The 57671-nt window shown below is 41.1% G+C and carries 59 protein-coding genes and 1 tRNA gene (2 of these 60 cut by a window edge); 34 read left to right on the forward strand and 26 right to left on the reverse strand.

Annotated features, from left to right (window positions below; translation table 11 throughout):
• Positions 1-38, reverse strand: the 5' portion of a protein-coding gene (locus EZJ28_RS11890) for a thymidine kinase (RefSeq protein ID WP_131398123.1). Its footprint begins 610 nt before the window's first position; 38 of the gene's 648 nt are visible here — the first part of the coding sequence; it begins with the start codon at positions 36-38; its stop codon lies beyond the left edge, outside the window.
• A 189-nt stretch (positions 39-227) separates the two neighbouring features.
• Here EZJ28_RS11890 and EZJ28_RS11895 point away from each other — a divergent pair, with 189 nt between their 5' ends.
• The 4 genes from EZJ28_RS11895 to recJ all read left to right on the forward strand — a co-directional run bounded on the left by EZJ28_RS11895 (position 228) and on the right by recJ (position 4027).
• On the forward strand, positions 228-1022 hold the full coding sequence (locus EZJ28_RS11895; protein WP_131398125.1) for a hypothetical protein: 795 nt from the start codon (positions 228-230) through the stop codon (positions 1020-1022).
• 12 nt (positions 1023-1034) lie between these two features.
• Positions 1035-1706: a 16S rRNA (cytidine(1402)-2'-O)-methyltransferase gene (gene rsmI / locus EZJ28_RS11900; protein WP_131398127.1), complete on the forward strand. Its 672-nt coding sequence runs from the start codon at positions 1035-1037 to the stop codon at positions 1704-1706.
• Complete coding sequence (locus tag EZJ28_RS11905; protein WP_131398130.1) at positions 1706-2272, forward strand: uracil-DNA glycosylase family protein; 567 nt, start codon at positions 1706-1708, stop codon at positions 2270-2272. Before rsmI ends, EZJ28_RS11905 begins: the two co-directional genes overlap by 1 nt.
• Before the next feature lie 63 nt (positions 2273-2335).
• Entirely contained in the window at positions 2336-4027 is a 1692-nt protein-coding gene (gene recJ / locus EZJ28_RS11910; protein WP_131398132.1) for a single-stranded-DNA-specific exonuclease RecJ, read from the forward strand.
• On the opposite strand, the gene EZJ28_RS11915 is transcribed toward recJ, so the two are convergent.
• Both EZJ28_RS11915 and EZJ28_RS11920 read right to left on the reverse strand, forming a co-directional pair.
• Complete coding sequence (locus tag EZJ28_RS11915) at positions 4024-4782, reverse strand: UDP-2,3-diacylglucosamine diphosphatase (protein ID WP_131398134.1); 759 nt, start codon at positions 4780-4782, stop codon at positions 4024-4026. The two genes, recJ and EZJ28_RS11915, sit on opposite strands and share 4 nt — an antisense overlap.
• A 268-nt stretch (positions 4783-5050) precedes the next feature.
• On the reverse strand, positions 5051-5500 hold the full coding sequence (locus EZJ28_RS11920) for a 6-carboxytetrahydropterin synthase (protein WP_131398136.1): 450 nt from the start codon (positions 5498-5500) through the stop codon (positions 5051-5053).
• 99 nt (positions 5501-5599) lie between these two features.
• On the opposite strand from EZJ28_RS11920, the gene EZJ28_RS11925 reads away from it, so the two are divergent.
• Complete coding sequence (locus EZJ28_RS11925; protein WP_131398138.1) at positions 5600-6253, forward strand: 2OG-Fe(II) oxygenase; 654 nt, start codon at positions 5600-5602, stop codon at positions 6251-6253.
• Positions 6254-6363: 110 nt separating this feature from the next.
• Here the strand turns inward: EZJ28_RS11925 and EZJ28_RS11930 are convergent, their stop codons facing one another.
• From EZJ28_RS11930 to EZJ28_RS11945, 4 genes are all read right to left on the reverse strand, one after another.
• A complete protein-coding gene (locus tag EZJ28_RS11930; RefSeq protein ID WP_131398140.1) occupies positions 6364-6546 on the reverse strand; it encodes a hypothetical protein in 183 nt (60 codons plus the stop codon).
• 4 nt (positions 6547-6550) lie between these two features.
• The gene (locus tag EZJ28_RS11935) at positions 6551-7318 is read right to left on the reverse strand and encodes an enoyl-CoA hydratase/isomerase family protein (RefSeq protein ID WP_131398142.1); all 768 of its coding nucleotides are present in this window, start codon (positions 7316-7318) and stop codon (positions 6551-6553) included.
• Between the two features lie 63 nt (positions 7319-7381).
• Positions 7382-8710 carry an MATE family efflux transporter gene (locus tag EZJ28_RS11940; RefSeq protein ID WP_131398144.1) on the reverse strand — a complete coding sequence of 443 codons (1329 nt, stop codon included), beginning with the start codon at positions 8708-8710 and terminating at the stop codon, positions 7382-7384.
• A 39-nt stretch (positions 8711-8749) separates the two neighbouring features.
• Positions 8750-9250 carry a GNAT family N-acetyltransferase gene (locus EZJ28_RS11945; RefSeq protein WP_131398146.1) on the reverse strand — a complete coding sequence of 167 codons (501 nt, stop codon included), beginning with the start codon at positions 9248-9250 and terminating at the stop codon, positions 8750-8752.
• Positions 9251-9312: 62 nt separating this feature from the next.
• Here EZJ28_RS11945 and EZJ28_RS11950 point away from each other — a divergent pair.
• Positions 9313-9386: transfer RNA gene (locus EZJ28_RS11950), tRNA-Ala, on the forward strand.
• Between the two features lie 38 nt (positions 9387-9424).
• Here EZJ28_RS11950 and EZJ28_RS11955 read toward each other — a convergent pair.
• The 5 genes from EZJ28_RS11955 to EZJ28_RS11975 form a co-directional block, all read right to left on the reverse strand.
• Entirely contained in the window at positions 9425-10321 is an 897-nt protein-coding gene (locus EZJ28_RS11955) for a S9 family peptidase (protein WP_131398148.1), read from the reverse strand.
• Positions 10308-13061 (reverse strand): PD-(D/E)XK nuclease family protein, encoded by a 2754-nt coding sequence (locus EZJ28_RS11960; protein ID WP_131398150.1) that lies wholly within the window; start codon positions 13059-13061, stop codon positions 10308-10310. Before EZJ28_RS11960 ends, EZJ28_RS11955 begins: the two co-directional genes overlap by 14 nt.
• Positions 13062-13123: 62 nt before the next feature.
• Positions 13124-14551 carry an OmpA family protein gene (locus EZJ28_RS11965; RefSeq protein WP_131398152.1) on the reverse strand — a complete coding sequence of 476 codons (1428 nt, stop codon included), beginning with the start codon at positions 14549-14551 and terminating at the stop codon, positions 13124-13126.
• 185 nt (positions 14552-14736) lie between these two features.
• Positions 14737-15930 carry a glycine C-acetyltransferase gene (kbl, locus tag EZJ28_RS11970; RefSeq protein ID WP_131398154.1) on the reverse strand — a complete coding sequence of 398 codons (1194 nt, stop codon included), beginning with the start codon at positions 15928-15930 and terminating at the stop codon, positions 14737-14739.
• Between the two features lie 51 nt (positions 15931-15981).
• On the reverse strand, positions 15982-19083 hold the full coding sequence (locus tag EZJ28_RS11975; protein ID WP_131398156.1) for an exodeoxyribonuclease V subunit beta: 3102 nt from the start codon (positions 19081-19083) through the stop codon (positions 15982-15984).
• A 165-nt stretch (positions 19084-19248) separates the two neighbouring features.
• Here EZJ28_RS11975 and EZJ28_RS11980 point away from each other — a divergent pair, with 165 nt between their 5' ends.
• Entirely contained in the window at positions 19249-19857 is a 609-nt protein-coding gene (locus tag EZJ28_RS11980) for a superoxide dismutase (RefSeq protein ID WP_131398158.1), read from the forward strand.
• 649 nt (positions 19858-20506) lie between these two features.
• Here the strand turns inward: EZJ28_RS11980 and EZJ28_RS11985 are convergent.
• The 4 genes from EZJ28_RS11985 to EZJ28_RS12000 all read right to left on the reverse strand — a co-directional run bounded on the left by EZJ28_RS11985 (position 20507) and on the right by EZJ28_RS12000 (position 24537).
• Positions 20507-22405: an amidophosphoribosyltransferase gene (locus EZJ28_RS11985; RefSeq protein ID WP_131398160.1), complete on the reverse strand. Its 1899-nt coding sequence runs from the start codon at positions 22403-22405 to the stop codon at positions 20507-20509.
• Between the two features lie 75 nt (positions 22406-22480).
• Positions 22481-23404: a PfkB family carbohydrate kinase gene (locus EZJ28_RS11990; protein ID WP_131398162.1), complete on the reverse strand. Its 924-nt coding sequence runs from the start codon at positions 23402-23404 to the stop codon at positions 22481-22483.
• 72 nt (positions 23405-23476) lie between these two features.
• Positions 23477-23941: a ribonuclease HI gene (rnhA, locus tag EZJ28_RS11995; RefSeq protein WP_131398164.1), complete on the reverse strand. Its 465-nt coding sequence runs from the start codon at positions 23939-23941 to the stop codon at positions 23477-23479.
• Entirely contained in the window at positions 23941-24537 is a 597-nt protein-coding gene (locus tag EZJ28_RS12000) for a phosphoribosylglycinamide formyltransferase (protein WP_131398166.1), read from the reverse strand. The genes rnhA and EZJ28_RS12000 overlap by 1 nt, the downstream gene beginning before the upstream one ends.
• 147 nt (positions 24538-24684) lie before the next feature.
• Here EZJ28_RS12000 and EZJ28_RS12005 point away from each other — a divergent pair, with 147 nt between their 5' ends.
• From EZJ28_RS12005 to pyk, 5 genes are all read left to right on the forward strand, one after another.
• Positions 24685-24921 (forward strand): acyl carrier protein, encoded by a 237-nt coding sequence (locus EZJ28_RS12005; RefSeq protein WP_013069791.1) that lies wholly within the window; start codon positions 24685-24687, stop codon positions 24919-24921.
• A 16-nt stretch (positions 24922-24937) separates the two neighbouring features.
• Complete coding sequence (gene fabF, locus EZJ28_RS12010; RefSeq protein WP_131398168.1) at positions 24938-26191, forward strand: beta-ketoacyl-ACP synthase II; 1254 nt, start codon at positions 24938-24940, stop codon at positions 26189-26191.
• 3 nt (positions 26192-26194) lie between these two features.
• A complete protein-coding gene (gene rnc, locus EZJ28_RS12015) occupies positions 26195-26926 on the forward strand; it encodes a ribonuclease III (RefSeq protein ID WP_131398170.1) in 732 nt (243 codons plus the stop codon).
• Positions 26927-27041: 115 nt separating this feature from the next.
• Positions 27042-27527: an IPExxxVDY family protein gene (locus EZJ28_RS12020; RefSeq protein WP_131398172.1), complete on the forward strand. Its 486-nt coding sequence runs from the start codon at positions 27042-27044 to the stop codon at positions 27525-27527.
• Complete coding sequence (gene pyk, locus EZJ28_RS12025) at positions 27527-28957, forward strand: pyruvate kinase (RefSeq protein ID WP_131398174.1); 1431 nt, start codon at positions 27527-27529, stop codon at positions 28955-28957. The genes EZJ28_RS12020 and pyk overlap by 1 nt, the downstream gene beginning before the upstream one ends.
• Before the next feature lie 59 nt (positions 28958-29016).
• On the opposite strand, the gene EZJ28_RS12030 is transcribed toward pyk, so the two are convergent.
• On the reverse strand, positions 29017-29430 hold the full coding sequence (locus EZJ28_RS12030; RefSeq protein ID WP_165499073.1) for a lipocalin family protein: 414 nt from the start codon (positions 29428-29430) through the stop codon (positions 29017-29019).
• 102 nt (positions 29431-29532) lie between these two features.
• Complete coding sequence (gene dinB, locus EZJ28_RS12035; RefSeq protein WP_131398178.1) at positions 29533-30624, reverse strand: DNA polymerase IV; 1092 nt, start codon at positions 30622-30624, stop codon at positions 29533-29535.
• A 165-nt stretch (positions 30625-30789) separates the two neighbouring features.
• On the opposite strand from dinB, the gene EZJ28_RS12040 reads away from it, so the two are divergent.
• From EZJ28_RS12040 to EZJ28_RS12055, 4 genes are read left to right on the forward strand one after another with little or no spacing between them, the layout of a single operon-like run.
• Positions 30790-31470, forward strand: a complete 681-nt coding sequence (locus tag EZJ28_RS12040; protein WP_131398180.1) for a nucleoside-diphosphate sugar epimerase — start codon at positions 30790-30792, stop codon at positions 31468-31470.
• Entirely contained in the window at positions 31467-31940 is a 474-nt protein-coding gene (locus EZJ28_RS12045; RefSeq protein WP_131398182.1) for a CYTH domain-containing protein, read from the forward strand. Before EZJ28_RS12040 ends, EZJ28_RS12045 begins: the two co-directional genes overlap by 4 nt.
• On the forward strand, positions 31937-32437 hold the full coding sequence (locus tag EZJ28_RS12050; RefSeq protein ID WP_131398184.1) for a YciI family protein: 501 nt from the start codon (positions 31937-31939) through the stop codon (positions 32435-32437). Before EZJ28_RS12045 ends, EZJ28_RS12050 begins: the two co-directional genes overlap by 4 nt.
• A 2-nt stretch (positions 32438-32439) precedes the next feature.
• Positions 32440-33369: a DUF5996 family protein gene (locus EZJ28_RS12055; RefSeq protein WP_131398186.1), complete on the forward strand. Its 930-nt coding sequence runs from the start codon at positions 32440-32442 to the stop codon at positions 33367-33369.
• On the opposite strand, the gene trxA is transcribed toward EZJ28_RS12055, so the two are convergent.
• The 3 genes from trxA to EZJ28_RS12070 all read right to left on the reverse strand — a co-directional run bounded on the left by trxA (position 33366) and on the right by EZJ28_RS12070 (position 35616).
• Entirely contained in the window at positions 33366-33665 is a 300-nt protein-coding gene (gene trxA / locus EZJ28_RS12060) for a thioredoxin (protein WP_131398188.1), read from the reverse strand. The genes EZJ28_RS12055 and trxA overlap by 4 nt on opposite strands.
• 63 nt (positions 33666-33728) lie before the next feature.
• On the reverse strand, positions 33729-34574 hold the full coding sequence (locus EZJ28_RS12065) for a phosphatase PAP2 family protein (RefSeq protein WP_242670114.1): 846 nt from the start codon (positions 34572-34574) through the stop codon (positions 33729-33731).
• Positions 34555-35616 carry an isoaspartyl peptidase/L-asparaginase family protein gene (locus EZJ28_RS12070; RefSeq protein WP_131398189.1) on the reverse strand — a complete coding sequence of 354 codons (1062 nt, stop codon included), beginning with the start codon at positions 35614-35616 and terminating at the stop codon, positions 34555-34557. The genes EZJ28_RS12065 and EZJ28_RS12070 overlap by 20 nt, the downstream gene beginning before the upstream one ends.
• 142 nt (positions 35617-35758) lie before the next feature.
• Between EZJ28_RS12070 and EZJ28_RS12075 the strand changes: the two genes are divergently transcribed.
• Positions 35759-36301 (forward strand): 3-hydroxyanthranilate 3,4-dioxygenase, encoded by a 543-nt coding sequence (locus EZJ28_RS12075; RefSeq protein WP_131398191.1) that lies wholly within the window; start codon positions 35759-35761, stop codon positions 36299-36301.
• Positions 36302-36361: 60 nt separating this feature from the next.
• Complete coding sequence (locus EZJ28_RS12080; RefSeq protein WP_131398193.1) at positions 36362-37915, forward strand: aldehyde dehydrogenase family protein; 1554 nt, start codon at positions 36362-36364, stop codon at positions 37913-37915.
• 67 nt (positions 37916-37982) lie between these two features.
• On the opposite strand, the gene EZJ28_RS12085 is transcribed toward EZJ28_RS12080, so the two are convergent.
• The 4 genes from EZJ28_RS12085 to EZJ28_RS12100 all read right to left on the reverse strand — a co-directional run bounded on the left by EZJ28_RS12085 (position 37983) and on the right by EZJ28_RS12100 (position 41800).
• Positions 37983-38987, reverse strand: coding sequence for an acyl-ACP desaturase (locus tag EZJ28_RS12085; RefSeq protein ID WP_131398195.1), 1005 nt, complete (start codon positions 38985-38987; stop codon positions 37983-37985).
• A gap of 166 nt (positions 38988-39153) precedes the next feature.
• On the reverse strand, positions 39154-39882 hold the full coding sequence (locus tag EZJ28_RS12090) for a metallophosphoesterase family protein (RefSeq protein ID WP_131398197.1): 729 nt from the start codon (positions 39880-39882) through the stop codon (positions 39154-39156).
• Between the two features lies 1 nt (position 39883).
• Entirely contained in the window at positions 39884-41020 is a 1137-nt protein-coding gene (locus EZJ28_RS12095; protein WP_131398199.1) for an ATP-binding protein, read from the reverse strand.
• Between the two features lie 27 nt (positions 41021-41047).
• Positions 41048-41800 carry an SDR family NAD(P)-dependent oxidoreductase gene (locus tag EZJ28_RS12100; protein ID WP_131398201.1) on the reverse strand — a complete coding sequence of 251 codons (753 nt, stop codon included), beginning with the start codon at positions 41798-41800 and terminating at the stop codon, positions 41048-41050.
• A 161-nt stretch (positions 41801-41961) separates the two neighbouring features.
• On the opposite strand from EZJ28_RS12100, the gene EZJ28_RS12105 reads away from it, so the two are divergent.
• The 12 genes from EZJ28_RS12105 to EZJ28_RS12160 all read left to right on the forward strand — a co-directional run bounded on the left by EZJ28_RS12105 (position 41962) and on the right by EZJ28_RS12160 (position 54801).
• The gene (locus tag EZJ28_RS12105; RefSeq protein ID WP_131398203.1) at positions 41962-42813 is read left to right on the forward strand and encodes a DUF4382 domain-containing protein; all 852 of its coding nucleotides are present in this window, start codon (positions 41962-41964) and stop codon (positions 42811-42813) included.
• A gap of 151 nt (positions 42814-42964) precedes the next feature.
• Positions 42965-43969 carry a MoxR family ATPase gene (locus tag EZJ28_RS12110; protein ID WP_207388460.1) on the forward strand — a complete coding sequence of 335 codons (1005 nt, stop codon included), beginning with the start codon at positions 42965-42967 and terminating at the stop codon, positions 43967-43969.
• A gap of 74 nt (positions 43970-44043) precedes the next feature.
• Entirely contained in the window at positions 44044-44910 is an 867-nt protein-coding gene (locus EZJ28_RS12115) for a DUF58 domain-containing protein (RefSeq protein WP_131398205.1), read from the forward strand.
• A 3-nt stretch (positions 44911-44913) separates the two neighbouring features.
• Positions 44914-46560: a protein BatD gene (locus EZJ28_RS12120; RefSeq protein WP_131398207.1), complete on the forward strand. Its 1647-nt coding sequence runs from the start codon at positions 44914-44916 to the stop codon at positions 46558-46560.
• Positions 46560-47564 (forward strand): VWA domain-containing protein, encoded by a 1005-nt coding sequence (locus EZJ28_RS12125; RefSeq protein ID WP_131398209.1) that lies wholly within the window; start codon positions 46560-46562, stop codon positions 47562-47564. The genes EZJ28_RS12120 and EZJ28_RS12125 overlap by 1 nt, the downstream gene beginning before the upstream one ends.
• Positions 47565-48629 carry a VWA domain-containing protein gene (locus tag EZJ28_RS12130; RefSeq protein WP_131398211.1) on the forward strand — a complete coding sequence of 355 codons (1065 nt, stop codon included), beginning with the start codon at positions 47565-47567 and terminating at the stop codon, positions 48627-48629. It begins immediately after the preceding gene.
• Complete coding sequence (locus EZJ28_RS12135; RefSeq protein WP_131398213.1) at positions 48616-49482, forward strand: tetratricopeptide repeat protein; 867 nt, start codon at positions 48616-48618, stop codon at positions 49480-49482. The genes EZJ28_RS12130 and EZJ28_RS12135 overlap by 14 nt, the downstream gene beginning before the upstream one ends.
• A 49-nt stretch (positions 49483-49531) precedes the next feature.
• Positions 49532-51289 carry a BatD family protein gene (locus EZJ28_RS12140; RefSeq protein WP_131398215.1) on the forward strand — a complete coding sequence of 586 codons (1758 nt, stop codon included), beginning with the start codon at positions 49532-49534 and terminating at the stop codon, positions 51287-51289.
• Between the two features lie 2 nt (positions 51290-51291).
• Positions 51292-52041, forward strand: a complete 750-nt coding sequence (locus tag EZJ28_RS12145) for an SH3 domain-containing protein (protein WP_131398217.1) — start codon at positions 51292-51294, stop codon at positions 52039-52041.
• A gap of 79 nt (positions 52042-52120) precedes the next feature.
• Positions 52121-52411, forward strand: a complete 291-nt coding sequence (locus EZJ28_RS12150) for a hypothetical protein (protein WP_131398219.1) — start codon at positions 52121-52123, stop codon at positions 52409-52411.
• Positions 52412-52551: 140 nt separating this feature from the next.
• Positions 52552-54126, forward strand: coding sequence for a SulP family inorganic anion transporter (locus EZJ28_RS12155; protein WP_131398221.1), 1575 nt, complete (start codon positions 52552-52554; stop codon positions 54124-54126).
• A 51-nt stretch (positions 54127-54177) separates the two neighbouring features.
• Entirely contained in the window at positions 54178-54801 is a 624-nt protein-coding gene (locus EZJ28_RS12160; protein ID WP_131398224.1) for a carbonic anhydrase family protein, read from the forward strand.
• An 80-nt stretch (positions 54802-54881) separates the two neighbouring features.
• Here EZJ28_RS12160 and EZJ28_RS12165 read toward each other — a convergent pair whose 3' ends face one another.
• On the reverse strand, positions 54882-55412 hold the full coding sequence (locus EZJ28_RS12165) for a CvpA family protein (RefSeq protein ID WP_131398226.1): 531 nt from the start codon (positions 55410-55412) through the stop codon (positions 54882-54884).
• Between the two features lie 45 nt (positions 55413-55457).
• Between EZJ28_RS12165 and EZJ28_RS12170 the strand changes: the two genes are divergently transcribed.
• The 4 genes from EZJ28_RS12170 to EZJ28_RS16040 all read left to right on the forward strand — a co-directional run.
• Complete coding sequence (locus EZJ28_RS12170) at positions 55458-55814, forward strand: hypothetical protein (RefSeq protein WP_131398228.1); 357 nt, start codon at positions 55458-55460, stop codon at positions 55812-55814.
• On the forward strand, positions 55815-56519 hold the full coding sequence (locus EZJ28_RS12175; protein ID WP_131398230.1) for a hypothetical protein: 705 nt from the start codon (positions 55815-55817) through the stop codon (positions 56517-56519).
• Between the two features lie 66 nt (positions 56520-56585).
• Positions 56586-57605, forward strand: a complete 1020-nt coding sequence (pheS, locus tag EZJ28_RS12180) for a phenylalanine--tRNA ligase subunit alpha (protein WP_131398232.1) — start codon at positions 56586-56588, stop codon at positions 57603-57605.
• Positions 57605-57671: the 5' portion of a hypothetical protein gene (locus EZJ28_RS16040; protein ID WP_165499074.1), read on the forward strand. 110 nt of this gene lie beyond the right edge of the window; the window shows 67 of its 177 coding nt (coding positions 1-67); it begins with the start codon at positions 57605-57607; its stop codon lies off the right edge, out of view. Before pheS ends, EZJ28_RS16040 begins: the two co-directional genes overlap by 1 nt.

A 57671-nucleotide genomic window follows, 5' to 3' on the forward strand; every position in this document is an offset into this window, starting at 1 on the left:
AATTGCTCTTCGTGATTTACTGTATTTTCGAGAAACATTTTGTATTTTTCAAATCGAAACGGTAATTACCGCTCTTGCATAAAGGTGGAACAAATTTATTAAAAATACAACCCCGGGAAGGGGCTAATCGTTAAAGTTATAAAACGAAAGTGGCAGAAAAATTGCATAGAATGCATATATACTGCCCCCAGTTGATTTTGACGAATAGAGGATAAAAATTTTAACAGATGAAAGAGAAAATAGAAGCCGATCTTCTCCAGATTGCCGAAGCCATCCTTAAGGATAAAGGCAGGATGGATACTGAAGAATTGAAACAGAAGGCAAAGGACCTTTATGAAAAACTTACCATCCTGGCTTTTACAGAAAGACATCTTACAGGCCCCGTGGCCGAGACTGCGGTTGAAGAGTCCACAGCAGCGAAAGAGGAAACCATAGAAGAGGAAATAGAATTACCTCAACGAATTGCTCATGTGCAACATTACGATGAATTATATCCAGACGGTACCGAGTACAATGAAGATTCTGAGTCTATCACCGAACCTAATACCGAGAAGATTAAAGATATAGTCGCGCAGATGCCACCCGAAACCGAAAAGGTGGATAGTATGATGAACCATATAAATACTGAAGCACCTAAAAAACCTGAAGTATCTAAGCCAAAAGAATCGCCTAAAGAGGATAAAAAGGATTTCAGAAATATAGGAGTGGATTATGATAATCTTCCGGATTTTGAACCTGTAAATAATGTTCAGAAAGACAGCAGGCCACGTTCACTGAACGACCGACTCAAGAAAGGCATAAATATAGGTTTGAATGAAAGGCTGGCTTATATCAAGCATCTTTTCGATGGGAATACTGCCGATTACAATCGTGTTCTTTCCCAGCTTAACACATTTAACAGCCTGGAAGAAGCTCAGAAATTTATCGATAAGATCGTAAAGCCAGATTATAATAACTGGGAGGGCAAGGAAGATTACGAAGAGCGCTTCATGGCCCATATCGAAAATAAATTCAGTAAATAGTATAACCTGTGTATGGGAAAACTTTTTCTGGTGCCAACACCTATTGGCAATCTGGAGGATATAACCTTGAGGGCGCTAAGAGTCTTAAAGGAAGCCGATCTGATCCTTGCCGAAGACACCCGTAACAGCGGAAAACTTCTTAAACATTTTGAAATCTCGACTCCCATGCAAAGTCATCATATGCACAATGAGCATAAGACGGTGGAATCTATTGTATCCAGGATCAAAGCAGGGGAGACCGTGGCTCTTATTAGCGATGCCGGGACACCGGCAATTTCAGACCCCGGGTTCTTACTTACGCGGGCCTGTGTGGAGGCTGGAGTTGAAGTGGATTGTTTGCCTGGCGCTACCGCATTTGTGCCTGCCCTGGTAAATAGCGGTCTTCCAAACGATAAATTTGTTTTTGAAGGCTTTCTTCCTGTTAAAAAAGGCAGGCAAACCCGATTAAAGTTTCTTGCTGAAGAGACCAGGACCATGGTGTTTTATGAATCACCCCATAAATTGCTAAAGACACTGGGAAATTTTGTGGAATATTTCGGAGCAGACAGGAAAGTCTCCGTTTCCAGAGAGATTACGAAATTACATGAAGAAACCGTAAGAGGAACTTCCGCTGAAGTACTTGAACATTATACCGCGTACCCACCAAAGGGGGAGATCGTGATTGTGGTGGAAGGTAGATCCTGATGCAAAATCTGTTATGTAAAATAAGAGAATGTCGGGTTTGTGAAGATCATCTTCCGCTGGGACCTAATCCTATTATAGAGGCCTCCCAAAATTCAAAGATCGTATTAATAAGTCAGGCACCCGGACGTATAGTTCATGAAACCGGAATTGCCTGGAACGACCAGAGCGGAAAGAAGCTAAGGGAATGGCTGGGTGTGGATGATGAGATTTTCTATGACACCGAAAATTTTGCCATTCTGCCCATGGGATTCTGTTATCCGGGAAAGGCTAAGACAGGCGATCTTCCACCCAGAAAGGAGTGTGCTCCCTTGTGGCACGAAGAGGTCTGGGAGGAAATGGGAAACACCCGGCTTAAGATCGTGATCGGTTCTTATGCCGCCAATTACTATCTGTCTGGTAAATCAAATCTTACTCAAAAAGTGAAGAATTACCAGGATTATCTGCCTGAATTCTGGCCGCTGCCGCATCCTTCTCCTGTGAATCGGTTTTGGCGCAGTAAGAATCCGTGGTTCGAGGAAGAGGTAGTTCCAGAACTTCAACGTAGAATTGCTGAAATATTAGGTTAAAAATGAATTCCTGTAATTCGATTTTTACTACATTCGGCTGAATCATTATTATATCTTATCTCTATGCGCTGGACCTTAAAACCCAAACCAGATTCTATTACCGTAAATGCACTTTCAGATAAGCTTGGAGTGGGGTTGCCGGTGGCAAGGTTGCTGGTTCAGCGGGGAATAAAGAGCTTTGAGGAAGCTAAAAAGTTTTTCCGTCCGGAACTTAAGGATCTCCATGATCCTTTTTTGATGAGAGACATGGAGCGTGCGGTAGAGCGTATAGAGCTTGCGATGGCAGGGGAGGAAAATATTCTGGTTTACGGAGACTATGATGTAGATGGTACTACAAGCGTGGCTCTCATGTCTTCTTATCTTAAAAGAAGATATCCAAATGTCGCAACTTACATTCCAGATCGTTACGAGGAGGGCTACGGAGTTTCGTACCAGGGAATAGATTATGCGGCCGATAATGATATAAGCCTGATAATCGCCCTGGATTGTGGGATAAAAGCTATTGAAAAGGTAACCTACGCTAAGGAAAAAGGAATAGATTTTATCATTTGTGACCACCACCGTCCCGGCAGCCAGATTCCCGAAGCAGTCGCTGTACTGGACCCCAAGCGTGCAGATTGCAATTATCCATATGACGAGCTTTGTGGTTGCGGTGTAGGCTTTAAACTTATCCAGGCCCTTGCAATACGTAATGATGAACCCGAGGAAACCCTGCTGCCCTACCTGGATCTGGTTGCAACAGCCATTGGAGCCGATATTGTTCCAATCACGGGGGAAAATAGGATCCTTGCGTATCATGGTCTACATGTGATCAATGTCGCTCCGCGCAAAGGTATCAGCAGTTTACTGGGTGACCGAAAGAATGTGAGTATTACCGATGTAGTCTTTATCGTAGCTCCGCGTATAAATGCTGCCGGAAGGATGAAGCACGGTCAGCATGCCGTGGACCTGCTTACAGAAGAAGATGAGGAAACCGCCAGGAAATTTGCTGAAGAGATAGAAGCCTTTAATACCGACAGAAGAAGTGCCGATAAATTCATTACCGAAGAAGCAAAGCAGCAGATCATAGAACAAGAGGAGGAAGAGAGGCTTACTACGGTTGTTTATAGCGAGAACTGGCATAAAGGAGTGATAGGGATTGTGGCCTCCAGACTTACCGAAACCTGGTACCGGCCTACCCTCGTATTTACAAAAAGTGGTGAGAAGCTTGCAGCTTCAGCCAGGTCTGTGAAAGGTTTTGACGTCTATGAAGCGCTGGAAAGCTGTAAAGATCATATTGAACAATTCGGCGGACATAAATATGCAGCCGGATTAACACTTCTTGAGTCGGAGTATGAAAACTTCAAAAGAAAATTTGAAGAAGTGGTTTCTGAAAGTATTGATCGGAAATTATTAACTCCTGAGATCAGCATTGATGCAGAGATCGACTTGAAAGATATAACTCCAAAATTCTATCGTATTCTTAAGCAATTTGCTCCCTTTGGGCCTGGGAACATGTCACCGGTATTTTTAACCCGCGGTCTTACCGATACGGGATTTGGAAAATGCGTGGGAGAAGATAAAACACATCTAAAGTGTAAAGTGAAACAGCAGAACGGGCCGGCATTTGATGTAATAGGTTTCAACCTGGGTTCAAAACTGGACCTGATCAAGGATCATAAAAGATTTGATGCAGTCTATTCCCTTGATGAAAATACCTGGAATGGGAATACGACGATTCAGCTCAAGCTAAAGGATATAAGAGAAAGTGTTTAGAATTTAAACTTTTTCAGGTCTAGTTTTTCTCCGTCAAATTCGGCATAGGTATAATGAGTGATCCAGTCACCGGTATTTATATAGGTGGATTTCCCATTCAGATCGATCTCAAGAGGAAGATGGCGGTGCCCGAAAAGAAAGTAATCGTAATGTTTTGATTCCAGTTTTCGCTTGCAATACTGGATAAGCCATTCCTTATCTTCGCCCAGGAATTCGATATCCTCCTCACCAGAGATAGCCTTGTTCTTTACAGAAAAATACTGCGCCAGTGGTACACCAAGATCAGGATGTAGCCAGCGGTATAGCCATTGAGCTAAAGGATTGGTAAATAGCTTTTTCATTCGCTTATACCCATGATCACCAGGCCCGAGCCCATCGCCATGGCCTACCAGAAAGCTCTTTCCGTTGAAATGAAATTCTTTGGGTTTACGATGAACCGGAATGTTCAGCTCTTTTTCAAAATAATCATCCATCCAAAGGTCGTGATTCCCAACAAAGAAATAAACAGGGATACCGCTATCCTTAATTTCTGCTAATTTCCCAAGTGTTCTTACAAAGCCTTTGGGAACTACGTGCTTATATTCGAACCAGAAATCGAAAAGATCACCAAGCAAAAATATAGCTGCTGCGTCTTGCCTAATTTCATCCAGCCACTTTACAAAGATAGTTTCTCGTTCCCGGCTTTCTTCCATTGTGGGAGCACCAAGATGATTATCGCTTGAAAAGTAAATTTTTTTGCCCTGGGGGATATTCATAAAATATTTTGTTCGAGGTAAAGATATGAGATTTCTCAGAAAAAGCTTTAAGCTATCAGCCATAAGCTAAAAGCTAAAGAAAAGCAGAACTCACAGGTTATTAAAACCTGTAAGGTTTCAACAGAATCTCTTTTTTGGAAATTTAAAACTTTCAGGGCTTCGGAATTATTTTATAAAAGAGGAGCGGAGTAAAGTTTTCCTTAAGGAATAATGAGATTTCTTCGCTTCGCTCGGAAGGACTTAAGGCCTATCAATTATGGCTTAAAGCTTAATTATCACTAGCATACCATTCCGCAAAAGAAGTTTCGGTCTCCTGAAGTTTTAAAGAGTGCAGATTAATATGCGAAGGCAGGTGTTTTTTGATCTTTTCGGCAAAGTCTATCACCATATTCTCACTGGTAGGCTGGTAATCCACCAGAATAATATGATGGCCACGATTTTTTAACTCCTCAGCAAGCTCCAGGTGTGGGGTGTTTTTATTGAAGACCGTTGCATGATCAAACTTATCAACGATCTCATTCTTTACGATCTTTTTCAAGTCCCCAAAGTCTATCACCATCCCAAACTTCACATTCTCACTATCTGTGATGGGTTTTCCAATCACCGTTACACTGAGTTTATAACTGTGACCATGCACGTTCCTGCATTTTCCGTCATAACCATATAGCGCATGTCCGGTTTCAAAAGTGAATTGTTTGGTGATCCTGATATTACTCATTTCAACATATTTTGCTACAAAGATAACTGATTTTTTTAGCCTGAATTTTTAACATTCACGATTTGATTTCTGGAGTATATTTGCGAAATTTTTATCGATATGATCCAGCAGGAGGTAGAGCTTTTTGAACAACTCGATTTTACGGAGAATCCGCTTTATGAGCGAATAATATCAGATATTGTAGAGAAGAAATACAGTATCATTGATAATTTCTTCGAAGAGGCTGAAGTGAACATTTTACGGCAGAGTCTTCTTGAGAAATATGAGGAGGATAATTTTAAGAAGGCGGCAATAGGAAACCGTACCAATGAGATCATCGTAAAGTCTATTCGCGGGGATTTTATTCTCTGGATTAACGAAGCTGACGCTGGGGAGGCAGAAAAGGTCTATTTTAATAAGATAAACTCATTGGTGAATTACCTGAATCGTACCTGTTTTATGGGAATCCTCACCAAAGAATTCCATTATGCCCTTTATCCGGAAGGGACATTTTACAAGCGCCATCTGGATACTTTCCAGAATGACGGACGAAGAAAGCTTTCCATGGTGTGTTACCTGAATGATGAGGACTGGAAGCCGGAAAATGGCGGGGAACTTACAATCTATACTCAGGATAATGGGAAAGAAGATGAGATCAATATTTATCCTTATCCGGGAAGAGTGGTGATCTTTGAAAGTCAGGAGCTGGAGCATGAAGTTAAACCGGTTAAGGTACCACGACTGAGCATTACTGGCTGGTTAAAAACCCGCTGATCACTTTCTGAATTTCTTATAAACAAAAACTCCAATAAGAATAAGTGCAAGGATGAGCCAGAAACCCATACCGCTTAAAAAACTAAAAAATTCCCAGGTTTCCTGATCCATCAGTTCTTGTTTTTTCGTTCATGTCTTACTCTCCACCTGTAGCGAGCATAATAGAACAGTGCCAGTAGCAATAAAATGGCGAGGAGGTACCAGAAATTCTCGGTGATGAATTCTCGTAAGGTCCATCCCCATTCCTGTATATCGGTTGGGTCTTTGTCTTTAGGGAGGTGTTCCTGTTGCATTGTTCTATTTTTTAAATTTAGCCAGGGCCTTCTTTGTAAAATCAGAGAGGACGAGTTCACCGGAAACCGCCGCCCTTTCATATAATAGATGCTCCCAGTTGCCTGTATCTTTCCAGAGTATTTTTTTCATTTCTTCCAGTGCAGAGGGATTGTAGGAAGCCAATTTTGAAGTAAAGATCTCGATTTCCTTATCCAGCTCTTTTACATTTTCAAAAACACGTGCATACAAACCTTTTTCCTTTGCCCAGTATGCATTCTTCCATTCATGTGCGGCCAGACTCAATTCTGCAAGGGCATCAATTCCCATCTTCCTTTCAACGGCAGGGGCGATCACAAATGGCCCTATGCCTATGCTTAATTCAGAAAGTTTAATGGCTGCGGCATCGGTTGCCATGGCATAGTCGCATGCGGCTACAAGTCCAACTCCTCCACCAACGGTCTTTCCATGCACCCGTCCCACGATTAGTTTTTTACAGGTTCGCATTGCATTGATCACGTTGGCGAAACCTGAGAAGAACTTTCTTCCGCTCTCCAGGTCATCTATCTCAATGAGTTCATCAAAAGAGGCTCCCGCGCAAAAGGCTTTCTCTCCTTCAGATTTCAGGATAATGACATTTACATCTTCATCGTTTGAAAGTTTCCCTATCTCGGTCTCCAGTCTATCAAGTAGCTCTGAAGGAAAGGAATTGCTAGCAGGATGCCCGAATTCGATCGTGGCGATCTTATTTTCAATATTAGTATATAAACTTCCGTTCTCGCGGCTGGTGGTCATAAAATTCCAGTTTTTACCAAAGTTAAGGATATTGCTTAAAAGCGGAAGCCTACTTAACAGAATCTAAACTTCCTTATGCAGGTATTTTCTGCGGAAATAGACAACCAGGGTACTACTCCTTATAAGCATCCAAACGAAGAAGGCGATCCAGATCCCGTAAAGTTTCAGTCCAAAATAGTCTGAAATTACCAGGGCCGGTGTAAAGCCCAGGAAGGTCGCAACAAGTAATACGTTTCTCAGATATTTTGCTTCCCCAAGGCCCTTAAAGATTCCATCGAACATAAAAGCGATGGCATTTACCGGCTGCATTAAAAGGACCATCCAGAAGACTGAAGAAAAGAGTGCAAGCACAGTAGCCTCTTTGTTGAACAATAGGCCAATTTGCTCATAAAATAATGTGCAAAGCCCCATTAGTATCAGAGCTATCAAAACAGCATATTTGCTAATCTTCTTGCTAAGCTCCCACAGGTTCTTATAATCCCTGGCCCCAAGCAATTTTCCCCCAATCGCATTTCCGGCATTTGCATAACCATCAATAAAGAAACTAAAGAATAACCAGATGTTCATCAGAATACTCTGGGCGGCGATGTAATTCTTGCCATAGTCGGTCGCGTAGGCATTTGCAAGATAAATGGCAAAATTGAGGGCGGCCGTGCGCACAAAGAGATTAGCGGCCATTAATAGCAGACCCTTCATCCTTGGATTGATATTAAAACTCAGTTTGAGATAAAAAGGAGTCTTTTTAAAGAAGAACCAGAAGGCCATTATAAGCATGGTGGCCTGCGCTGCAAGACTGGCATAGGCAGCTCCTTTTAGATGCATTGCAGGAATAATTCCGTCAACTCCATACACCAGCAGGTAATCAAGGGCCACATTCACCGCAGCACCGGTAAGACTGCATTTCATGGCCCACAATGTATTCTGAAGCCCTCTGAATATTCCAAATATCGCAAAAGTCACCAGAGTTAGTGGGTATCCCAGGGCACGTATCTGGTAATAGTCCTCGGAATATTGTAAAATCAGGCCTTCAGCATTATAGGCGCTGAAGATGGCCTTTGCAAAAAAGGCAGTAATCCCGTATATGGCCAGGCTAAACAGAAAGTTGAAAGCTATGGCCTGCGGGATCAGTGTCTTTACTGCATGTAAACGGTTAGCACCTAGATGTTGAGAAACGATCGCTGAAATGGCTGTTTTGGTCTGGGCCACTATCCAGATGATTGCCGAAAGAAAGGAGCCCACGATCCCGGCCGCAGCCAAAGCTTCCACCGAATTTTCACCCACATTTCCAATCACCGCTATATCAGTTAGGGAGATGAGCGGTTCGGCAATCCCCGCAATAATGGCCGGAATAGCGATTTTGTTGATATTTCTAAAACTTACTGAATCTGCCAAGTAACTGGTAAATGAAAAGCAAATATAGAAGCTAAGGTTTTAAATAAGCAACTCATAGCAGTAAAAAGGATGTTCGCTCTGCTTTGGAAAATATATATTCCCTAATCTCTGATATCCACTTGCTTCGTAAAAGCGATGGTTCCTTTTATTCTGGCTAAAAGTGTCCAGTCGCACGGATTCAAAATCGTTTCGCCTGGCAAGATCCTCAGCGAAATCCATCAATTTCCGGGCATATCCCTTTCCCCAAACCTCGGGATGCGTTGCCAGACGGTGGATGTAAATATTGTTGTTCGTCTTGCTAAGCCATTGAATGGGAATATATTCCTCGTCCATTTCTTCAGTGATGACAATGATGCCTAAAATTCGTTCATTCTCTTCAAAGATATATAGCTCTTCCTTATCAATATCTGTCTTAAGTTTATCGAGCGAGGGATAATGCTCGTTCCACTGATATATTCCTTTCTCACACATGGCCCTTGCGCAGGCTTCGGTAAGAGATTTCACCTCTTCCAGTTGATGGATTACGGCCTTTTTGATCATTATTTTTCTAAACAATAAAAGATTTCCATATTTCAGAAAAATTATTACATTTGCTCCCAGTCGGGGGATTAGCTCAGCTGGCTAGAGCGCTTGCATGGCATGCAAGAGGTCATCGGTTCGACTCCGATATTCTCCACTAAAAAAACCACTGTTTTCGCAGTGGTTTTTGTTTTTTTAATCGTCGTCAGATTCTCCATATTCATCCCACAGAGCCTTGGAATCTGTCTTTAGAAAATCGATGCTTTTATTTATTATATGTTTGAATTCCTTTGGTAGTTCTTCACCATTCCAGGGATGCTTAGTTCCAAACACATGGTCGGCATTTTCTACTAAGAGCAGTTTGGGTGCCGGGCTCCACTCGAACAGGTTACCGGCTTCCCCAATGGAGACGCTTGTATCACTGCTTCCGTGAGCGATAAGATGAGGTATTTCAAGTTTTTTAGCGGCCTTTTTAATGCTAAGACGCTCTTTATTTTCCTTAAAATTCTTATAGAACTGGTAGTGATGAGGTAATTGCTGGCCTGTCCTGGTATTTACGATATACTGAACACCTTTCTTCTCCCATGCTTCGAGTTTCTTGCCTTTCGGAAAGCGGGAGCCAAAATCTGATACCGATGCAAAGGTGATAAGTTTATGGATTCTTTTATCTTCAGCAGCTTTAATAAGTGCAATCCCACCCCCTCTGGAATGCCCAATAAGATTTAGGTCGTTAGCATCTACCTGCTGGGAGAATTTAAAATTAGGTAACAGGAGCCAGTCGATAACCGACTGCAGATCATCAAGTTCCTTTATATAGTTATTATCTCCAAAAGCTTCAATGTTCAAAAAATCTGTAAGATGATCCGGTCCGGTCCCGTTATGACTGAAATTGAATTTGACAAAGAAAAAACCTTCTTCCGCAAATTTTTCGCCCATCGATTCCCATGCGCCCCAGTCTTTAAAACCTTTATAGCCATGACAGAATATTACAACGGGTTTAGCCTTACCATCGTCCTTGAAAATGAGATCGGTAACAATTGGTTTATCATGCTTGCCTTCTATGACAAGATTTGTTTCTTTAGAAATTTCCATGGGTTTTAATTTCTTTTTCTAAAAATGGAATTTCCGCATTACAGATCTCCATTATTAAATTCTTTAATTCAGTTTGAAACAGGTCCAGGGTTTCCGGGGTTATTAATGGATCTTTTCTTCTGGATCCGGCTTCCTTCTTCTCGAATTTCAAAAATCCGGAACTTAGATTCTTAAAAGAAATGATTCCTGCTTCGGCGGGGAATGTAAGGTCTTTCTCCTGGGCAATCAAGCTGGTATAAGTTAAAACCTGAAAACTTTTGGAGTATTTGTCATAATCTTTTGTTATTTCCTCCCAATCCTCAACATTCAGGTTTCTGGATTCCACTTTCCCTGTTTTATAGTCAATTATTCTGGGTATCCCATTGCAGGATTCAAAACGATCAACCTTGCCGCGAAGATAAACCGAAAAAGGTAATTTTTCTACCGGAAATTCAATTTTGAGATCCTTTTCGATTTGGAGAATCTTCACTTCCTGCCCTTCTTTTAATCTTTTTAATTCAAATTTGAGAAAATTATGCAGGTATCGCTTGGCGACTTCAAAGATCAGCAGGTTTTTTCCTTTTTCAAGAGGTAGTTTACTATAGGTTTTCTCAAATTCCTTTTTAATCTGGTCATCAGCCTGATGAATGAATTTTTTTATCAGATCTTCAGAAATTACCTCTCCTTCATAAGGCTTATACAGATTTTCCAGAGAGTTATGCACAACTGTTCCCAGGGTATTAAAGGCCACGGTCTCTTCTATTTCCTCTTTATCCCGAACTCCCAGTATGTACTGATGATAGAAGTCTATGGGGTTTCTAATGTAAGTGGTGAGTGCCGATGGCGAAAAACCGGATTGGGCCAGTGACTTCAGTTTTTCCATGATCTCTGGTGTCTTTTTTATTTGGTTTAGTTCCTTTTTCACTCTTGGTACTTCCGGGCTCACCAGGACCTTCTTAAGTGTATGAGCCGGCTGTTTTTCAATCTCCAGCTGCGTAAGGAACCTGCTCTTTTCCCCCGAGTTCAGGCCTTCTGCTTCCGTATTATACAATAAATAGACGTTTTTGGCCCGTTGCAGGAGCCTGTAGAAATGATAGGTATATACAGCATCTTTTTCCCTGTATGTGGGTAGTTTATATTCCTGCTTCAGATCGTAAGGGATAAAAGAATTATCAGATTTTCCTGCCGGTAATACTCCTTCGTTAAGGGAAGTAATAATAACGGTTTCAAAGTCAAGCGCCCGTGATTCCAGCATTCCCATTAATTGCAGGCCTTTAAAGGGTTTACCCTGAAAATCCAGGGTCTCTGTACTAAGGATTTCCTTATAAAAGTCATAAAGACTGCCAACACTTTTTAGATGAGGGTATGTATGGTTTAAATTTTCGAGCTTATTGAATACCACGTGAAAATGATATAAAAACTCAAGGCCTATTTTATCCTCTTCCTTCTTCAGAAAATCTTTTACAGATTGGATTATCTGATGGAAATCCTCAATAAGTTTGGAGACCGAATCATTTTTTGGTGCAAAACAGGCTGAAATAAGAGGTCTTAAACTATCAGTAAAATGGGAAGTTATTTGCTCAAAGTTTAGATATATCAGATTATCCGAATGAATTTTATCCAGCAGATTATCGTTATAAGGATTTAAAATAGGACTCAGAGAGGGATGACTGATCACTGAAATGATATCCCTGAAGTAATTATTTTGGACATTCGAGAGGTGTATCTGGAACAGGCTTTCAAAAAGGGAATTCAAAGGCGCATTCTTAACGGGGAAGCCCATGGTGATATTCAGTTCTTCTATCACTTTGGGAAGGGAATTAAGTACGGGAAGCAATAACTCTTCTTCTCCCAGTACAATGGCCGTATTTTCCAACTCCTCTTTATTCAGCTGGGTCAGGATCTCACCGACGTATTTCGCCTGCCCGATATTCTTTGGGACCCCGATCATTTCTATATGTTTTGGTCGGGAATAATTATTAGTCAAGGCATTGTGAGCGGTGTTCTGATAATATTCCCAGTTTTTGAAATAATCTCTCATAAAGATGGATGCACCATGCGCCTTATCAGGAAAAAAGACCTCATCCAAATCCCAGTATACTTTGGCGATATTCTTATTCAACAGACATTGAATTATCTGCTGTTCAGCTGCATTTAAGGCATTGAAACCAATAAACACATGTTGCTTTTGGTTCATCGAAATATACTCATCTATTCTTTCGCTGGCTTCCCGATATATAAGCCCCTGGTATCCCTGTTTTTTATTTAAAAGTTTGTCACGCAGCGCCTCATAATAAACAGGAAGTTTTTTCCAAAAATCCAGGTAGCGTTTTATCAGGTCTGTTTTCTCATCCATTAGGTACCAGTGTTTCAGATCCTGAATACCCGATAAATAATCAAAGAAAGGTTTATAATCTATGAGGTAACGGTCTATCTCATTGAAATCATGGATAAGGCTTTGCGCCCAGGCTGTAAAGGTTTCAAATTCCTCCAGTTCATTTTCCGGGGTAAGATTTTTATATACCTCATAAAATTCAAAGAGGCTAATGGTATTATCTACCGGCTGTAGTCCTGAGATAAGCTCAGTGAACTCCTCAATACTGTAAATATCAGGAACGAAGAGCGTATTATCTGAGATTTCCGAAAGTTCCTGAATTAAATAGGATCCCGCTCTTTTGCTGGGAAGAATGAAAACAAGGTCTGAAAGCGGGACAGAGGTTTGCTTAAGTTCCTGTAAGACTTCGCGTATAAATGATTCCATACGCCTAAAATAAAAAAACGCCCCGCATTGCGGGGCGTTTTACTTGTGATTTTCAAAAACGATTAGTTCATTTCTTCTTCATCACCATCTTTGTCTTTCATTTCTCTGTCCTTATCAAGAGAAATCTCAACACGTCTGTTTTCCTGTCTTCCGGCAGCAGTACTGTTGGTAGCAATTGGTCTGGTTTCACCATAACCTTCAGAAGTTAATCTGTTTGCTGGTACACCATGCTCAGATAGCCAGGTTTTAACAGAAGCAGCTCTTTCTCTGGATAGCTTCTCGTTATAAGATTCGCTACCTACACTATCAGTATGTCCCTCAATGTGGAAGATAGTTTGTGGATATTCATTCATAATATCTACTATAGACTGAAGAGCTTCTTCAGATTCTGTACGGATAGTAGCCTTGTTAAAGTCGAAAAGAACAGTTTTAGAGTACTCGTTCAATTCGGAGATAACTTCAGCCGTTGGTTCTGGACATCCATTTGATGCAGCAGGACCAGCTTCCTCCGGACACTCGTCGTCTTTGTCAAGGATTCCGTCACCATCGGTATCTGGCCATGGGCATCCGTCATTTTCAGCAGGACCAGCTTCGTCTGGACATTCATCCTCATCGTCTCTTACGCCATCACCGTCAGCATCTGGACAACCGTTCATTTCGGCAAGACCAGCAACTTCTGGACAGTCATCATCAGGATCGGCTACGCCATCACCATCAGAGTCTGGACATCCGTCAAATTCAGCAAGACCGGCTTCTTCCGGACATGCATCCTGACGATCTTCGATTCCGTCGCCGTCAGTATCAGGGCATCCGTTAAATTCTTCAAGTCCTGGTTCTTCAGGACATTCGTCGTCTTTGTCATAGATTCCGTCACCATCGGTATCAGTACCACCGAATACAAATTTAATTCCGGCAGAATGCTGGAAGTGCGATGCGGTTTCCACATCAAAGAAATTCTTGTACTTAGACTCAAGAGATAGGGCTAAATTATCTGAGAACCATAAATTAAGTCCAAGTTTACCGTTAAGAGATGCAGCGTCAAGGTTAGAGATGTCTTCTCCATCCTGATCTCCTATCCAGGTATAACCCCCACCAATACCTAGGACGGGGTCAAACCATCCGTCGTTTAGTAATGCACGAAGGCTGTAGTCTAAACTTAAGTCTGCGGCGTAATAAGAAAGATCGCCAACAGATCTGTCACCATACTTATCAATCTGGTTGAGAGTACCACTTAATTCACCTACAAAACCAGCTCCAATATATCTGGAGACGGAAAGTTTGGAAACAGCTGGTAGAATATTCCAGTGGTCCCCGGCATTAAAATACTCTTCAAACATACCACCTAGTGGGGCATCATTCCCCGTAGGATAGAAGTCTACGGCATTGGTACCAATACCAATTGCCCAGGGATTGTCCGAATCCTGTGCCTTAACTGAAGTAAAGCTGAAAATCAGTAATAAGGCAAATGCAATTTTGCTAAGATGTTTCATATTTAATAGTTTAGTTTTAAGTGTTAATTGTGAACAAAAGTAGACGCTTGACCCTTATTCACAAAGTTAAAAATAATAAAGTTTTCTTAATTAGAGCGCAATTCCAGCGGTTTTATTCTCTTTTTAATAACTGATTATCAGTATTTTTGATAATAATTTATAAATGATTTAAAACCGATTTCCGGCTAAATTATCTCCAGTTCTTTTCCAACTTTTTTAAATGCCTCGATAGCTTTATCAAGATGTTCTTTTTGGTGAGCGGCAGAAAGTTGCACCCTGATTCTCGCTTTTCCTTTAGGCACCACAGGGTAGAAGAACCCAATAACGTAGATTCCCTCTTCCAGCAGCCTGTCTGCCATCAATTGTGAAAGTTTGGCGTCATGAAGCATAACAGGAACTATGGCAGCCTCTCCATCAATAATTTCAAAGCCTGCATCTTTAATTCCTTGCTTGAAGTAAGCGGTGTTCTCTTTCAGTTTATTTCTAAGGCTATCGTCTTTTTTCAGCATGTCGAAGACTTTGATGGAAGCTCCAACGATAGCAGGTGCTAGAGAATTAGAAAATAAATAAGGCCGTGACCGCTGTCTCAATATTTCAATAATTTCTTTTTTTGCAGTGGTATAACCACCCATCGCGCCTCCTAAAGCTTTTCCCAGCGTACCAGTAATGATGTCTATTCTATCTAGCACTCCTTTTTCTTCCAGGGTACCAATGCCCTGTTCGCCAATGAACCCCGTCGCATGGCATTCATCTATCATCACAAGGGCGTCGTATTTCTCTGCGAGATCACAAATCTTATCCAAAGGAGCTACAAGTCCATCCATGGAGAAAACGCCATCTGTTACAATAATTTTAAATCTTGCCCCTTTTTCATTAGCCGCGATAAGCTGTTTTTCCAGGTCTTGCATATTACCATTTTCATAGCGATATCTGGCAGCTTTACACAATCTCACTCCGTCAATGATCGATGCATGGTTGAGGGAATCTGAAATAATAGCATCCTCCGCAGTAAGCAGGGGTTCAAAGATTCCACCGTTGGCGTCAAATGCCGCAGCGTACAGTATCGTATCTTCAGTACCATAGAAATCGGCGATCTTTTGCTCCAGCTCTTTATGGATATCCTGGGTGCCACAAATAAAACGTACACTGGACATTCCAAAACCGTGAGTGTCAAGAGTGTCCTTGGCAGCCTGGATCACTTCCGGATGGGACGATAACCCCAGGTAATTGTTCGCGCAGAAATTGATCACTTCCTGGCCTGTGGAGATCTTAATAACAGCATCTTGAGGGCTGGTGATGATCCTCTCTTTTTTATAAAGACCGGCTTCCTTAATTTCTTCTATTTCTTTCTGTAAATGTTGCTTAATAGCTCCGTACATATTTTTTAGTTTTTTCGATTTTTAATTCCTGTAATTATCCAATCTACAAATTTAAACTTCTTTGATTACTAATTGTTCACTTATGTAGATGAGCAGGCATTTTTGAACCTGGTATCCCATGTCTCGAAGGGCAGTGGCGTAAGTAGAAATCTGCTGAACATGTTTTTCCACAGACCCTCCGGTTTTATAATCTATAAGAATGGTATTATCACCTTCGAAATTTATTCGGTCTGGCCTGAGTCTTTCACCCTGAGCGGTGATAAGTTCTTTCTCATTGATATTCCTTACTCCCGGTTTATAATATTGCTCCAAGGAGGGATGCGTGAGGACCGAGGAAATAAGTTTGTTAATTTCTGTTTTATCATTTTCTGTTATTATCCCCGTGTTTACTGCCCACTCGACGGCTTTTTTCAAATCTCCGGATTCATTAATCCTGGCCAGTATCTGATGTGCGATCTCTCCCTTTTCTATTGCCTCCTGTTGCCTGGAATCCCATAAGGAGCCAGCTCTTGTTACTATCTGTACCGCCTCGTTCTGGGTTGAAGAAGAATGGAATTTTGAAGGTGCGAACGAGTGGGTTACCATAGAGGGCAAAATTACCGAAGGATCCCCAAATTCATAAGATAGGTCTCCGGTCCATTTCGCTCTGGACTTTAAATAGTTTATAAGCATGTCGGGAATGTTGGGAGCATTTTTAGGTTTCTCCCTGTAGTTCGACAGCAGATATAATTGCTGGGAGGCGCGGGTGCAGGCAACATACAGAACGTTAAGAGTGTCAAGTTCATTTTTGTATATAAGGTCCTGATATTCCTGAGCAGCCTGCTCGTTCCAGTTAAGCATTTTCTGCGAGGCGCTTACATATGCCACCGGAATATTCTCATCATTGGTTTCGAGCCATATATTATCGTTCCTGGTATCCTGTAAATCTGAATTTGCAAAGGGATAAATCACGACGGGAAATTCCAATCCTTTTGATTTATGTATGGTCATGATCTGTACCGCCGTATCGGCTTCTGGAACCACAATACTTAACCTGTCTTTTTTCTGTTCCCATTTTTCCAGAAAATCGTTAAGGCTGTTCGCGGTTTTCTGACTGGTTTCGAAGACAAAATCCAGAAAGAACTGGATATAGGCATTTGAAGATTCTACCAGATTAAAACTCCTTATTATATATTCTACAGATTCATAGATCGATAATTTCTTTATTATGCTTAGCTGGAATTCCACCTCGTAAGGGATAAGCCAGTCAAAAAAATCATTTCCGTTTTTTGGTAAATTCAGTAGGAGAAGCTGGTGTATCTCATCTTCTTTCAAATATTTTTCTGCCAGGTAATCATAGATGGAAAGTTTCAACTGATCGTCCTTTTGATTCATTGAAAAATAGAGAAGATCTATGATAAACATTACTTCAGGCGATTGAGCAAGTAATAGAGTCTCTGAAGAGATCACCGAAATATCATTCTCGGTCAAATATTCAGCTATAGCTACGCCTTCACTTCTTCTCCTGGTAAGTATGCAAAGATCGTTGAGGTTAAAGCCTTTTTTATAAAGGTCAAGGATTATCTGAAGAATGCGTTTGGGGTAGAGTTCAAATTCCTCCTCTTTATTCTTCGCCTCGAGGAAGGAAATGTTCACATAACCAAAATTACCTTTCTTAGGATTTTGTCTTGAAGCTTTGAAAAGGTCTGAATAATCGGGGAAAGTAAGCATGGAAGCAGCGAAATTAAAAAAATCGTTGTTGAAAGTCACGATCTCTGAACCGCTTCTGAAATTGTCGGGTAAATTCACCACATTAGGTGTAATCTGGAAAGGTCTTGTTTTTCCATTACAAAGCTCAATAAGCTGTTCTGCGCGTCCTCCGCGCCATCGGTAGATGCTTTGTTTGGCATCCCCAACTATGGTGAGCCCTGACTCATCTGCGGAATCCAGTTTATTGCCAATTAAAGGGATTAAATTCTCCCATTGCATTATGGAAGTGTCCTGAAACTCATCTATAAAATAATGACGATAGCGTTCTCCCAGCCTCTCATATATAAACGGGGCGGGCTGATCTTTCACCTGTTCGCTGATCTTAGGATTAAATTCGGAGATAAGAACAAGATTTCTCTCCTTCTTAATTGCCTCTACTTCTCTGTTAATTTCGTTAAGTAGAGAAAGCTGAACAAGATTTTTTTTAATCTCCTTTAGGTATTCTATTCTGAAAAAGGCCTGTCTGGTAGTCTTAAAAATATCTGCTATCGTAGGTTGTATAGCATCAATGGCAGCTTTCGTATTTTCATCTGTTTTTTTAGGATACAGAGGCTGATCTTCGATGTTCTCAGCCCATTTTGTGTTGAAGTTTACCGATGCATTCCCTGTTCTAAGTTTGTGGAAATGTGAGGGAATGGATCCGCGGGTAAAATCATTTTCCTGGATGCCGTTATTTTCAATCAGCTCAAAGAAGAGATTTGCAGAGCTTTTTAGATTATTTTCGGTCTCTTTAATATCCGAATTGAGGTTTTTACCAAATTTTTCAAAGTCATCCAGCGTCCTGGAGCGCAAAACCTGTATAGCTTTATGATGATTTTCGTTGATAAGGAGTTTTGAGATATTAAAGAGATCCCTACTTATGTCCCAGCTTTTATCGTCATCAGTCTTGGCAAGGGTAAAAGCTACAAGAATTCTGGTAAGTTTTTCATCAGAACCTGCACGGCTTACCAGGCCGTCCACTGCTTGTAACAGGATTTGTTCAGCATCCAGCTCCACTTCAAAATTCAATGGTATTCCAAGATCGCGGGCAAAGGTGCGGAGTACGCGGTGTGTAAATCCATCTATGGTTGAAATCTCGAAAGCTGCATAATTGTGAATGATGCTTTTGAGGATCTCTTCAGATTTCTTTCTGATCTCATCAATGGACAGCCCGGTGTCCTGCATGATGGCATTTATTAAAGCATGATCCCGAAGATCAGATTCTGAGGAAGAGAACTCCGCCAGACTCTTGATGATACGTTTTTTCATTTCGGCCACGGCTTTATTGGTAAAAGTGATGGCCAGAATATTTTTGTATCTATCTACTTTAGGAGACGTAAAGAGCAGGCTAAGATATTCCTTTACAAGGGTGAAAGTTTTCCCGGAGCCTGCGGATGCATTATAAATATTGAAGGAGTTTTTCAAAAAAAACCGTTTAAAAGTTGAATAATTCCTAAATCTAAAATAAAAATGGATCTTAAAGCAGTATTGCTTTTAAGTATTTTATAACACTAAAAAATTTCCATTAAATGCCCTAATAGCTAAATTTGGGTGAGTTTAAGTACTAATCACTAAAAAAAATTGATAATTATGTCATTTGAGTTACCGAAATTAAAATATGCCTTTGATGCATTGGAGCCAAATATAGACGCCAGGACTATGGAGATCCATCACGGGAAACACCATGCAGGCTACACTAAGAAATTAAACGACGCTATTGAAGGAACCGATATGGACGGGAAAAATATCGAGAATATTTTGCAAAACCTCGATATGTCTAACAGTGCGGTACGAAATAACGGAGGTGGATATTACAACCACAGTCTTTTCTGGGAGATTATGTCTCCAGATGGAGGGGGAAAACCTTCAGGAGAACTTGCGGAAGCTATAGATAGCGCATATGGTTCATTCGAAGCTTTTAAAGATGAATTTTCGAAAGCTGCGGCGGGGCAATTTGGTTCTGGATGGGCCTGGTTATGTGTTCATGAAGGAGGAAAAGTTGAGGTGTGCTCTACTGCTAATCAGGATAATCCCCTGATGCCGGAAATTGGTTGCGGAGGTACCCCTATATTAGGTATCGATGTTTGGGAACATGCTTATTATCTTAATTACCAGAACAGACGTCCCGATTATATTGAAGCATTTTTTAATGTAATTGACTGGGAAGAAGTTGGAAGTCGATATGCCAAGGCAAAATAATTACTTTTTAATTATAGATGATCAAAGGTCGCTACATGCGACCTTTTTTTATGAAAGGGACTGAGTTTCCTCCATAAAAAAAGGTGGAGTATATCCACCTTTTTTTGCCCCAAATCTACCATGAACTTAACCTACTTATGCTATGGTCCGGTAAATATAAGGAGAAAGATTATACCAGTTAGAACTTTTAGACGAAATACCTGTAAATCAGTTGATTGGAGTGTGACTAGTGAAAAGAATAAATTAATGAGGCTTTTTGCGTCATTTTAAAAGACCCTGAGTTTACTCCATAAAAAAAGGTGGAATATATCCACCTTTTTTTGCCCCAAATCTACCATGAACTTAACCTACTTATGCTATGGTCTTATAAAGATAAACAGAAAGAGTTAACCAAATATAAATTTTAGACCAACGACCTGGTTTTTAGTCAAAAACTAAAAAAATATTTTTTGTTGAAGGAGAGGGGTTGTGATTTAAACAATTAGGAGTGTAGAAATAAAAAAAGGCGGAAGAGATTCCACCTTTTTTTGCCCCAAATCTACCATGAACTTAACCTACTTATGTTATGGCCTTACTAAAATAGATAGAATAATCCTACAGGCAAAGAATATTAGATAAAATGCATATTTATTAGTTAAAAGGTATAAACTTAATAAGCGCGATCTTTCTTGCCTTCAAAAAAGTTCATAAATGCTCTATTCACAACCCTGTTACCTCCCGGGGTGGGATAATTTCCTGTAAAGTACCAGTCGCCCAAGTTTTTAGGGCATGCCTTGTGAAGGTTCTCTACGCTTTGATAGATGACTTTAACTTCTGCATTAACATTATCATCACAAAGTAATTCTGATATTTTATCAGAAATTTCTTCATCAGAAAAGGGATCATAGATCTCTTTAACAAAATTCTGAACTTCACTGTCTTCCAGATCTACCTGATCTTTACATTTATTATATACCTTTTCAACTACATCATATTTGTTATTTTCTTTAAGGAGCTCCAGAGTAGCTCTGAATGCGACAAGATCTTCCAATCGTGCCATATCTATCCCATAGCAATCGGGATACCTTATTTGCGGCGCTGAAGAGACCACGATGATTTTCCTGGGTTTCAGTCTGTCCATCATCTTGATGATACTCTTTTTAAGAGTGGTACCTCTTACAATACTATCATCAATAATAACAAGGTTATCATCTGGTTTGACCACTCCGTAAGTAACATCATAAACGTGTGCTACAAGATCGTCCCGGCTACTGTCTTCGGTAATAAAGGTTCTTAGTTTTACGTCTTTGATCGCGATTTTTTCCGTTCTTAATCTATGTGCCAGTATTTCCTGAAGCCTGGCGTCAGTCAGGGTTTCACGTTCTTCCAGAATCGCTTCGTTCTTTTGTTTATTAAGTTCATCCTGGGCGGCCTCTACCATTCCATAGAATGAAGTTTCTGCTGTATTGGGAATAAAAGAAAATACGGTTTTAAGAGTATCGTAATTGATAGACTTCAGCACCTCGGGCATAAGTAGCCGCCCGAGCATTTTTCTTTCCTTGTATATTTCGGCATCACTACCTCTCGAGAAATAGATACGCTCAAAGGAACAGGCTTTTCTTTCCAGCGGCTCAATGATCTCTTTTATGGAGGTTTGCCCATTCTTTTTAGTAATGATGGCATGGCCTGGAGGAAGTTCTATTACGTCTTCAAAATTTACGTCAAAAACAGTTTGAATCACAGGTCTTTCAGACGCCACCACTACCACTTCATCATCTTTGTAGTAATAAGCCGGTCTTATTCCCGCCGGGTCGCGTAGCACAAAAGAATCTCCATGACCCACAAGTCCTGCCATGGCATAGCCACCATCCCAGTTCTTGGATGACTTTCTAAGGATCTTAGCCACATTAAGTTTCTCTGCGATGATCGGCGAGGCCTCCACTTTGGAGTAGCCTTGTTTCTTCAGCTTTTTATAAAGTTTCTGAACTTCAGAATCCAAAAAATGACCAATTTTCTCCATCACCGTGACAGTGTCGGCTCTTTCTTTGGGATGCTGACCAAGTTCCACTAGGTTATTGAACAGCCTGTTCACATTGGTCATGTTAAAATTCCCGGCCACGATGAGATTACGATGCATCCAGTTGTTCTGTCTCAAAAAAGGATGTACGCTTTCTATACTGTTCTTCCCAAAAGTTCCATATCTTACATGCCCTAAAAAGACCTCGCCCAGGTAAGGGATATGTCTTTTCTGAAGTTCGGTATCATCAGCATATTCAGGATTGGTTTTGATCTCTTCGTTGATCCTTTGATTGATCTGTTCAAAGATGTCCTGGATTGGCTGAGCCTGATTAGAGCGTATACGGCTAATATATCTTTCTCCCGGAATCGTATTAAGTTTGATGCTCGCTAAACCTGCGCCGTCCTGGCCGCGGTTATGCTGCTTTTCCATCATGAGATACATTTTATTTACCCCATAAAATGCGGTCCCGTATTTTTCTTTGTAATAGTCTAAGGGCTTTAAAAGCCTTATAAGTGCGATTCCGCATTCGTGTTTTAGAGCATCACTCATATCCTGGTTTCCTGTTTTTTGGAATTTTATGTTGTCTTTGTCACAAAAAAAGCCCTGAAATTACAGGGCGTTATTCTAATGCAGCTGAGTTTCGAACTGCGTTAATTTCTTAAAAGCTAAAAGCCGCTCGTCAACCTGGGGAGCTGATAAATCCTGCATTCTTTCGGTTCCAAATTTTTCCACACAAAATGAAGCAAGATTCGAACCATAAATAATGGCACTTTTCATGTTTTCAAACGAAATATCTCCTGTTCTGGCCAGGTAACCTATGAATCCCCCGGCAAAAGTATCTCCTGCTCCTGTAGGGTCAAAAACTTCTTCTAATGGAAGGGCGGGAGCAAAGAAAACCTGGTCTTCCTGAAACAGGAGCGCTCCATGCTCACCTTTTTTGATCACTACATATTTAGGGCCCATTTCTTCAATCTTTCTGGCGGCTTTCACTAGGGAATGCTCTCCCGAAAGTTGTCTGGCCTCCTCATCATTAATAGTTATCACGTCCACCTTCGAGATGACCTTCTTAAGATCTTCCAGGGAATTGTCCATCCAGAAATTCATAGTATCCAGTACTACAAGCTTCGGATCGTTCACCTGTTCGAGCACACTTAACTGTACGAGTGGGTGCAGATTGCCCAGCATTACGAATTGGGCATCCTTATAACTTTCAGGAACTACTGGATTAAAATCTGCCAGCACATTTAACTGAGTGTCCAGCGTGTCACGGGTGTTAAGATCGTTATGGTATCTTCCACTCCAGAAAAAGGTTTTTCCACCTTCAACTATTTCAACACCTTCAATATTGATATTATTATTCTTTAGTAAGTCAAGGTATTTTGTTGGGAAATCGTCGCCTACAACCGAGACCACTGCACTGTCTATATTGAAGTGAGAGGCTGAAAGACCTATATAAGTAGCGGCGCCACCCAGTATCTTATCGGTTTTTCCAAATGGAGTTTCAATCGCATCGAACGCAACGGTTCCTACAATAAGTAATTTACTCATAACGCTGTTTAAAATGACGATGCAAATATACAGTTTGTTTTTAAGGAATAAACCTTAATATTTATACTGTTTTTAGCCTTTGTATCCAGTGTCTGTTTGCAGCTTCTTTGCTTTTGATGCGATCACGGCCAATGCGTCACATCTTTCGTTTTGAGGGTGGTCGTTATGCCCCTTAATCCATTGGAACTTCACATTATGCTTCCGGTACTCTTTTAAAAAAGCTATCCATAGATCTGTATTCTTCCGATTAACAAATCCCTTTTTTTCCCATCCAAATACCCAGCCTTTTGTAACTGCATCTGCAACATACTTTGAGTCCGTAAAAACCCTTACATAAAGTCCTGGTTTTTTGAGTTTTCGAAGTCCTTCAATAACCGCTAAAAGTTCCATGCGATTATTGGTGGTAAGCTTATAACCGGAAGAGAATTCCTTTTTATAAGGCTTTCCTACCCATTCCATTACAATACCATAGCCACCGGGCCCGGGATTGCCTCTTGCGGCGCCATCGGTATAAATGTGTACCTGATCTGTGTGCACTATTCTTTTTTTTCTAAAAGTTGCTGAATTACTTCCGGGAAGTGTTTGTATTCCAGTTCATGTATTTTACTGGCCAGACTTTCAGGGGTGTCATTTTCTTCTACAGGCACTTTTTCCTGAAAAATGATCTGTCCTTCATCATATTTCGGGTTTACATGATGAATAGTTATGCCACTTTCCTTTTCCCGATTTTCTAATACAGATTCATGAACCCTGGAACCGTACATACCTTTCCCTCCGTATTTTGGTAGGAGGGCGGGGTGTATATTTATAACTTTATTGGGGAATTCCTCCAGGATACTGGTAGGCATAAGCCACAGGAAACCGGCGAGCACGATAAGATCGGGATTCATATCCTTTAAAATATTCAGTACTTCATGGGAGTAATAAAGAGCTTCCTTATCAAATAAAAGCGGGGTGATATTTAGATCATAGGCTTTCCTTAAAGCGCCAGCTGACCTACGATTGGACAAAACCGCAAGAACCTCTGTATTTTCGGAATTCTGAAAGTATTTAATGATGTTTTCGGCATTGGTGCCCGACCCTGAAGCGAAGATTACTATCTTTTTGGTAGTTTTTTTCGGAGCGTCACTCAAAATAAGGGTGTTAACATTTATTAGGATGTAAAATTAATCGGTTTAAATGAATTTTATGTAAATTACCGTCACATTTTTAGAGTAAAAATCGGTTTTAAAATAAAGTTTTTTATTTTTGCCACCTAATCAAAATTAAAATAAAAAATTATGTCAGACATTGCATCAAGAGTAAAAGCTATAATCGTTGACAAATTAGGTGTTGACGAGAACGAAGTTGTAAACGAAGCCAGCTTCACCAACGACTTGGGTGCTGATTCACTAGACACAGTGGAGTTGATCATGGAATTCGAGAAGGAATTCGACATTCAGATTCCAGACGATCAGGCAGAGAATATCGCCACTGTAGGTCAGGCAATTTCATACATCGAAGACGCTAAAAAATAAAAATCAACACACCTATATGGAGTTAAAGCGAGTTGTAGTTACGGGCCTTGGTGCCTTAACCCCAATTGGTAATAATCTTGAGGAATATTGGGATGGACTGGTAACTGGAAAAAGTGGTAGTGCGCCTATCACTTATTTTGATACCGAAAAGTTCAAGACTAAATTCGCTTGCGAACTCAAAAACTTTGATCCTCTGGACTTCTTTGATCGCAAGGAAGTGAGGAGGCTTGATAGATTTGCTCAGTATGCAATCGTATCTGCAGACGAAGCCATCAAAGATTCCGGAATAGATCTGGACACTGTAGACAAATATCGCGTAGGCGTTATTTGGGGTGCAGGGATCGGAGGACTGGAGACTTTCCAGGATGAGGTGATCAACTTTGCACAGGGAGATGGTTCGCCAAGGTTTAATCCTTTCTTTATTCCCAAGATGATTGCTGATATTGCCCCTGGTAATATCTCGATTCGTCATGGATTCATGGGAGCAAATTACACAACTGTTTCAGCTTGTGCTTCCTCGGCAAATGCTATGATAGACGCGCTCAACAATATTCGATTGGGACATAGCGATATTATAGTTTCCGGAGGTTCAGAAGCAGCTGTTACCCAGGCGGGAATGGGCGGTTTTAATGCAATGCATGCCCTTTCCACCAGGAACGACAGCCCTGAAACGGCTTCCAGACCTTTTGACGCTACCCGCGATGGTTTTGTACTCGGAGAAGGTGGAGGTGCGCTTATATTGGAAGAATATGAGCATGCCAAGGCCAGGGGGGCAAAGATCTATGCGGAGGTAATGGGCGGAGGTCTTAGTTCAGACGCTTATCATATGACCGCTCCACACCCTGAAGGGGATGGAGTTGTGGCAGTTATGAAAAACTGCCTGAGGAATGCCGGCTTAAAGCCGGAAGATGTTGATGCTATTAATACTCACGGGACTTCCACTCCTCTTGGAGACGTTGCCGAACTTAAGGCAATTACTAAAGTTTTTGGTGAGCATGCAAAGAATCTTAATATCAATTCCACTAAGTCTATGACGGGCCATCTTTTGGGAGCAGCCGGTGCGGTTGAAGCAATTGCGGCTATCCTTTCCATGAAATATGGAATTGTACCTCCTACAATTAATCACGAACATGTAGATGAGAACATCGATCCGGAACTGAACCTTACACTTAATAAGGCTCAGAAGAGAGATGTGAATGTGGTTATGAGTAATACCTTTGGGTTTGGAGGACACAATGCGTGTGTGTTGTTCAAAAAATTAGACGAATAAGCCATGAGCGTTATTCGTAACATATTAAATTCCCGCTCTTCCAAGGGCGGGAATTTTTTTAATATGCTTACCTCTATCCTTGGTTTTAAACCAAAGAATCTTGCCCATTATAAACGGGCTTTTACCCATAGATCCCTTAACAGAAAAGATGATGAGGGGAATGCGATCAACTTTGAAAGACTTGAATTTCTGGGTGATGCCATGCTGAGTGCTGTGGTCGCCTCACACCTGTTTAAGGCAGTTCCTGGTGGTAATGAAGGCTACCTTACCAAAATGAGGTCAAAAGTAGTAAGTCGTAAACACCTTAATGAACTGGGGAAGGATCTTAAGCTTATAGAACATGTTCAGACCAATATTCCCAAAGATCAGTTTGGAGTGAATATACATGGGAACCTATTTGAGGCACTGGTTGGTGCAATTTATCTGGATAGGGGCTATAAATACTGCAAACAATTCATTTATGACAGGGTTATAGATCCTTATGTGGATATTGAGCAACTGGAAGGAAAAGTGATCAGCTACAAAAGCCTGGTTATTGAATGGTGTCAGAAAGAAAAAAAGGAATTTGATTATGAGGTGTATGAAGATACAGGTAATGATGAGCTGAAACATTTCGCGGTAAAACTCCGGATAAACGACAGGGTTATTGCCAAGGCCCGTGCAACCTCCAAGAAGAAAGCTGAAGAGAAAGCTTCGAAGCGGGCTTATTATGCTCTGCAAAATAAAATAGAGTGATTTTTTGACGATTTAACGTAAACTATAACGTTTTCGTAAAAAATTATGAATTTTAAGCTTGCTTTATCTTCATTTTATCAATCATATAGTATCTTTAGCCTTAAAGTAAATGTTTATGCAATCGCATAAAATGCTGCTGGAAGTTGAGGATGAGCCTTTCTATCTAATTGCTATTTATTCTTCTCTTGAAGGATATAAAATGGCATTTTCTGTTAATAAGTATCTCGGAGTCAAACTCGTAAGAGAACGAAGGGATATCGATTTTAATCATGGCGATTTCCATGCGGAATATGCTTTATATTCATATAAAGACCCAAATACCTACTATTATCTGGACCTGGTAGCGAATAAATTTAAGGGCGCACCGATGAAAGTCCAGAATTCGGGGTCGCTTTTTGACGAACAGGAGTGGAATTCACAGGAAGTGTATTTAATTCCTGAGCATAAAAAAGTAGATTTTTTCCTTAAGGTGAATGAAGAGATTCAGCGAAAAGAATTTACTCAGATGCTTTCAGCAATTGGTCAGATCCCGGGAGTTCAGGCTGTATATGAGGTTGATGTGAATAATTTAAAATCCAAACAAAATCTAATTTTCGAATAATGCCTACCACAAAGAAAACTAAAATAGTCGCAACGCTGGGCCCTGCAACCAGTAGTAAGGATGTTTTAAAAAGAATGCTGCAGGAAGGTGTAAATGTTTTCCGGATAAATTTTTCTCATGCTAATTACGATGACGTGAAAGAGCGTGTAAGAATGATACGGGAGCTGAATGAAGATCATGGCTTCAATGCTGCTATTCTAGCAGATCTTCAGGGACCCAAGCTCCGGGTGGGAGTGATGAAAGAGGAAGTGGTGGTTAACGAGGGAGACCAGATTGTCTTTGCTACCGGAGAGGAATTCAAGGGAACTGCGAAACGCGTCTATATGAATTACGATTCCTTTCCTCAGGATGTAAAGGCTGGTGAAAGGATCTTACTTGATGACGGGAAACTCATTTTTGAAGTAATTAGCACCAATAAGAAGGACGAAGTCAAGACCGAGGTAATTCAAGGGGGTCCTTTAAAATCTAAAAAAGGGGTTAACCTTCCTAACACGAATATCTCCCTGCCGGCACTAACAGAGAAAGATGTTGAAGACGCTAAGTTTGCATGTGAGATGCAGGTAGACTGGATCGCGCTTTCTTTTGTAAGGCACGCGGAAGATCTGATGCAGCTGCAAAATCTCATAAAAGACCACAGCGAGTATAAGATTCCTATTATTGCGAAGATCGAAAAGCCGGAAGGAGTTGCCAATATCGATAAGATCGTTGCTTATTGTGACGGACTGATGGTAGCCCGTGGTGATCTGGGAGTTGAAATTCCTGCACAGGAGGTGCCTCTTATTCAGAAAAAACTTGTACTAACCGCTAAGAAGGCGCGAATACCGGTAATTATCGCCACCCAAATGATGGAAACCATGATCACCAGTCTCACACCCACAAGGGCAGAGGTGAACGATGTGGCAAACTCTGTTATGGATGGTGCCGATGCGGTGATGCTGAGTGGAGAAACTTCTGTTGGACAGTATCCGGTTCAGGTAATTCAAAAAATGTCCCAGATATTATTAAGTGTTGAGAATTCACCACTTATTAAGGTGCCCCATGAACCGCCGCATATAAGAACAAGGAGGTATATCACCAAAGCGATTTGTTACCATGCTGCCCATATGGCAAACGAGATCAAAGCGAAAGCTATCTGTACCCTTACCAACAGTGGGTATACGGCATTTCAGATCTCTGCCTGGAGGCCAGAGGCGCATATCCTGGTATTCACATCCAATAAACGAATCCTTAACCAGTTGAGTCTGCTTTGGGGTGTAAAAGCTTTCTATTATGATAAGTTCGTAAGTACAGATGAAACCATAGAAGATATAAGTGAGATGGCTCAAAGATTCAAATTCGTTGAAGTAGGGGATTTCACAATTAATCTGGCAGCTATGCCTATTGCTGCTAAAGGAATGGTAAATACTCTAAGAGTTTCGGAGATCAAATAAGAAGAAGAGATTCAGTAATAACCAAACCGGAATTTCATTTTAAAATGGGTTCCGGTTTTTTAATGGTGAAAATACCGGTCACCAATATCAAGGTCTTCCCGCACGAGTACATCGGTTATGGTTCTATAATTATTGCCGTATTGTTTATGTTTAAAGCTTATTGTCAATGTGTCCTTGTTGAGTTTTAATACCTTAAAGTACTTATAGTCTTTTTCAATGTTCATTAAACTGGGGATATCCGGACTTTTTATTTTCACATAGGAATAGCCTTTGGAGTCTTTCCTGAATTCATAGATTCCTTTAAGGCTGGGCCCGCAATCGATTCGCTCTTCGTTATTATCGGCCACTGTTTTATCTGCTCTGAATGTTTGTCTGTAAGAAAGGAAACATGGTCCCATATTCATACGGACATCATCGTTATAACGTCTCGCTATTTTCCAGGTTTTTGAACTGTCTCCGTGAATTAGGTTCATGGCGTTTTCCGGCAATTTAAAAGGTTTGGACTTTTTAGTGCATGAGCAGAATATTAAAGTTGCCGAGAGGAAAATTATTGTTTTAAGATACTTCATTGAAGTTTAGAATTTGAATTTTAGTTGTACCGAAATCTCTTTCTTTTCTTCTTTGGAATCCTCCTTATCGGTATTCAGGTTTGATAGGGAAATTCCCAGCAGTCGTACAGAATCTTTCATTTTTTCCTGGTATAGCAATTCCCTTGCGATCTCCATGATTAGGTCCTTACTGGAGATATAATAACTGATAGTCTTACTCCTGGTTTGCAGCGTAAAGTCACTGTATTTTATTTTTAAGGTAACTGTCTTGCCGGCTACCTCACTTTTTTTCAGGCGCCGTTCAATTTCTTCGGCAATATTTTCAAGCTTTTCCAGCATGAAGATCTCTGATGAGATATTTTCATTGAAAGTTCTTTCGGCGCCAAGAGATTTCCTGATGCGATGTGGTTTTACCTCGCTAAGGTGAATGCCTCTTACCACGTTGTAAAAATGGGCACCGCTTTTTCCGAAATGCTCGGTAAGATATTCTTCTGATTTTTCTTTGAGATCCTTTCCACTGAAGATTCCAAGCCGGTACATCTTTTCCGCGGTCACTTTGCCTACACCATAAAATTTCCTGATATCAAGGTCTTCCAGAAACTGAATAACCTCCTCGGGAGGCACTGTCTTTTGTCCGTTAGGCTTATTCACATCGCTTGCTACTTTCGCGATGAACTTATTGACTGAAATTCCGGCAGAAGCGTTCAGGCCGGTTTTCTCCTTTATCTTTTCCCTGATTTCCCTGGCGATTAAGGTCGCGCTTGGATTCCCTTTTTTATTTTCGGTTACGTCAAGGTAGGCTTCATCGAGGGAGAGCGGCTCTACCAGGTCGGTATATTCAAAGAATATTTCCCTAATCTTCTGTGAGATCTCACGGTAACGCTCAAACCGGGGTTTTACGAAAATAAGGTCGGGGCAATTTCTTTTGGCTATCACACTGCTCATGGCGCTTCGTACTCCATATTTTCGGGCTTCATAGCTGGCAGCGCTTACAACCCCTCTCTGGGAGCTCCCTCCCACGGCAACAGCTTTTCCTCGCAGCTCCGGATTATCCAGCTGTTCAACCGATGCATAGAATGCATCCATATCTATATGGATGATTTTCCTTATGTGATCCACACTTCAAATTTAAGCTTAAAAGATTTAAAGAATTGTTTCGGCAAAATTGTAAATTTAAAATGCTAATGATTGTAACTGGAAGTTTTATGAATCCAGAAGGAAAACACGGCGGAATTAAGCAGAATTATTGATTACTCCCGTTGGTAAAACTTTAAAAGAATATTGATGAATAACCGAAAGACAGCAATAATTCTGGGAGCTACTGGTCTCACCGGTGGAATACTTTTAAATAAACTGATCGAGGATGAGCGTTATGAAAAGATAAAGGTCTTTTCTCGCAGGCATGTTAATAGTAAACATCCAAAAATAGAAGAGTTTCTTATTAATCTGTTCGAACTTGAAAAAATAGGAGCTTTATTTACAGGGGATGAGGTCTTTTGCTGTATAGGAACCACTCAGAGTAAGGCGACAGATAAGGATGAATATAGAATGGTGGATTTTGGAATTCCCGCTACCGCAGCGCGCCTTTCAAAATTGAATGGAATACGTACTTTTCAAGTGATTTCGGCTATGGGAGCCAATGCCAATAGCAGGTTCTTTTATAACCGAACCAAAGGCGAGATGGAAGGGGCGGTAATGGAGCACCGTATAGAAAATACCTATATCCTGAGGCCATCTTTAATCGGCGGCGAAAGGGAAGAGAGCCGTCCCCTGGAGTATGTCTGGAAAAAGGTTATGAACCTGGGGGATCATTTACTTATTGGAAAATTAAAAAAATACAGAAGCATACATCCTGAGGCCATTGCTAATGCCATGATTTACCTTGCGAATAGTAAATATTCGAGTGGTACGATTGAATCTGATGAGATCAAAAGAATTGCCAGAACCTATAAAAATCAAAAATGACCGAAATAGAACGTAAGTTCCTTGTAAAGTCTGATGAATTCAAGACACAGGCCGATAAGAAGAAGTTAATAGTGCAGGCTTATTTGAATACCCATCCTGAAAGAACTATCAGAATAAGAATAAATGATGACGAAGCCTTCATCACCATTAAAGGGAAGTCTTCTGAGGACGGATTGTCTCGATTTGAATGGGAAAAGGAAATTCCCATATCCGACGCAAAAGAACTTTTAAAGATCTGTGAACCGGGAAAGATCGAAAAATACAGATACCACGTTGAAATAGGAGATCACACCTATGAAATTGATGAGTTTATGGGTGCCAATGAGGGTCTGGTCATAGCTGAAATAGAGCTGGCAGAAGAAGATGAGGAATTTAAAAAACCCGGATGGTTGGGGAAAGAAGTTACCGGGGATTTGGATTATTATAATTCGAAATTAATAGAGAATCCATATAAAAACTGGAACGGATGAAAAGAATATTGATTATTGCTCTAATTGGCTTTTTAGCTGGTTGTATGGAAGCGCCTCAAGGAGGTTCTGCCAGTAATGATGAAAAGCAGGAAAAGAAAGATAGCCTTGCTCAAACCGATATTTTAAAACTGGAATCCCGGCTAAAAAAGGACGGTTATCAAACTTTTAGTTATAAAGATGGGGATACTACCTATTTAATGCAACAGTATTACATCGTATTTTTAAAAGCCGGACCAAAGCGCAGTCAGGATTCTACCGAGGCCGCAGAACTTCAAAAGAAACATCTGGCTCATCTCTCCCGGCTTTACCAGGATGGTTATACTAGTCTTACAGGTCCCATGGGGGATGACGGCGATTTACGTGGAATCGTGGTCTTTAATACCGCGACCCAAAAAGAGGCTGATAGTCTGGCCAGACTGGACCCGATGGTGAAAGCTGGAAGGCTGGAAGTAGAAGTTCACCCATGGTGGGTTGCAAAAGGAGGAAAACTGAATTAAAAATGATACCTGATAAAATCTTACCAGATCTGAAGTATGTTGGCAATGAGAATAAAAAGCTCAGCCTGCATCTCTTTTTCCAGATCATTGGAAAGATAAGAATGGCTTTAACTCCGAGAAGGAACCACTGGTGGAATATCACTTTATACGTAAATGAGAAAGGCTTTACTACCGGACCTATCTATATAGACAATGGGTATGCGTCTTTTACAATGTCTATCGATATTCTTGACCATGAGTTCATTATTTTTAAAAGTAATGGCGAGGCCCGTTCCTTTCAACTGGAACATGACCTGAGTGTAGCCCAGTTTTACGAACGCGTTATGGAGTTTCTAAAGGAGCTGGGGATAGATGTTAGTATCCATCCTAAACCATTCGATCTGAATATTGATAAGAGGTTTGATGAGATAGAAGAAATTCGTCATTACGATGCGATCTATGCCACCAATTACTGGCACGTGTTTTTGTGGATAGATTCGGTTTTTAAGGAATTTAGCGGAAGGTTTTATGGTAAAACCTGTCCTGTTCATTTATACTGGCATTCAATGGACCTGGCCGTTACTCGGTTTTCCGGAAGAAAGGCACCTCCGATGCCGGATGAAGCAAGGCTCTCAGACAGGGAAGCCTACAGTCATGAATGTATAAGTTTTGGTTTCTGGGCAGGAGACGATAATATTCAGGAACCGGCATTTTATTCCTATACCTATCCCTCTCCTGAAGATCTTGCCAGGGAAGAACTGGAACCTCCCAAAGCAAAATGGATCATAAATAATGGAACACCTATGGCAATACTCACCTATGCCGATTTAAAGGAAGAAGATAATCCCCGGAAAGTATTACTAGAATTTCTGGAATCTGCTTATCAGGCAGGAGCAAGACGTGCCGGATGGGATGTTGAGGCACTTAGGGTTCCACCGCTAAGTGAACTCTAATTGAAAGACATTATCTTATTCTTTATTTCTTCTTTTTGTAGAACACCGGATTGGCGCCACAATTGTTCGCCATTCTTGAAAAGCATCATGGTTGGTACGCCCCGTACCTGGTATTTGGCGGCTAAGGGTTGGTTCTTATCTACATCTATTTTTACGATCTTAACCTTATCTCCCAGTTCTTCTTTCACCTCCTTAAGTATGGGGGCAAGCATTTTACAGGGTCCACACCAGTCGGCATGAAAATCGATTAGAACAGGAGTCTCACTGTTTATGATATCACTGAAATTACTCTTCATAAAAATATGTCTTTAGGAGATTAAATTTATCGAATTAAGGACTAACTTACTTATAGAAGAAAGTTAAAAAGTGCCGGTTATACCTATCCTTCCAAGTCCAACATTCATCTTCCAGCTTATTCCTTTTTCTTTTTCTGGCCCGTAATTTCTTTCACGGGTAAGATAATTGTCTATTGAATCCACTACAAGTACGCTTATCGCCATACTTAGTCCCACATCTGTAAGCCAGTGCGCTCCTTCCCATAATCTCGAAGCGGGGGCGATGAGTCCCACGCCAAGGATTCCCGCTTTTACGAAAGGATTTTGGAACTGTTTTGAAAGAGCATAAGCCGTGGTGAAAGAAAGAATGGTGTGACCTGAAGGGAAAGAATGATAATTAGGCTCACCGCTAAAGGGTTTGAAATCTCCTTTTCCCAATCCTTCTTTGGGCCTTGCCCTGCCAACTGCGGTTTTGGAAATTGACTGAATAATGCCGGCTGTGGTCGCAGCAGATATCATCAGCACCCCGGTCCTCCTTACCTTCTCATTTTTTGTAAAGAGGCCATACAGATAGACAGCTCCGTTTATCGCATAATTGTTTTGCGGGCTTCCATAATACCATCCAAAATCGTGTATGAACATAGGAATATCATCCTCCTGATTTCTAAACCATTCATTGGCCTCATCATCAAAAATATACAGAACAGCAGTCCCTGCTACTATTGCCCCAGCAGTGATAAAATCATCTTTTTGCCATTTCAGGGGCTGAGTATAAGTCTCTGTAAGCCCTCCCAGTGCACTGGCCCCGTCATATTTCAGTAGCTGCCAGGTAGAGGGAAGTGAATCCTTGCTTTTTTCCTGCGCCGATACTCCAAGGCCAAAGAGGAGAATAATAAATGCCGCTATAAACCTATTCGCTGTAAATACCAATGTTCAGTTCGCCATTTTTATTCATACTAGCACGGTACATCCCTGCGGTGTTGAATTCCATAGATACATTTCCTTTATGATCAATAGCAATGATTCCTCCATCTCCGCCAAGTTCAGGTAATTTGTTCTGGATCACTTCATGGGCAGCTTCCTGAAGGCTAAGTCCTTTGTACTCCATAAGAGCAGAAATATCATATGCTACCACTCCACGTATAAAATACTCTCCCCAGCCTGTACTGGAAACAGCACATGTTATGTTATTGGCATATGTTCCCGCTCCAATTATAGGTGAATCTCCGATGCGGTTATATTTCTTGTTAGACATTCCTCCGGTTGAGGTACCGGCAGCAAGGTTTCCGTTCTTATCAAGTGCTGCACAGCCAACAGTTCCAAATTTTTCATCCTTCGTGAGGGGATCGTAAAATGCTGTCCTGTTCTCTGTTTTATCTCTATCCCGGGCACGTTCCATGGCTTTAAATCTTCTTTCAGTATAGAAATATTCTGGATCTACGATTTCGAGCCCCTGCTCTTCTGCAAACTGTTCGGCTCCTTTTCCAGAAAGCAGCACATGATCTGAATTTACCATCACCTCGTAAGCGAGGTTGATAGGATTCTTAACATTTGTAACTCCGGCCACGGCCCCAGCATTAAGAGTGGAACCGTCCATTATGGATGCATCCAGTTCGTTCTTTCCTTTATTAGTAAATACTGCTCCCCTCGCAGAATTAAAAAGCGGACTGTCTTCCATCACATTGATAGTTCTTTGAACGGCTTCAAGGGCCGTGCCTCCGTTCGCAAGAATTTCATGTCCGGTTCTTATGGCTTCCTCGAGTTTTGCCTTATATGCCTGTTCCAAAGAGTCACTCATGTTCTCTTTTAAAATGGTTCCCGCGCCTCCATGTATAACAATTCCAAAATTGGGCTGGCTGTCATTTTCAGTAGCTTTTTGTGATTTCGAAATGTTTTCTTCTGAAGTTTTGGAGCTGTTCTGGTTACAGGAAATAAATAGGGTGAGACTAAAAAGGAAGAGTAATTTTTTCATAAAAGATCTGGTTTAAGGCGAAAGTTAGTCAAAATCGTTAAACTTCATTGTGACTAATATTACAAAGGCAGAAATTTATTCAGGGGATTTGAAGCCCGTCTGCAGCATATTGAGTAATTTTAAGTAAAATATAATATTGATTATGGCAGTCGAAGGACCTTTCAATTTGAATAAATGGATAGAACAGAACCGTGAAAGCTTAAAGCCACCGGTGGGAAATCGCAATCTATACAGGGAATCAGGAGATTATATAGTGATGATAGTAGCCGGGCCAAATGCGCGTAAAGATTATCATTATAACGAAACAGAAGAATTGTTCTATCAACTTGAAGGAAATATAGAGGTGCATATTCAGGAAGACGGAGAAAAGAAAACTATGAAACTGGGACCCGGGGACATGTATCTGCATCCCGCAAAAATTCCTCATTCTCCGGTTAGACACGATGGTTCCATTGGTCTGGTTGTAGAAAGAAAACGGCTTAATGAGGAAGGCAAGGACGGCCTGATCTGGTATTGTGATAACTGCAATAATAAACTACACGAAGTATACTTTCCGCTTCGGGATATTGAAACGGATTTCTTAAATCACTTCAGAGATTTCTATAGCAATAAAGATCTCAGAACCTGCGATAAATGCGGGGAGGTGATGGCGGTAGACGAGCGCTTCACAGGCGTTGCGGAATAGCGGTTTATTTTTATTATTTTCGCAACAACTACACAAATTAATCGATAAAAACACAATTTAATGAGCAAAATTGCTGAAGAATTCGGGATTAAACAAGCCCTGAAAGATTTAGGTTTAAATGATATTAATAATGGAACCTCTACCGGAGAGGACTGGTTTAGCAACGGTGACATTATAGAATCTTATTCTCCCGTTGACGGAGCACTGATAGGTAAAGTAAAGGCAACTACTAAAGAAGATTACGAAAAGGTTATCACTACCGCCGAAAAAGGCTTTAAAGAGTGGAGAACCTGGCCGGCTCCTCAAAGAGGTGAAGTGGTTCGTCAGTTCAACGATGAACTTCGCAGGTTAAAAGAACCACTTGGCAAACTGGTTTCCTATGAGATGGGAAAATCTTACCAGGAAGGCCTTGGAGAAGTTCAGGAAATGATAGATATCTGTGATTTCGCAGTAGGACTATCAAGACAGCTTCATGGACTTACTATGCATAGTGAACGTCCCGGGCATCGAATGTACGAACAATACCATCCACTTGGAGTTGTTGGAATCATTTCGGCCTTCAATTTTCCAGTAGCGGTATGGTCCTGGAATACGGCTCTTGCATGGGTTTGTGGAGATGCCTGTATCTGGAAAGGTTCAGAAAAGACTCCGCTTACTTCGGTGGCCTGTCAGAATATCGCTGCAAGGGTATTTGCCGAGAATAATGTTCCCGCAGGAATATCATCACTAATCACCGGTGATTACAGAGTAGGTGAAATGATGACCAAAGATGAGCGTGTTCCTTTGATTTCTGCTACAGGGTCTATAAGAATGGGAAAAATAGTAGCCCAGGCTGTAGCTGCCCGTCTTGGGAAATCTCTTCTTGAACTGGGAGGAAACAACGCGATAATCGTTACTCCGGATGCCAATATCAAGAATACGGTAATAGGAGCTGTGTTTGGAGCCGTGGGTACCTGTGGTCAGCGTTGTACTTCAACAAGGAGGCTTATCATACATGAGGATGTTTATGACAAGGTAAAAGATGCGATCGTGAATGCGTATAAGCAGATCAGGATAGGAAATCCGTTAGATGAAAATAACCACGTTGGACCGCTGATCGATAAGGATGCTGTGAAGAATTACCAGGCAGCACTTGATAAAGTAGTTGAAGAAGGCGGAAAGATACTGGTAGAAGGAGGCGTTCTTGAAGGGGAAGGTTATGAAAGCGGATGCTACGTAAAACCGGCGATCGCTGAAGCTGAAAATCATTTTGAGATCGTGCAGCACGAAACTTTCGCACCGGTGCTTTATATAATGAAGTATTCAGGTGATATAAGTAATGCGATTGAAATTCAGAATGGTGTTAAGCAGGGGCTTTCTTCAGCAATTATGACCAATAATCTGAGAGAGGCTGAAAGATTCCTTTCAGCAGAAGGTTCAGATTGCGGAATCGCCAATGTGAATATTGGAACATCGGGAGCCGAGATTGGCGGAGCCTTTGGAGGTGAAAAGGAAACCGGTGGAGGAAGGGAATCAGGTTCTGATGCCTGGAAGATATATATGAGAAGACAAACTAATACGATCAATTATACCACAGAGCTGCCACTGGCGCAGGGAATCAAATTTGATCTGTAGTTTAGTTTTTAAGTGTAATAGAAAAACCCGCTTCTAAAGCGGGTTTTATTGTATATATAAGAAATTCTTAAACCATTCCGTTAGGTTCCACCCATTTGAATCGGTGAGGATCCTGAGGAATAGAAATTCTTTCTGCAATTCTGGTCATTCTGTCTGGAAGAGCCATCAGGTAATCTCTTGCCTTTTCGGCTTCATCTGTTAGAGACCTCATTTTATCTATTTCCCAGTAACCATTAAGTTTTTTAAGGATATCAATATAATCCAGGGTAGTATATACGCCTAATCGCTGTGCCGCATTGGAGAAATTTTCAAAAGCCTCGGCGATTCCCTGGCCTGATTCTCTAATGAATTGTGCCGGCATCACGATCTTTTTCTTCATCATATCATGGAAGGCCAGCATCATTTCACTTGGGTCATGCTCAAATATGGTCTTGACGAAATCCCTGTAGGCCATATAGTGCCTCATTTCATCACCGGCAATTATGTTGCACATCTTCCCTAGCATCTTATTTCCCTTTTTCTTGGCCAACTGTCCCACACGTTTATGGGATATATTGGTAGCCAGCTCCTGGAAACTGGTGTAAACAAAGTTTCGGTAAGGATCCCTTCCTGTGCCTATATCAAAACCGTCATTGATAAGATACTGGGTGGTTTTCTCAATTTCTTTCATGTTCACCCTTCCGGAAAGATATAGATACTTATTAAGCGTATCACCGTGACGGTTCTCTTCACCGGTCCAGTGGCGCACCCATTTAGCCCAGGCATTTTGCTCTCCTCTTTGTTTGCCGTGTTGTTCTACTCCTTCCATATCCATTAGCCAGGATTCATAGGTAGGCAGGGCTTCTTCAGTCACCATATCGGCTACAAGTACTACCCAGAAATCATATCCAAGCTCCTTGGCCTCTTCTCTTATCTGGTGTACTTCTTCAAAACCTTCTTCTTCCTGTAGATTAGGAAGCAAATCTGTAGGTTGCCAGATGTCTTCAACCGGAATAAGGTATTTTTCAATAAAACCTTCCACAGATTTTTCAACGGTTTGCATTACTTCTAATCGAATGTTGTCCAGAGCCATATTAATGTATTTTTTTAACTGTTTTTGTTAAACAGCTTAACTTTAATTCTATACTGCAATAAACATGCTGTTTTTAAAAACCGCAAAAGTCTATTAACCTTCAGGTTGATAACAGATCAATTTCCAAATATATAAATATGATTTAATAACCTGTAATAAAAAAAGCTTAATTCCGTCCCTTCTCATCAGGGTAGAATGTATGCACGGGATCACTTTGAAAAACCTCCTTGGTATCCACATCTACAGCAGAAATAGGTCCCTTAAATGCAGCGCCGGTATCCACGTTCCAGATATTTGCCTTGTTATAGGGATGGGTCATTCCTATTCTGGTAACGGGCGTATGACCTATATAGATCTCAGTAAAATGTTCTAACCTTCGGGGATAATACAAATCGCCGGGTTGAATTTTCTCATCCATAGATAAGACCATTTCCCATAGTGTACGATCCCAGTAAAAGCCCGTTTCATGATATTCGTAATCCGGGCCATGAAGGTTTGTAAATCCGGCGTGTACAAATAACCGCTCCTCCTCATCTTTATAAAAGTTGAACATATCTTTGAAAAAGCTAATATGTTCTTCTTTTTCTTCTTTTGTGAAATTTCTATAAGCATCAATACTGGACTGCCCGCCGTGTTCAAGCCATTTCTGGTTCATATCTCCGTTTTCCAGCCATTTATGAGCAAGATCATCATGATTCCCACGGATAAAAATGCAGGAGTTCTGCCTTGCAAGGTTTATAAGATAGGTTACCGTATTGGCCGAATCGCTCCATCCGTCAACATAATCACCCAGGAAGATGAGTGTGTCATCTGGAGTGAGATCTACGCGTTCCAACAACTGGATCAGTGCTTTGAGGCCTCCATGTAAATCGCCAATTACTAATTTTCTGGACATATTAGTTGTATTTCACCTTTCTTAAAATTCGCATACTTTCCTTATAGGAATGATATGCATCAGAATTGTGGGCCTTAAGATAAGGTTTGGCTTCTTCCAGTTTGGTTAAAGCTTCTTTAAAATTGTTCAAATAACATAATAAGTAAGTGGAGGGTAGGTTTTTCAGATCCTTTTTCTCACCGGGATTCAATTCATAGCCTTTTTTCAATTTCTCAATAAGTGCCTTATTAGTATTATAAATATGATAAAGTGTTTTTTTGTCGAACTTGGGTGGTTCAAAAAGTAATTTGCTATCTATATCATAGCTGCCATTATCCCTGAAACTTATAATTACCTCTTCCAGCGGATAATATTTGAACTGATCGTGTAATCCCAGATGCACATACTCTATGATCTTGAAGAAATCCTTGTCTACGCTGATGCTTATTTCATCAAGATCTGAGTAGAACAATTTTACCTGCTCGTTGATGAGTTCGATATCTACCCGGGAATAATAGCTTTCATTCCTTATCTTTTTCTCCTTGCCGGCCCAGCATACCACGAAATATTCTTTAAAGACCTTGTAAGTTGGATTGTAATCCTTTCTTTTTTTCATAAAGTCGAAGACTCCGTCAAGGGTATACTCAATATTGTTGTGGGAGTGGTTCTCAATAGATGCCACCAGGGCGGAGTTTACATCCTTTATTTCAATGTCGAAGACCTTGGGCATGCTAATGCTTCCATCCCTTAAAAAGACCGAACCGCCATAATATTTCCAGATATTCTTACGGAACGAACATATCTTCCCATGATTGGGCCTGATGGTAACCAAGCCAACCACTAATTGATCGGGGAGATGGGGGAAAGGAATATTCTCATAAGAGATGATAGGGGGATTGGTGAGATAAGCATTTATCAGGTTCTGGATCTTACTGTCATCAAAAAAGTCGATTCCCACAATGCTGCTGTCTTCATCTTCTACCCCTATAACTATATACGAGTTATTCTCGGGATTGGAATTGGAGAGTGCGCATATATGCTTTAGGAACTTAGCCTTTCCTTCTTTTTCGCCAATATTGAGCTGTCGCTTTTTGTCGTAAAAGCTGTTCTCATCATTATGAGCAAGCAGATTTTTTATAAGAAGGCGTTTGTTGATCATGATTATATAGTCTGAAGCTGAAAAGCTCTAAGCTTTTTTATCTACAATCGTACTCGTTGCCTGGGCTGTTGGCATGACTGTGAGATCTGCGATATTCACATGATAAGGACGGGTAACAACAAAATGAATAATATCTGCAATATCTTCGGCTTGTAGAGCTTTAAAACCCTGGTAAACCTTTTCGGCCTTTTCATGATCGCCTTTAAACCGTACAGCGCTGAATTCGGTTTGTGTGAGGCCCGGGTTTATTGCTCCCACCCTTATTCCGTTTCCGTTAAGGTCTATTCTCATTCCCTGGTTTATGGCATCTACAGCATGTTTGCTTGCGCAGTATACATTCCCATTCGGGTAGACTTCCTTTCCGGCGGTGGAGCCTATATTTATGATGTGGCCAGCCTGTCTTTTCAGCATACCCGGTATAACGGCTTTGCTCATATAAAGCAGGCCTTTTACATTAATATCCAGCATGGCATCCCAGTCATCCATGTTTCCCTTCTGAATAGGATCCAGACCATGAGCATTTCCTGCATTATTAATAAGTATATCTATATCCCTAAATTCAGTGGGAAGCTGCTCTATACTGTGGAAAACATCGTCTCTGTTCCTCACATCAAAATTGAGGAAGTGTACCTCAGTTTCCACACTTAGCTTTCTTTGCAGGTCTTCCAGGCGGTCTTTTCTCCGGCCGCAAAGGATGAGTCTGAAGTTTTCTTTGGCGAATCTTATGGCCACAGCTCTTCCAATCCCACTGGTGGCGCCGGTTATCAGGGCAGTTCTCATGGTTTTTATTTTCTTTCTAAGTTAATAAAGTATTGCTTACCTAATTCCCGCTTTCTATTAAAGCATGGTTAAGCTCCGTTAAATTTCGTTAAATAATCCGAACCAGATGAAATCTTGCACAAAGCTTGCCGTTAATCAGCCAAAACCAATAAAGTCTACTTATGAAATTTTTGAAAAGCGTTACTTTAAAAAGCGTAATGATTGCTACACTTGTATCAGTTGGATTAATAAGCTGTAGTGAAGATGACTCTAGCGCAGAGAGTGCTGGAAAAGCAAATTTAACAGTGAGAATGACCGATGCTCCCGGTGATTATGATGCCGTGCTGGTTGATGTTCAGGATGTAGAGATACATGTTGAGACAGAAGCCGAAGGTGAACTCGAAGGAGATGAAGATGGAGATGGCTGGGTGAGCGTTGGTGACGTTCAGACTGGCGTTTATGATCTTCTGGAACTAACCGGAGGAGTATCTCAGTTGCTTGCCGATACCGAAGTGCCAGCAGGATTCGTTAGCCAGATGAGACTGGTTCTTGGTAGTGAAAATTCTGTTGTTATTGACGGAGAGTCAAAACCGCTTAATACACCAAGTGCACAACAGTCCGGATTGAAACTTCAGATCAATAAGGAATTCGTTGCGGGTGAGAATTATGCTTACCTTCTGGATTTTGACGTTGACAAATCTGTGGTAACAACAGGGAATGGAAGCTATAACCTGAAGCCTGTAATTAGAGTAAGTGCCGAAGCAGATGCAGGAATGGTAGTAGGTAAAGTGGTCATTCCTGAAACAATAGAGGTTGATGTGCAGAGTTTAGTGGTGTTAAAGTCAAATGAAGGAGACATTACTATCTCGGCGTATACTAACGATGAGGGAGAATTCGCTCTTCAGGGAGTTCCTGCCGGAATGTATACACTAACTGTAACACCTCAGGCTGATGTTGAACTTTCTGTTCATACTAATGCGGAGGTTGAAGTAAGGCCTAACGAAACTACCGATCTTGGTGAGATTGAATTGTAGTGAATCGTAAATAATATATTTGTAAAAGGCAGTGTTTATCGCACTGCCTTTTTTATTTTAACTTTTTTTTAACAATTCTAAATCCAATAAATTTTCAATTTGCGGCGCTTACTTCTAGTGCGTATATTCACGACATTAAAATCTGAAAATCATGATGGAAAACGATTCATCTGTTGATATAGCCAGTATTAACGAAAAAATTGAAAAAGAAAGCGCTTTTGTAGACCTTCTCACCAGGGAAATGAATAAGGTGATTGTTGGGCAGAAGCACATGGTAGAACGTTTACTTATAGGTCTTTTGGGACAGGGCCATATTCTCCTTGAAGGAGTGCCTGGTCTGGCAAAAACCCTTGCGATCAATACACTTGCACAGGCAGTTCACGGTTCCTTCAGCAGGATACAGTTCACACCCGATCTTTTGCCAGCTGATGTTATAGGTACGCTTATCTATAATATGAAGGTGAATGATTTCAGTATTAAAAAAGGACCCATTTTCGCCAATTTTGTACTGGCAGATGAGATCAACCGTGCACCGGCAAAGGTTCAATCAGCGCTTTTAGAAGCCATGCAGGAAAAGCAGGTGACCATTGGGGATGAAACCTTTATACTTGATAAGCCATTTCTTGTAATGGCTACTCAGAATCCGGTGGAACAGGAAGGAACCTACCCTTTACCAGAAGCACAGGTTGACCGTTTTATGCTTAAAACCGTAATCAAATATCCTCAGATGGCGGAAGAGCAGCTCATTATAAGAGCCAATCTCAAGGATGGTTTTGAAAAAGTGAATCCTGTGGTTGACCTGCAACAGATTTTAAGGGCCCAGGCTGCAGTTCGTGAGGTGTATATGGATGAAAAGATCGAAAAATATATTCTTGATATCGTTTTTGCCACCCGTACCCCTGAAAAATATAATCTTGAGGATATCAAACCTTTGATAAGCTTTGGAGCTTCTCCAAGAGGAAGTATCAATCTGGCGGTCGCATCAAAATGCTATGCCTTTATAAAACGCCGCGGATATGTTGTTCCTGAGGATGTTCGTGCAGTGGTGCATGATGTACTTCGCCACAGGATAGGAATCACTTACGAAGCGGAAGCCGAAAATATCACTTCTGAAGATCTGGTAAATAAGATCGTTAACGAGATCGAAGTACCGTAACAAATGCCAATTATCAGTTAACAATGATCAGTGAACGCATATTGATTGATCATTGAAAATTGTTTATTGAAAGGATGGATACAAAGGAACTTCTAAAAAAAGTACGGAAAATTGAGATAAAGACCCGCAGACTGAGCGATCATGTCTTTGGCGGGGAGTATCATTCTACCTTTAAAGGAAGGGGGATGACCTTCAGTGAGGTCAGGGCCTATCAGTTTGGCGATGATGTGAGAAGTATAGACTGGAATGTCACGGCAAGGTATAATGAACCCTTTGTTAAGGTATTCGAGGAAGAGCGTGAACTTACCCTCATGCTTATGGTGGATATTTCGGGATCTCAGATGTTCGGTACCCGGGAGCAGTTCAAGAAGGATGTGATCACAGAGATCGCAGCCACACTGGCTTTTTCAGCTACTAATAATAATGATAAGATAGGGCTGATGTTATTTACAGATCGTATTGAACTCTATATTCCTCCAAAGAAAGGAAGGTCGCATGTGCTCAGGATCATACGGGAATTACTGGAGTTTCATCCCGAAGGCAAGAAAACTGATATCACTGGGGCTCTGAAATATCTTTCTAATGTAATGAAGAAGAAAGCCATTGTATTTCTTCTTTCAGATTTTATGGCAGATGATTATCAGCATACCCTTAAGATCGTGGCAGGGAAGCATGATGTGACAGGAATACGGGTTTTTGACAAAATGGAAGAGACCATTCCCAATCTCGGCCTGGTTCAGATGCTGGATGAGGAAACAGGGGACTATGTGAACGTCAATACAGGTTCCAAAGCCGTGCGGCGGGCATATTCAAAATATTATCAGGAAAGGCTTAATTATTTCCACCAAAGCTTTTCACTGAGTGGCGCCGGGATAATTAATAACCGGACTGATGAAAGTTACGTTAAAAAATTACTGGGCTATTTTAAAAGAAGAGCTTAAAAAATGAAAGAAAAGGAGAAGAAAACAGATTTCAATTACCATATCTCAGGTTGCCTGGGATTTCTGTTTTTTATAAGCCTGATTATTTTTCCAGGCACCACTTCTGCTCAGGAGGTTTCGGCTAGCATAGATTCTGCAAGCATCAAAATAGGGGAACAGATAAGATACAGTATTCAGGTAGAAACATCTCCCGAAGAACTTGTGGTATTTCCTGAAGGAGAAACCTTTTCGCCTCTGGAACTTGTTGAATCGCTCGAAACCGATACACTTCGTCAAAATGGGGATTACAGGCTTTTAAAGGAATACTTCCTAACTCAGTTTGATTCCGGCCGCTATGTAATTCCGAGCCAGGAAGTGCTTATAGGCAGTAATTCATTTTTAACCGATTCTATTTCCGTTGAGGTAAAAGACGTGGTGGTGGATACAACAAAGCAAAAGCTTTACCCTATAAAGCCGTCGGTAGAAGTACCACCGGGTTTTAGAATTCCGGACTGGCTATGGTGGCTGCTGGGAATATTCCTGGTCGGTGCCCTGGTAGCTTACCTCATCATCCGAAAAAGAAAGAAAACTCCCGGAGAACCGCAGCTTCCTCCTTATGAAGAGGCGATGGCGGAACTGGAAAAACTGGATAAGTCACAACTTCTTGAAAAAAGGGAGATCAAGGAATATTATTCCCAGCTGAGTTTCGCCGCCCGAAAATATCTGGACCGTAAGATCTATGATCATGGTCTGGAGATGACCACAAACGAACTAATCCTTTATCTAAAGGAACAAAAACAACAGGGGCGACTGCATCTTAATGATGAAACGATCGATGATTTTAAACGGATTCTTGATCGTGCCGATCTCGCAAAGTTTGCAAGGTCCAAGCCCGATGTTATCACCGCAAAGGAAGATCGCTCCAGAACACAGCATATCATTGACGATCTCAGGGCAAGTGTGCCTGAACCTACAGAAGAAGAACTCCTTGCGGATGAAGCTTTTTTTGAAGAACAATCCCGAAAGAGAAAGAAGCGCCGAGTAATCCTCGGGGTTCTTATTGGTTTGGCTGTTGTTGTTATTGGCGTGACAGCGCTTATTGCAACTAAAGGCTATACATATGTTAAGGATACTTACCTGGGACATCCAACCAAAGAACTGCTGGAAGGTGATTGGATAAGAAGTGAATATGGGAATCCACCAGTATCGATAACTACCCCAAAGGTTCTGGTGAGAGGAGAAGTTGAGATGCCACAGGATGTGCAGCAAATGATGGTAGGGAACGAAACCTTTATTTATGGTAGCCTATTAAGCAATTTCTATATTACCTTAAGCACTATTAAATTTAAGGGGGAGGTGAATTTTGACCTGGAAAAGGCGGTAGACGGAATTTACACGAATCTGGAATCTCAGGGAGCGCGGAATATTATAATGAAACAGGAAGAATTTACAACCCTGAGTGGCGCTACTGGCTTAAAAGTTTTTGGAACACTACAGGTTGAAAATCCCATTAGCGGCGAATCCATACCAAATGAATATGTGATCCTTAATTTTGCCGAAAATGGTGGTTTTGAACAGATCATGGTCATTTTTAATGAAAACGACCAGTACGCCAAAGAGATCTCTGAACGTATCATCAACTCCGTAGAAATAACTAATATAAACGAATAATGTTTGCGAATTTCACATTTGAAAACCCGGAATTCTTCTGGCTGTTCCTATTGCTGCCATTAGCAGTGGCCTGGTATATCTGGAAAAGGAATAAGCAAACGGCCGAACTAAAGATCTCTACTACCAGAGGTTTTAAAATTAAATCGGGATGGCTTTCAAAGCTCAGGCCGATTCTCTTCGTTTTAAGGATGCTCGTGATGGCGCTTATAATTATGGCCCTGGCAAGACCAAGAACGGTAGATGTCTCTACCCAGACCAGCAGTACTCAGGGGATAGATATTGTAATGGCGATAGACGTTTCAGCGAGTATGCTCGCCCGGGATCTTCAGCCAAACAGGCTCGATGCCCTTAAGGAAGTGGCAGAGGAATTTATAAGAGACAGACCCGGAGATAGGATAGGATTGGTGGTCTATGCCGGTGAAAGCTTTACCAAGACACCAATAACTTCAGATAAAGCTATTGTTCTTGATGCCCTGGAAGATATAGAATATAATAATGTACTTGAAAATGGTACAGCAATTGGTTCAGGCCTGGCCACGGCGGTGAACAGGTTAAAGGATAGTGAGGCTGAAAGCAAGGTGATTATCCTGCTAACAGACGGGGTGAACAATTCAGGATTTATCGATCCCAATACCGCGAGTGAACTGGCGGTGGAATTCGGGATCAAAGTATATACCATCGGGGTAGGGAGTAACGGTATGGCCCTTTCACCAATCGCTATAAGACCCAATGGAAGATTCCAGTTTGGTAATGTACAGGTAGAGATCGATGAGGAGTTGCTTAAGGAGATCGCGTCCTCTACCGGCGGGAAATACTTCAGAGCGACCGATAATGAAAAGCTGGAGGATATCTATGCTGAGATCGATTCCCTGGAAAAAACAGAAATAGAGGAATTCCGTTATTATAACTATGATGAGAAATACCGACCTTTAGTGCTTTTAGCCGGGGGTCTCCTGTTATTTGAGGTGTTATTGAGACTTACTATATTCAGAAGTTTTATTTAAATGTTTGTACTTGAAGAAAAAATATGGTTCTGGTTATTGCTGGTGATCCCGGTGATCATTCTGTTCTTCCTTTTCCTTATTTTCTGGCAGAACAGGACACGAAAGAAATTTGCCGATTCTTCCCTGTTAAGATTTTTGGCTCCCAACAGGTCACGCTCCAAACCTGTTATAAAACTTATTCTTATTATTCTTGGTCTTGCCAGCCTTGTGATCGCACTGGTAAATCCGAAGATGGGGACCAAACTGGAAACGGTAAAAAGAGAAGGGGTTGATATTGTGTTCGCAATAGACGTCTCTAAAAGTATGGATGCTGAAGATATTGCGCCGAGCCGACTGGAAAAGTCGAAACAGCTGGTAAGCCAGATACTGAATACTCTTGGTAGCGATCGGGTTGGGATCATAGCTTATGCAGGAGGTGCCTATCCGCAACTGCCAATAACGACCGATTATTCGGCGGCGAGAATGTTCCTTCAGGCTCTGAATACTGATATGATCTCCTCTCAGGGAACGGCTATAAGCGATGCCATAGAATTGGCTACAACCTATTATGACGATGAGCAGCAAACCAACCGTGTACTCTTCATTATAAGTGATGGTGAGGATCATGAAGGGAATGTTGAAGATATCACCCAGCAGGCTGCCGAGATGGGAATCAGGATATATACCATAGGGGTGGGTACCGAGAAAGGCGGTCCAATTCCTATCAAGAGAAATGGTGTTGTCCAGAATTATAAGAAGGATAACCAGGGAGAAACAGTAATAACAAAACTTAACCCGGCAACGCTCCAGGAAATCGCAAATTCGGCCGAAGGCAGTTATATAGAAGGGAATGTCACTAGCGAGGTAACTGACAGGGTGACAGAGGAATTACAGAATATTGAGAAGACCGAATTCGAGGCAAAACAGTTCGCTGACTTCAAATCTCACTTTCAGTGGTTCCTGGGATTGGCTTTGGCATTATTATTTCTAGATATTTTTGTGCTGGAACGAAGCACTGAATGGATAAGAAGACTGAATCTGTTCAACGAACACCGGAAGAAAGGAGGAAAAAATGAAACAGAATAGGACTCGATTTTTCATATTTACCTGTATTCTCATTGGTTTAGGATTCACTGTGAATGCGCAGGAGAACCCTAAAAAACTAAAAAGGGAATCTGATGATTTTATAGTTGAAGCTCAGGAGGCCTTATCAGAGAATGATTTTGCCAGTGCCGAGGCTTCCTATAGAAAAGCCATTTCAAAAGATCCTTCCAATCTGAATGCCCGTTACAATATGGGTAACCTTTACTACGGAAAAGAGAAATCTGTCAATGCCGAGCAAAGGCTTAAAGAAGCAGCTGAAATTGCTGCAACAAAAGAGGAAAAACATCGTATTTATCATAACCTGGGTAATTCATATATGCAGCAGGAGAAATATCAGGAAGCGGTAGATGCCTATAAGGATGCGCTTCGTAATGATCCTACCGATGATGAGACCAGGTATAATCTTGCACTGGCTAAAAGGAAACTGGAAAAAGAAGGCCAGGGTCAGGACCAGAATCAGGATCAGAACAGCCAGGACCAAAATAAGGAAGATCAGAATCAGGATCAGCAGCAAAAGGATCAGCAACAGGATGGTGGAGGTGATGACCAGAACCAGGATCAGAAGCCCAATGACGAAGGAGAGAATGAGAAAGATAAAAAGGAGGGCGACCAGAATGAAGATAAGGAAAAAGATAAGGGCGATGAGCAACAGAAAGACCAGGATGAGGGAGATAAGGAAAAACAGCAACAACAGAGACCTGCCCAGGGACAGCTTTCTCCACAGCAAATAAAGAGCCTGCTGGAAGCCATGAACAATGAGGAAAAGAAAGTTCAGGATAAGATAAATGCGGAAAAAGCGAAGGGTGTTAAAGTAAAATCTGAAAAGGACTGGTAAAATTCCTGTTCCTTATTCGACAAAAAAGACTGACTATAGGAAGAAAAAGATGAAATTGAAGTATTTAATTTTAGGTTTTTTAATGTTTGCCGGAGGGCTTGTTCAGGCCCAGGTAAGGTTTGAGGCAAAGGTGAGCAGGGAAAAGCTGGGAATTAATGAACGCCTTAGAGTGGATTTTGAAATGAACGAGGATGGTGATAACTTCAAGCCACCCTCTTTCGCTGGATTCACTGTGGTTGGTGGTCCCAACCAGAAAATAAGCACCAGTATTTTAAACGGTAAGATGGAATATTCCAAGACCTATAGTTTCTATCTTCAGCCAAAGAAAAGAGGAAATCTTACCATAGGTCAGGCCGAAATAGTTATTGACGATAAGACCTATAAGACCTCACCTTTAACTGTTGAGATCACGGCCGCCGTAGACAAGCCTACAGATGGAGATAATACCGAACTTATCGCCGAAGATAATCTACATCTGGTGGCCGAAGTCTCCAAGGCTAACCCATATCTGAATGAAGCCATAACCATTGTTTATAAATTATACGTGAGTCCGCGGGTTAGCGTTAGCAATTGGAGGGAACTGGACAGTCCCAAGTATAATGATTTCTGGAGCCAGAGTATAGACATTCAACAATTAAGGGTAGAGAATGGAGAATACAGAGGGGAGCCATACCGATATGTGATCCTGAGAAAAACCATACTGTATCCACAAAAGACCGGAGAACTGAATATTGAGCCGTTAACACTCTCTATCGCGGTAGATGTTCCCAGCGAAAGAAGGGATATCTTCGGAAGCCGTATCTATAAGACTGTAAACAAGACAGTGGCGGCGGATAATAAGAAAATAAATGTAAAGCCATTGCCAGATGGGAAACCTGCAAATTTCACCGGAGCAGTTGGAAAATTTGATTTTAATGTTACGACTACCAGGAAGGAACTTAATGCTGGTGAGAGCCTGCAGGCAAAAGTGGAGGTAAGAGGAAACGGGAATCTCAAATTATTTGACCTCCCAGCTTTAACCGCTCCATCGTCTTTGGAAATGTACGATCCGGAGAGAAGGGAGAATGTGAATACCAATCTTAACGGGATGCAGGGTAGCATAGCCGAAACCTATACCATAGTCCCTACCCGAAAAGGTAAATATCCAATCCCTGCCCTTTCTTTCTCCTACTTCGATCCGTCTACCGAGACCTATAAGAGCCTGAATTCTGACGAGATACTTATCAATGTGGATAGTGGTCCTCTGGCCGGAAATGAGCCTTCCGGAATTTCAGGGGTCAATAAACAGAGGCTTGATTTATCGGGAGAGCAGTTCCGTTTTATAAAGCTTAAGACCAATCTAAAGGCGATAGGTAGTGAAGGTTTTCTGGGATCTGCAGGATTCTGGAGTGCTCTTATTTTACCTCTTGCAGCGATTCCTTTATTTATACTTTTTGGAAAGAAACGCGAGGAAAGGGCTAGAGATGTCAGAGGAAACAGGATTAGAAAAGCTGACAGGCTTGCCAGGAAATATCTTTCGGAAGCAAAAAGAAATCTTGGTGATCAGAAGGAATTCTACCTTGCCCTTGAACGGTCCATGCACAATTATCTTAAGGCCAAATTGAGAATACAGACCAGTGAAATGAGTAAGGAAAGAATCCAGGCCTTACTTCAGGAAAAGTCTGTAGACGATCAAACTACTGCAGATTTTATTTCCCTGCTGGAAAGTTGCGAATATGCCCGTTATACTCCGGCCTCTTCAGATGCCATGAATCACGATTACGAGAAGGCGGTAAATGTAATTTCAACTCTTGATAAACAGTTATAGAGATGAGAAGGATTTTCTTATTAGCATTTATATTTATTGGTTTTGGAGCTTTTTCGCAGAATGAAGAACTGTTCGATGAGGCCAATTCAGCCTATCAAAGCGGAGAATATGAAGCCGCCGCCTCAAAATATGAAGAGATTCTGGAGAATGGAGAAACTTCTGCCGAACTGTATTATAACCTTGGAAATACTTATTATAAACTCAACCGGGTGGCCCCCAGCATATATTATTACGAAAAAGCCCTTCAGTTAAAACCTGGGGATGAGGATATTCAGAATAATATAGAATTTGCCAGGAATATGGCCATAGATGATATTGAGGAAGTTGAACAAACCGGGATTGCCGAATGGGTTAATCGGCTTATTTCTGTTTTTAGCTTTTCCACCTGGGCGATCCTGGGAATTTGTTTTTCGGTACTTTTTGTAATTCTTTTTCTCTTCTACTATTTTTCTCATCGCCCTTTATATAAACGCATTCTCTTCGGAAGCGCGATGATGAGTCTTCTTATTTGTATAATTTCGGTGATATTTGCCTTTCAGCAGCGATCCTATATTGAAGATAACCAGTACGCAATCATTTTTAGTGAAGAAGCTGAGGTAAGGGAAGAACCCAATCTCCGGGGCGATAGTAGTTTTGAGCTTCATGAAGGTACCAAAGCAAGGGTGTTGGAAGATTATCAGGAGTGGTCCCGAATCGAGCTTGCCAATGGAGCACAGGGATGGATTAAAACCGACGATCTCAGGAAGCTATAGAGGATGTTGATAGCTGTTTAAAGAATTAGTATGATCTTCTATTAGTGTTTATCCGTAAAAAACTTCTATTTTTGCGCCCATGAAAATTTTCTCATACATACTAGCCTTTATTTTTATCACTTTTCTATTTACACCTAGCGTGGTGGCTCTTATAGATAGGAATGTAGATATTTCTATTGCCTATAATGTGAATGAGGAAGAGAGTTCTTCAAAGAACCAGATCACTTTTGAATATACTATAGAAGAAATGAATTCAAACTATAATAGTATTCATTTTCTTCAAACCCAAAAAACAGATGGCCATTATTATAAAGAGAATGGCTACAGAGTTTTTCTTTCAATTTCCTCCCCACCCCCCAAGAACGCATAGTACTTTTTTAGTTCAGGATTACCCCAGGTAATCAATTAAGCCATTCGTTTTTCAATGAATGAGCTGGCATTTTTCATTTTTTTAAAAAATCAATTCGCAGGTGGTAAAAAACAATTTACCTGTGAATCTAATACTGTATTATGTTCAAACAACTTAATAAAGATTTTCCGGCAAGTATTGTCGTGTTTTTTGTTGCAATCCCTTTATGTCTGGGTATTGCTTTAGCCAGTGGGGCGCCCTTGTTCTCGGGTTTAATAGCTGGTATCGTGGGAGGAATTGTGGTTGGAGCTATAAGTGGGTCCAGTCTTGGAGTTAGTGGCCCGGCAGCCGGTTTGGCTGCTATTGTACTGGCTGCGATCGCCAGTTTGGGAAGTTATGAGAATTTCCTGCTGGCTGTTGTTCTTGCTGGGGGAATTCAAATTCTTTTTGGAGTTCTTAAGGCCGGGATCATCGGTTATTATTTTCCATCTTCGGTTATTAAAGGAATGCTTACCGGTATCGGGATAATCATAATCCTTAAACAGATACCTCATTTCTTTGGATATGATGACGATCCAATAGGAGACTGGCATTTTCTTCAAATGGATGGGGAGAACACCTTCTCGGCACTTGGAAAAATGTTTAGTAATATAAGTCCTGGAGCTACCCTTATTGCAGTTATAGGTATGAGCATCCTTGTTTTATGGGAAGCGGTACTTAGTAAAAAGGGTAAAATTTTTAAACTTATACAGGGTCCTCTTGTTGCGGTAACAGCAGGAATTATCTTTAACCTTCTTACTCAGGGTTCAGCGCTTGAGGTGGCTGAAAAACATCTTGTAAGTGTTCCGGTACCTGATAGCTTTGATTCTTTTCTAGGCCAGTTTACCTTCCCGTCATTTAAAATGATAGGCAGTGCAGAAATATGGGTCACCGCGTTCACCATTGCTCTTGTGGCCAGTCTTGAAACACTTTTATGCGTTGAGGCAACAGATAAACTTGATCCGCACAAAAGAACCACTCCAACCAATCGCGAATTGTTCGCTCAGGGGACAGGAAATATGATTTCCGGTTTTATAGGTGGTTTGCCCATCACGCAGGTGATCGTTAGGAGTTCTGCGAATATCCAATCGGGAGGACAAACTAAGATGTCAGCTATCTTGCATGGGTTTTTATTGTTAATATCGATAATCATTATTCCTAATATATTGAACTTTATCCCGTTGTCTGTGCTTGCCGCTATTCTCTTTTTAGTAGGTTATAAACTGGCAAAACCAAGCCTTTTTGTAGAAATGTACAGGAAGGGATGGAAGCAATCGGTTCCTTTCATAGTAACCATTCTTGGTATCGTTTTCGCAGACCTTCTTATAGGAATCTTTTTGGGGCTCACAGTGGGAATTTGTGTGATTCTTATAAAGAGTTACCAGAATTCTCATTTCCTTCATATTGAAAATGTTGGAGATGGAAGTAAGACGGTAAAAATGACACTGGCTGAAGAGGTTACTTTTATAAATAAGGGAGCTATCATGAAGGAATTGAATAACCTTGAGGAGAATTCTTATCTTGTGATGGATGTTAGTAAAACGAGGTATCTGGATAATGATATTGTGGAAATCCTGGATGATTTTAAAGTCAAGGCAGAAGAGAAGAACATTGATATTAAGATAATTTCCGAAAGAGGAGTAGTTGAAAACCCTGAGAGTTATCAGCAGTTTTTCCAGCAACCAAAACCAGCTTAGATTTTTCAGCATTAAGAAAGACTTAATTTTAAAAAACTTAAATTACCAATTATGATTAAAGAAATTATAGATAAAGAAAAGCAATCAAAGCTTAGCCCGGATGATGTTTTAAATGAACTTCTTGCCGGAAATCAGAGATTCACTGAGAGTAAAATGTATGAAAGAGATTATTCCAGTCAGATTCAAAAGACCAGTGGCGGGCAGTGGCCTCAGGCGGTCGTATTGAGTTGTATAGATTCAAGGGTTCCTGTAGAGACAGTTTTTGATCAGGGCGTTGGAGATATTTTCGTGGCTCGTGTGGCTGGAAATTTTGAGAATACCGATATACTTGGAAGTATGGAGTATTCCTGCAAAGTGGCCGGAAGTAAGCTTGTGCTGGTATTAGGACATGAAGCTTGTGGCGCAGTGAAGGCAGCCTGCGATGATGTTGAATTGGGGAACATTACTCACTTATTGAGCAATATTAAGCCTGCTGTAAAAGCTACAGAAACTGACGGAGAAAGAAATTCGGGAAATCCGGAATTTGTGGCTGCTGTAGTTGAAAATAATGTAAAGCTTACCATAGATCGTATCCGTGAAAAGAGCCCGATCCTGAAGGAAATGGAGGCAAACGGCGAAATAAAAATAGTGGGCGGAGTTTATTCCATCTCTAATGGAAAAGTAAGCCTTCTATAGTGAATTGAAATTTTAAGGGGAAGTGTCGCCTTATAAGTTATATCCGGCTAGTGGTTAGAAATAACTACTGCCGGATTTTTTTATATGAAATCCTCATCTTCATCATCATTTAACAGATCTCTTTCCTTCACCTGTTTGATGATGGATGGCAGGATTATGGGAGCGATTCCCTCTACCGGTTCGTAGAGTATCGATTCTTCAAGGGTTCTGTCTTCCACGATCTCGATCCTTTCATTAGTAGCCTTGAAGAACATGATAATAACGCTAGCTACAAAAGCCGATTTCAACAGACCAAAAACGCCTCCCAGCAATTTATTTACCACTCCTAGTGCGGCAAAGGCGGCAATCTTAGTGAGCATTTTTCCGGCGAGAGAAACGAGAAAAACGATAAGAATGAAAGTAACTGCGAAACTTATTAAGTTTATATACTGAGGTTTCCAGTCTACCCAGGCAGATAGTGCGCTTCCCAGGAAATGGGAGAAATGAACGGCACCGTAAATTCCGGCAACTATTCCTACGAGTGAGGCCAGCTCAGCAAGCAGTCCCCTGAAGATGCCCCGAACCAGTCCGTATAAAAGCACCAGGCTTAAGATAATATCTACGGTATTCATATCTCAAATATAACAATTATTAAATCTAGATGGTATCTTTGCAGCATGGCAAGAGATGAACAATTAAAGGAAAGATGGGAGGAAGTTCAAAAGAAACTTTCCGAGCAGTTTGCAGATGGAGAATTGATGGAACTGGATGCCATTATCTATCTTATTGGAGTACAGGAATTAGGACAACCTCACCGAAAATATAAAAAGGACCACAAGATCGATCTTATGCATATAGCCATTTGCACCTTGCTGGAGCCTTATGGATATTATGAATTCGATTTTTATGATGAAGACGGCTGGCCTCATTTCAAGGTGAAGGAAGAGCTTCCGGCATTAAAATCTGGAGAGCAGTCGGTACTTATGAAAGAAGCTATAGTGCATTATTTTCTTGAAAAAGAATATATTTCGTAGATGTTAGTGTACCTTTTTGTGCTTTTGTTTCCCGGTGACAGCGGTCCCATCTATCAGGAGACCACAGCCGGAAGATTGCCTGTGGAACCTTTCAATACCTACAGCAATCTGTTTTTTCTTCTCATAATCGTATATTTCTCGGTAAAGGTCTATAAGGATTATAAGAATCACCGATTCCTGGCCTGGTGTTTACCTGGACTTTTTCTTGGATTTATAGGGGGCACTGTGTATCATGCTACCCGGAGCCATGATCTGTGGATGTATATGGACTGGCTTCCCATAGTGATATTATGCCTTGCTGTTTCGGTTTATTATACTGTTAAACTAAAGACTTCGAAGAAGAAGCGTCTAATATTAATATTGGTGGTGCTTTTTCTGGTTTTCGGTATTAGGATGATTCCCTGGTCTCAAAGTTTAAAGACTTCCATAGGGTATATTGGTACCGCTTTGGGTTTATTACTCCCTATACTCACCTATTTCTATACTACTAAACTTTATCACTGGGGCTATATTTTACTGGCCTTTTTAAGCTTTGGGTTGGCCTTGAGTTTCAGGATCATGGATAGGTTCATTTATGTAATGCCTATGGGGACTCACTGGTTATGGCATTGTTTTGGGGCCTTATCGGTCTTTTTCCTTATCAAGTATATATATCATGATAAATTACCTTCAGAAAATACCGGTGAAGCTCTGAAAACGGAATAAGCCTTTATTATGGACAGGTTTAGTATTAAATTTTACTAAATTTGCGCTTCCGAAAAGAAATCACCTATGATCGATAAAATTAAAGGGCATATTGCTGAGGTTGAAAGATTTAATGCCAGGACGAAAGACGAAATTGAGGCTTTTCGAATCAAATATCTTGGGAAAAAGGGAATTCTGAATGAATTTTTCGCGGAATTCAAGAATGTCCCCAATGAGCAGAAGAAAGAGTTCGGCCAGGTTGTGAATCAACTAAAGAACGCTGCTCAGGATAAGGTAAACTTCCTGAAAGACGAACTGGAAAAGACCCAGGAAGAAAAAGGCGTTTATGGAGATCTTTCAAGGCCGGCCGAACCTGTTGAAATTGGTTCGAGACATCCTATTTCCATTGTAAGGAACCAGATCACCGAGATATTTTCAAATATCGGGTTCAATGTGTCTGAAGGTCCCGAGATGGAAGATGACTGGCATAACTTTACAGCTCTTAACCTTCCGGAATATCATCCGGCCAGGGATATGCAGGATACTTTCTTTATCCAGACAGATCCGGATATCCTGTTAAGAACGCATACGTCATCGGTACAGGTGAGATATATGGAAGATAACAAACCGCCTATAAGGACCATCTCTCCTGGAAGGGTTTTCAGAAATGAGGCTATTTCGGCAAGATCGCACTGTATCTTCCACCAGGTGGAGGGACTATACATTGATAAGGACGTTTCTTTTGCCGATCTGAAGCAAACTATACTCTATTTCACCAAACAACTTTTCGGGAAGTCAAAAATCAGGTTAAGACCTTCTTATTTCCCATTTACCGAACCAAGTGCTGAGGTAGACGTTTATTGGGGTCTGGAATCAGAAACCGATTACAGGATAACCAAAGGTACAGGATGGCTTGAGATAATGGGTTGCGGAATGGTGGATCCAAACGTACTGAAGAACTGCAATATAGATCCTAAGGAATATTCAGGTTTCGCATTCGGAATGGGAATAGAAAGGATCGCGATGCTGCTATATCAAATAGAGGATATCAGAATGTTCTACGAGAACGATCTTCGTTTTCTAGAGCAGTTCAAATCAGCTCTGTAATGAAGAAAAAAGGGATCATCATACTGGCAATAATAGTGATCGCTGTAATACTTTACGCGACTTTCG

This window comes from Gramella sp. KN1008, assembly GCF_004332155.1.
Classification (GTDB): Bacteria; Bacteroidota; Bacteroidia; order Flavobacteriales; family Flavobacteriaceae; genus Christiangramia.

Coding starts and splice junctions, on each gene's coding strand:
- EZJ28_RS11895 (WP_131398125.1), top strand. CDS start 228: ATGAAAGAGAAAATAGAAGCCGATCTTCTCCAGATTGCCGAAGCCATC.
- rsmI (WP_131398127.1), top strand. CDS start 1,035: ATGGGAAAACTTTTTCTGGTGCCAACACCTATTGGCAATCTGGAGGAT.
- EZJ28_RS11905 (WP_131398130.1), top strand. CDS start 1,706: ATGCAAAATCTGTTATGTAAAATAAGAGAATGTCGGGTTTGTGAAGAT.
- recJ (WP_131398132.1), top strand. CDS start 2,336: ATGCGCTGGACCTTAAAACCCAAACCAGATTCTATTACCGTAAATGCA.
- EZJ28_RS11915 (WP_131398134.1), bottom strand. CDS start 4,782: ATGAATATCCCCCAGGGCAAAAAAATTTACTTTTCAAGCGATAATCAT.
- EZJ28_RS11920 (WP_131398136.1), bottom strand. CDS start 5,500: ATGAGTAATATCAGGATCACCAAACAATTCACTTTTGAAACCGGACAT.
- EZJ28_RS11925 (WP_131398138.1), top strand. CDS start 5,600: ATGATCCAGCAGGAGGTAGAGCTTTTTGAACAACTCGATTTTACGGAG.
- EZJ28_RS11930 (WP_131398140.1), bottom strand. CDS start 6,546: ATGCAACAGGAACACCTCCCTAAAGACAAAGACCCAACCGATATACAG.
- EZJ28_RS11935 (WP_131398142.1), bottom strand. CDS start 7,318: ATGACCACCAGCCGCGAGAACGGAAGTTTATATACTAATATTGAAAAT.
- EZJ28_RS11945 (WP_131398146.1), bottom strand. CDS start 9,250: ATGATCAAAAAGGCCGTAATCCATCAACTGGAAGAGGTGAAATCTCTT.
- EZJ28_RS11955 (WP_131398148.1), bottom strand. CDS start 10,321: ATGGAAATTTCTAAAGAAACAAATCTTGTCATAGAAGGCAAGCATGAT.
- EZJ28_RS11960 (WP_131398150.1), bottom strand. CDS start 13,061: ATGGAATCATTTATACGCGAAGTCTTACAGGAACTTAAGCAAACCTCT.
- EZJ28_RS11965 (WP_131398152.1), bottom strand. CDS start 14,551: ATGAAACATCTTAGCAAAATTGCATTTGCCTTATTACTGATTTTCAGC.
- kbl (WP_131398154.1), bottom strand. CDS start 15,930: ATGTACGGAGCTATTAAGCAACATTTACAGAAAGAAATAGAAGAAATT.
- EZJ28_RS11980 (WP_131398158.1), top strand. CDS start 19,249: ATGTCATTTGAGTTACCGAAATTAAAATATGCCTTTGATGCATTGGAG.
- EZJ28_RS11985 (WP_131398160.1), bottom strand. CDS start 22,405: ATGAGTGATGCTCTAAAACACGAATGCGGAATCGCACTTATAAGGCTT.
- EZJ28_RS11990 (WP_131398162.1), bottom strand. CDS start 23,404: ATGAGTAAATTACTTATTGTAGGAACCGTTGCGTTCGATGCGATTGAA.
- EZJ28_RS12005 (WP_013069791.1), top strand. CDS start 24,685: ATGTCAGACATTGCATCAAGAGTAAAAGCTATAATCGTTGACAAATTA.
- fabF (WP_131398168.1), top strand. CDS start 24,938: ATGGAGTTAAAGCGAGTTGTAGTTACGGGCCTTGGTGCCTTAACCCCA.
- rnc (WP_131398170.1), top strand. CDS start 26,195: ATGAGCGTTATTCGTAACATATTAAATTCCCGCTCTTCCAAGGGCGGG.
- EZJ28_RS12020 (WP_131398172.1), top strand. CDS start 27,042: ATGCAATCGCATAAAATGCTGCTGGAAGTTGAGGATGAGCCTTTCTAT.
- pyk (WP_131398174.1), top strand. CDS start 27,527: ATGCCTACCACAAAGAAAACTAAAATAGTCGCAACGCTGGGCCCTGCA.
- EZJ28_RS12030 (WP_165499073.1), bottom strand. CDS start 29,430: ATGAACCTAATTCACGGAGACAGTTCAAAAACCTGGAAAATAGCGAGA.
- EZJ28_RS12040 (WP_131398180.1), top strand. CDS start 30,790: ATGAATAACCGAAAGACAGCAATAATTCTGGGAGCTACTGGTCTCACC.
- EZJ28_RS12045 (WP_131398182.1), top strand. CDS start 31,467: ATGACCGAAATAGAACGTAAGTTCCTTGTAAAGTCTGATGAATTCAAG.
- EZJ28_RS12050 (WP_131398184.1), top strand. CDS start 31,937: ATGAAAAGAATATTGATTATTGCTCTAATTGGCTTTTTAGCTGGTTGT.
- EZJ28_RS12055 (WP_131398186.1), top strand. CDS start 32,440: ATGATACCTGATAAAATCTTACCAGATCTGAAGTATGTTGGCAATGAG.
- trxA (WP_131398188.1), bottom strand. CDS start 33,665: ATGAAGAGTAATTTCAGTGATATCATAAACAGTGAGACTCCTGTTCTA.
- EZJ28_RS12070 (WP_131398189.1), bottom strand. CDS start 35,616: ATGAAAAAATTACTCTTCCTTTTTAGTCTCACCCTATTTATTTCCTGT.
- EZJ28_RS12075 (WP_131398191.1), top strand. CDS start 35,759: ATGGCAGTCGAAGGACCTTTCAATTTGAATAAATGGATAGAACAGAAC.
- EZJ28_RS12080 (WP_131398193.1), top strand. CDS start 36,362: ATGAGCAAAATTGCTGAAGAATTCGGGATTAAACAAGCCCTGAAAGAT.
- EZJ28_RS12085 (WP_131398195.1), bottom strand. CDS start 38,987: ATGGCTCTGGACAACATTCGATTAGAAGTAATGCAAACCGTTGAAAAA.
- EZJ28_RS12090 (WP_131398197.1), bottom strand. CDS start 39,882: ATGTCCAGAAAATTAGTAATTGGCGATTTACATGGAGGCCTCAAAGCA.
- EZJ28_RS12095 (WP_131398199.1), bottom strand. CDS start 41,020: ATGATCAACAAACGCCTTCTTATAAAAAATCTGCTTGCTCATAATGAT.
- EZJ28_RS12100 (WP_131398201.1), bottom strand. CDS start 41,800: ATGAGAACTGCCCTGATAACCGGCGCCACCAGTGGGATTGGAAGAGCT.
- EZJ28_RS12105 (WP_131398203.1), top strand. CDS start 41,962: ATGAAATTTTTGAAAAGCGTTACTTTAAAAAGCGTAATGATTGCTACA.
- EZJ28_RS12110 (WP_207388460.1), top strand. CDS start 42,965: ATGATGGAAAACGATTCATCTGTTGATATAGCCAGTATTAACGAAAAA.
- EZJ28_RS12115 (WP_131398205.1), top strand. CDS start 44,044: ATGGATACAAAGGAACTTCTAAAAAAAGTACGGAAAATTGAGATAAAG.
- EZJ28_RS12120 (WP_131398207.1), top strand. CDS start 44,914: ATGAAAGAAAAGGAGAAGAAAACAGATTTCAATTACCATATCTCAGGT.
- EZJ28_RS12125 (WP_131398209.1), top strand. CDS start 46,560: ATGTTTGCGAATTTCACATTTGAAAACCCGGAATTCTTCTGGCTGTTC.
- EZJ28_RS12130 (WP_131398211.1), top strand. CDS start 47,565: ATGTTTGTACTTGAAGAAAAAATATGGTTCTGGTTATTGCTGGTGATC.
- EZJ28_RS12135 (WP_131398213.1), top strand. CDS start 48,616: ATGAAACAGAATAGGACTCGATTTTTCATATTTACCTGTATTCTCATT.
- EZJ28_RS12140 (WP_131398215.1), top strand. CDS start 49,532: ATGAAATTGAAGTATTTAATTTTAGGTTTTTTAATGTTTGCCGGAGGG.
- EZJ28_RS12145 (WP_131398217.1), top strand. CDS start 51,292: ATGAGAAGGATTTTCTTATTAGCATTTATATTTATTGGTTTTGGAGCT.
- EZJ28_RS12150 (WP_131398219.1), top strand. CDS start 52,121: ATGAAAATTTTCTCATACATACTAGCCTTTATTTTTATCACTTTTCTA.
- EZJ28_RS12155 (WP_131398221.1), top strand. CDS start 52,552: ATGTTCAAACAACTTAATAAAGATTTTCCGGCAAGTATTGTCGTGTTT.
- EZJ28_RS12160 (WP_131398224.1), top strand. CDS start 54,178: ATGATTAAAGAAATTATAGATAAAGAAAAGCAATCAAAGCTTAGCCCG.
- EZJ28_RS12165 (WP_131398226.1), bottom strand. CDS start 55,412: ATGAATACCGTAGATATTATCTTAAGCCTGGTGCTTTTATACGGACTG.
- EZJ28_RS12170 (WP_131398228.1), top strand. CDS start 55,458: ATGGCAAGAGATGAACAATTAAAGGAAAGATGGGAGGAAGTTCAAAAG.
- EZJ28_RS12175 (WP_131398230.1), top strand. CDS start 55,815: ATGTTAGTGTACCTTTTTGTGCTTTTGTTTCCCGGTGACAGCGGTCCC.
- pheS (WP_131398232.1), top strand. CDS start 56,586: ATGATCGATAAAATTAAAGGGCATATTGCTGAGGTTGAAAGATTTAAT.